This is a genomic window from Syntrophus buswellii (genome assembly GCF_046097065.1).
GTDB classification, from domain to species: domain Bacteria; phylum Desulfobacterota; class Syntrophia; order Syntrophales; family Syntrophaceae; genus Syntrophus; species Syntrophus buswellii.
In genome coordinates this window covers 2,069,599-2,125,315 of record NZ_CP175563.1, presented here as the reverse complement: position 1 = coordinate 2,125,315, position 55,717 = coordinate 2,069,599, and the positions used below count along the sequence as shown (strand labels likewise).

Below are 55,717 nucleotides of genomic sequence, written 5' to 3'. Positions count from 1 at the left end.
GTCTCTTCCAGGACATTCCCGCCGCTTTTGCGGACTTTCCATACACCGTTGAGATAGAAGGCCATTCCCCATCCATCGCCGTGTCCGGGAGGATCGCCGGCCATTACGTGACCGGTTCGGGCGAGATCGCAGAAATGGTTGACGATCTGTCGATGCTTTACGAAGTTGAAATTCGTGATGCCCAGCAGCCTGCACATTTCAGAAAAGGCACCTCACCACGAAAACGGCGGTAACGATTCCGATCAGGTCGGCGACCAGGCACACCGGCACGAGATAGCGGGTTTTCCGGATGCTCACCGCGCCAAGATAAACGGCAAGGACATAAAAGGTGGTTTCCGCACTTCCCATGATCACGGCGGTCATCCGCGTTGCAGCCGAGTCCGGCCCCGTCGTTTTGACGATGTCGGTAAACAGGGCTGTCGAGGCGCTTCCGGAGAGCGGCTTGACGATCGACATGGAGATGACTTCGACGGGGATATCCAGGAAGGAAAAGGCGCTGTAAAAGAGATTCCGGAGGCAGTCGAAGGCGCCCGACGCCTGGAAGCCTTTTATGGCCACAAAGATTGCCAGCAGATAGGGGAAGATGTTCAGAATGATTCCCGGCCCTTCTTTCGCGCCGGCAACAAAGGAATCGTAAACCCGGACCTTCTTCAACGTTCCATAGAGGACCGTAAAAAGGAGAAAGAGCGGGATGATGAGGAGGGAGATCGTGTTGAGCTGCCGGATCATTTGAGGATCTTCCTGAACGTGAAGAGAATGAAGAGCGCTGCAACGGCCGAAATGGCGGTGGCAATCAGGACCGGCAGAACGATCTCCGCCGGATTATGGGCGCCATAGGCTGCGAGAATCCCGATGACCGAAAAGGGGATCAACTGGATGCTGGCCGTATTGAGGACGATGAAGATCATCATCTCGAAGGTGATGGTTCCCTTGTCTTTGTTGAGGGTGTCCAGTTCCTGCATGGCTTTGATTCCCAGGGGAGTGGCGGCATTGCCGAGGCCGAAAAGGTTTGCCAGGATGTTGAGCGTAATGGCCGTAAGAGAAGGGTGATCGTCGGGGATGTTTCTGAACAGCCGGGAGAGAACCGGTCGGAATACATGGGCGATCCGGTAGATCAGCCCGGAGTCTTCGAGAATCCGTGTGATCCCCAGCCAGACCGAGACGATGCCCAGCAGGAACAGGGAGATCTCCACCGCCGATTTGGCGCCGTCGAAAACGGCCTGCGTGAAGGGCTCCAGGTTTCCGGTAAAAACGGCGAAGACGATACCGACGGAAAGCAGGATCAGCCAGATGACGTTCATGATCGAACTCCCGGCAGGGACATCTCCTGAATCCGGAGGCTCTTCCGATCCGTATTCAGCTCGACCAGGGCGCCGACGGGCAGAGAAATCTTGTTGTTCCCATGGCCGATATAGGGGCAGGAAACCACGGGGAATTTTATTTCCATCTGCGAGGCGATCATCCCGTACACCTGACTGCTTCTGATCCCGCGGAAATCGCCGAGGATGATCGCCCTGACATCCCGAAACTTGCCGGCAAGGATCCACTGGGTCAGGCAGCGATCGACCGAATGGCTCTTTTCATCCACATCTTCCAGGAAAAGAATCGTCTGCTCCGTATCGAGCTCCCAGTCCGTCTTTATCAGCGCGGTAAGGGTCATGAGATTGCCGCCCTTGAGAACACCCCTGGCCGTACCGGGTTGATAGACCGTTACCGGTGCGCCTTTGAAAAGGTTTCTCTCCGGGTAGCCGTTGACGGCGTTTATAAAGGACTTCAACGTAAAGGGTGACGGTGCGCCCAGGTTCTTAACCATCGGTGCATGAAGGGTGACCATTCCGGTCCGTTCAAAAATGGGGTTGATCAATGCGCTTAAGTCACTGAAACCGGCAAAGAATTTGGGATGGTCGCCAATGAGGTCGAAGTCGATCAAGGGCAGGGCCTTCATGGCTCCATAGCCGCCCCGCACAGCCAGGATCATTGCGATATCCGGGTCCGAAAAGGCCCGGTGGATCTGGTCCGCTTTCTCCTGCGGCGAGAGCGGAGTTGCAGGGAATTCCGGGTTGATGACGTTAAACCCCAGCTCGGCGAGCCGTCGAATCCCGCCGGTAAAATCGCGCCTCTTTTTGATCAGGCAGCTTGGCGTTATCAGAAAGACCTTTCTCACGGCGAGCCCCGTAATTTCATGCTCATGCCTCCCGGGAAGCCGCTCGGCCGACCGTTCGCAGGGATTCCTCGATTCCAAGGCAAAGCAGCCGTGACATCGCTTCCCGCGTCTCGACCGTGGCGGATCCGAGGTGGGGAAGAAGGACCGTTCTCGGCGCGGCAAGCCACCCGGGATTCAGCGTTGGCTCATTGTCGAAAACATCCAGACCGATCCCTCCCAGCCGTCCCTCGTCAAGCAGGTCCATGGCTGCCTGTTCGTCGAAGATTCCGCCCCGGGCCGTATTGATGAGAAAGGCTCCCCGGGGCAGAAGGGCGAGCCGTTCGCGGCCCAGCAGGCCCCTGGTCGTATCCGTCAGCGGGCAGTGGAGGGACAGCACGTCGCTCTGCGGCAGCAGCTCATCCAGGGGCAGGCGTTCGGCGATCTCCACGCCGAAATCCACCGGGGGCTGGTTTCCTTCCCGGTCCCAGAAAAAGACCGTCATCCCGATGGCCCAGGCCCGTCGGGCAAAGGCCCGGCCGATCGGGCCGGATCCCAGAATCCCGCAGGTTTTTCCCGAGAGGCCGGTTCCCAGGAGCAGGTCGGTCGCCCACCCCTTCCACTGGCCGGAGCGCACCAGGGCCTCGCCTTCGCTGACGCGCCGGGTCAGGGAGAGCAGAAGCGTCAGGGCCAGATCGGCTGTGGCATCCGTCAACACGCCGGGTGTATTGACGATGCGAATGCCCCGCTGCCGGCAATAGGCGACGGGGAGATGGTTGATGCCTACGGAATAGGTGCCGATGACCTTCAGGTTCGGGCAGCGTTCCAGATCCTCTTCCGTCAGGGGCTCTGAGAGCAGAACGACGAGGGCCTCCGCACTGGCGAGTCCGGCCGTCCATTCCGGAGACCGGAAGGGGGTGACGCACAGCTCGGGAAAGCGGAGCCCCAGATGTTCAATGTATGGGCCCACCAGGGAGGATGTGGCTAGAATGCGGATGCTCATTTCTTGAACAATGCCTCCAGAAGTTTGAACGTCGCTGAATAGATTTCAGGATCCTTGCCCGCCCGCGGCCCGGCGACATTCAACACGCCTATGGAATGTTCGTCGATCCAGGCGCGCACGAAGACGGCCGCCTCGGCGGGAGGCACCTTGTCCAGATCGATATGCAGACAGGGCTTGCCATGTTGCTCGGCATAGAATTCCGTCACGGCGGAGCCACCCGTCAGGATTCCATGGGACACGATCAGCGTTCCGTCGGAATCCAGGACATTCTTTTCCGTCCTTTGCGAATAGTCGCTGGTCGGCATCTCCTGGAGCCTGTAGGCCTCGGGAACGGTTCCATCCTCCGATTTTCTGCCCTTGGGGACCCAGCCGCTGTAGGGAATGGAATATTGAATGGCGTAATCGAGAGCGGCTCGGTCCGCGCCCGTCTGGCCGCCTGAAATGATTTTAGAGATCATAACCCCCCGCGTAATTTTACAAATCGGCTGCAGCGGATCCGGTGATCCGCCGAACCGCTCCTGATCATCCTGTGCCCTTTTTGATGAAGGTCTCCTTCTGGAGTTCGTCGAAGGCACTCCGGAGCTCTTCCTGGGTATTCATCACGATGGGGCCGCGCCAGGCAATGGGCTCTCCGATGGGCTTTCCGGAAACCAGGAGAAACCGGATCCCTTCATCCTCTGCCGATACCGCGATTTCCTCGCCGTCTTCAAAGAGGGCCAGCGTCCCGTTTCCCAGATAGGGCGGCACCTCCAGATCATAATCGTTGCGCCCCTCCGACTCGTAAGAAAAAGGCTTCTTCTCGCCGCAGAAATATCCCTTTCCGTCAATGACATAGGCGAAAACGGTGTGTCCGGTCTTTGTGGGGTGGACATAGGCGGTCTGTGCCGGCAGGGTGACATCGATGTATTCGGGTTCGATGACAATATCGGAAACAGGCCCGGTCACGCCTTCGACGGTTCCGCAGATCACCGCGATGCGTATGCCGTTGTCCAGCCGGAGGATGGGAATCTGGTCCGACCGGATCTCCTGGTAATGCGGGTCCATCATCTTGTGGGCGGCCGGAAGATTCGCCCAGAGCTGGAAACCTTCCAGGACGCCGTTGGGATCGCCCTTCGGCATTTCCTGGTGGATGATTCCGCTGCCGGCGGTCATCCATTGCACGTCCCCCGAGGAAATCCTGCCTGAATTCCCCATGCTGTCCCCATGTTCGACAGCCCCCGTCAAGACATAGGTGATTGTCTCAATGCCGCGATGGGGATGCCATGGAAAACCGCTCAGATAATCGTCGGGATTGTTTGAACGGAAGTCGTCAAGGAGCAGAAAGGGATCGAACAGGGGAATTTCCCGATGCCCGAAAACCTGCATCAGATGAACGTCCGCCCCCTGAATAATGGGCCTGCTCTTGAAAACCTTGCGAATTTTCCTGGAAATTGTCATGATGACTGCTCCCTTTCCGATGCCCGTGGACCGTTTCAGGGTATCTTAACACGATTGCCTGGATTTTCAATGAATGGAATCATCACGGCACAGCCCACGCAGAAGCATGGGTTTCACGCGCTTGTCCGGTATTCTAAGATTTTAGAAGGGGATTTTGCCGCTTTTCAGCCCTTTGTGTAAGCCCTGCAGGCAAGAGCGCGAAATTTGGTTCATCCGGCTGAAGCGTACTTCTCTGATTTCTTGCTTCCTCCTGCCATGCATCATTTCATTCATCAGATAGTAAAATAACTCGATGGTATCCCTTGACGCGACTTAGAAACAGGTGATATCTGGTAATCTCATATGAGATTAACCGGCAAGAAGGTTTATAGACGTCAGTCCCTGATTAAGAAGATCAGCTTAATATCCTTGGCAGGCTTTCTCCTTGTCATTGTCGCAGGCGCCTTCTCCTACAATGACAAGTCCTTTTTGCTGCGTTCCCGTTCGATCTGCAAGATCAAAGCTCTTGCCGGGATCCCGGGAAAAAACAAAATTGGTTCCGCGCCCTCGATATTTGTTGCTTCTCTTGACGTGGCATCTTTTTGCCCTCTATCAACTGCTGCAATCCATGAAACCAGATCCACCTTAATCTCTTCCCAGGTAGCGTACATCTACCCCAATAGAGGTTCCCCGGTTAGATCCTGACTCAAAGATCAAAGAAATTTACAGTCCGATTACCACAGGCTACCCCCCCCAGTTTTTTGGGGTAGCAATCGGGCACACGGTACGACCCTCATATCACGATACATCTTAGAAGGAGAAACGTATGGCAATGGAAAAGTATATAAAATATGGGCTGATGATTGTCAGCCTGGTCGCAATGCTGTTTTACGTCCTGGAGATTGACGCTTTTGCCCGTGCAGGCGGCAGCAAGTCCTTCGGTAGCCGGGGCTCACACTCCTACTCGTCGCCAAGTTCACAATCGAAAAGCACTACCAGATCGTCACGACAGGTGACGACTGCCACGAGCCCATCTCAGAGTGGAGGTTTTTTGAGGAACATGGCTGGTGGACTGGCTGGCGGTATCATGGGAGGCATCCTGGGCAGCATGCTCTTCAGTAGCATGGGCAATGCAAGCAGTGGTGGACTCGGTGGCAGTGGAATCGGCCTTTTCGATATTGCCCTGATCGGCGTAATGCTCTATGGGATCTGGTGGTTTATCAAGAAGAAACGGAGGGAAGCCGAGGAAAGAGCAACGGCCGGCACGTCCTATTTCCGGGAGGCGTCACAGCCCCAGCAACCTATTGCTTACGGATCCTCCACCGCGGCACCTTCATATGGCAACCTGCAACCCCTCGAAAGCGATGTGACCGCTGGCCTGACCCACATCAGGCAGATGGATCTCACATTCGACGAGCAGCTGTTCAAGGATCAGGCCATGGACAACTTCTTCAAAGTCCAGGGTGCTTGGGCAAACCGTGACCTATCCACAATCAGATCTTCTCTCACCGTTGAAATGTTTGGAATTCTTCAAAGTGATGCCGATGATTTGAAAAACAAAAAACAGGTCAACCGCCTCGAAAATATCGCTGTCCGGAATGTTGACATCACAGAGGTCTGGCAGGAAGCCGGGAAGGACTTTATAACTGTTCGTTTCTGTGCCAATCTCCTAGACTACACGGTTGACGAGGTATCAGGCCGGCTCCTGGCGGGTAGCAAAACAGAACCGGTCAGGTTCGACGAATACTGGACCTTCACCCGTCCTGTGGGGAATTATCCCTGGCAGTTATCAGCAATCAACCAACACGAATAATCGCCAAAAGCGGCTGATCACCTCTCCGGATATTGGAGGTGATCAGCTTCATTGTCGATTTGTTTAATAACCCAAAAAGCACATTTGATCTAAAGGTTATCGGATGTGACCCTGGAGAGGTAAGTGAAGAATTTATTAGGTTATTTCATAAAAGGTCTATTGGTATTTGTGCCGGCAGCTTTGACCGTTACGATAATTGTCTGGGTTATCAGGGCGTTCGATGGTCTACTTGATCTTCCAATTCCCGGCCTGGGTTCCGCTATTGCCGTGGCAATCATTACACTGATCGGGTTTTTGGCTTCAAATTACTTTGGAAATAAATTCTTTGCCCTCATAGACCAGGTTTTTATCAGATTGCCCGTGGTCAAATTGTTGTACGCAGCCATTAAAGACTTTACAAATGCATTGGCAGGAGAGAAGAGAAGTTTTGATAAGCCGGTTCTTGTAGAAATAATATCAGGTGGGCCTAAAGTATTGGGATTTATTACAAGGGAAGACCTGAGTATGTTTGCCCTATCAGAACACGTTGCCGTTTACCTGCCTCAGTCATATAATTTTGCCGGTCAGGTACTGATATTTCCGTCGGACAGGGTTAACCCCCTGGATATAGAAAGTTCTAAAGTGATGGCTTTTATTGTTTCCGGCGGGGTTTTAGGAAAGCAATGAATGAAGTGGTCATCTACAACAGAGTTTTTTTAATTGGCGACCGTATCTTGTAACTCAGAGCGGGATCCTACTGGCACAGGGGTCGCGTGACGAAGTAAATCAGGGTGGAAATGAGTGGCGAAACCGGCATGGTGAGAATCCAGGCTCATATTGATCGTTCCGGCAACTCATCAGCAGACAGCACTACATCGAATTGTGGAACCGACTCCCAATACAGCCCCCGTGCCGGTGTCGCTCGTGCTGATACGTCATTCATTCCGTGCCCCAATCCGTAAGCGGCTGCTTGAAATGGCTTCATTTTTCTGGAGGCCTAAAGCGTAGCTCCCGGAGGAATTTCAGAAAACTCCACTTACACTATCGGTGAGGGAAATGAAGTTATTATTAATTTATCTATTTGCGGCACTTGGATTTTCGTTCCTGTGCTCGCTCCTTGAATCGGCGCTTTTATCGGTCACTCCGGGATTTGTGGGGGCTTACGAAAAAAAAGCGCCCACGACCGGACGTTTGATGCGCGGTTTGAAAGAGAATATCGATCGACCCCTGGCAGCCATCCTGAGCCTGAACACCATGGCGCACACAATTGGCGCCGCAGGAGTCGGCGCCCAATCCTTGATCGTCTTCGGCAGTGCGTATGTCGCTGTCACATCAGCCGTATTAACGTTTTTGATTTTGGTGTTTACGGAAATTATCCCCAAGACGTTCGGCACGCTCTATTGGAGGGAATTGGCCCCTTTTACGGCCCGTACCGTCCATTTGATGATCCTTGTGTTATATCCGCTGGTCATTCTGTGCTTGGCACTTACCCGGCTGATATCTAAAGGCAAAAACGAAAGCGGGTTCAGTCGCGAAGAGTTTCTTGCTATTGCCGATATCGGATTTCAGGAGGGAAAGTTCAGGGAGGAGGAGGCACGGATCATCAAGAATCTGTTTATGCTGAGAAAACTGAGTGCTGATGATGTCTTGACGCCCCGTACGGTCATGTTTACTCTGCCGGCGAGCATGACGGTCGGGGAAGCCGTCAAGGTGCCAGATATCAAGTTCTCCCGGATTCCGATCTATCAGGGCGATCCCGATCATATTGTCGGATTCGTTTTAAAAAGCGACATCTACCTGGAGGCTTCGTGCGGCAACCAGGCCAAACTGCTGATGTCGCTGCGCCGTGACTTGGCAGCGGTTCCGGAAACCGTACCTCTGATTCAAATTTTCGAACACTTTTTGAAACAGCGGCAACAGGCCATGCTTGTAATTGACGAGCACGGAGGGGTCGCCGGCATTGTGACGATGGAGGATCTTATTGAAACATTGCTGGGCATCGAGATAATGGACGAAACAGACACGGTCGCCGACATGCGGGCTCTGGCCAGGCAGCAATGGTTCAAGCGTGCACGCTCCTTGGGAATCGTTGTCGACACAGAGGAATAGTCATCCCGCTCTCCCTCGCCTTTCTTGTCTATGTCGGTTTATTTTTCCATCTTTTTTGTGGCCACGCTCAGCCCATACCGTTCATTAAAGCTCGACAAAACAGGAGACTGAGGCATGAAAAAAACGTCCAGTATCATGATAATGATTTCTGCGGTTTTGGCCCTGCTGTGTTTCGGCTGCAGCATGAATTCGACCACAGTAAAAACCATTACACCGGAAGAAAAAGACGCCCTCCTGCGCTGGTCCCTTAAGGAGCTGGGCAAGGCAAATCAACCATACTGCTGGAGGCACTCCTACGGGCGTGGTGTGGGTGTGCCGGTCAGCGCTTGTCCGGAGGGTCAGGAGAAGGACGCCGGACTTTGCTATCCCACTTGTGAAGACATTGGCATGCCAGGGGCGAAGGGAGTCGGCCCTGTGTGCTGGCAGAGGTGTCCATCTGGGTTCCGTGATGACGGGGCCTACTGCTTTAAGCCGAAGTCCTACGGAAGGGGAGTGGGATTTCCCTGGAAGTTCGGGGACCCGGCTTTTAATCTGAGCAACGCCAAAAAACGCTGCGAGAAGAAGCACGGACAGGGCCAATGTGAAAAGTACGGGGCCATCTATTATCCCAAGTGCAAGCCTGATTATCGGGCGATTGGCTGCTGTGTTTGCAGTCCAAGATGCCCTCCGGGGATGACGGACATTGGCATATCCTGCCAGAAGAAGTCTAAGGGACGCGGAGTAGGCAAGCCGATGAAATGCAAAAAAGGGCAAGTGTATGATGCCGGCCTTTGTTATAAGCCGTGCAAGGAGAATTATCATGGTGTGGGACCTGTCTGCTGGCAGGACTGTCCCAGTACCCAGCCTGTCGATTGTGGTGCTGGATGTGCAACTCATGCAAATCAATGTGCTGACAAGACCATTAAGCAGATATTCGCACCTCTGGAACTTGCACTGAACATAGCGACCGCTGTAACCACGGGAGGTTCAGCCAACGCTGCGGTGAATGCGGCAAAGGCTTCGGCGAAGACTGCAGCAAAGACGACGAGTAAAGCGATAGCAAAGGAAACCATCAAGAAAACAACGAAGACGATAGCTCATGAGATGATGCCTGGCATCCGCTCCAAGCTGAACAAGAAACTTCTCAAAAAGTACTCAAAGGAGATCGCCGAGGAGGTGTGTTGGAATGCAGCGGAGATTCTGGCCGAGGCAACTCTGGCGAGAGAGTCGCCCGACACGAAGGATCTTCTCATGGCTTTGGATCCAACGGGTATTGCTGCCGTGGCTGACGTCTTCACAAATCCCAAGTGTAGTTTTGATGAGGACCCTCCAAGCTTCGGGGAATAAACAAAGATGAACAAGACAGATGGAGAGAATGAATAGACTGACGACACTGTGCGGCCAAAGCCGCCTGCATGACGGGGGACCGTGTCGGCCAGCTCCACAAGCGACTCAGGGGCGTCCCTTGGAATTCCTTATCCCCATTCTCCTTCACTCAAACTGAAACATCAGAAATCCAGGGGGCTCTTTGCCTCTTTCAGCGTCCGGCTCTTGACGGTATGGGTGTATATCATGGTCGTTCTTACATCGCTGTGCCCCAGCAACTCCTGAATCGTTCGGATGTCATAATTCGCCTGCAGTAAATGGCTCGCAAAGCTGTGACGGAATGTATGGGCCGAGGCGCGCTTGCAGATCCGCGATTTGTTCACCGCATCCTTGATCGCCTTTTGGACCAGCGTTTCATGAAGATGATAGCGCCGGTACTCTGCGGCCTCTTTATCATAGGTCAATTGTTTCGCAGGGAAAAACCATTGCCAGATAAACTCCTTTGATGCATTTTTGTATTTTTGTTCCAAGGCATTCACTAGAAACACGCCGGCATATTTTTTATCAAGATCCCTTTGATGAAGTTTTTTCAGGAAACCAAGATGTTTTTGCATTTCGGGTAAAATCGTTTCTGGGAGCGGTACCGTCCGATCTTTCTGTCCTTTGCCGTCATGAACCGTCAGGATGCCTGCATCAAAGTTTATGCTATGCACACGAAGTCCCAGACATTCAAAAAGCCGAAGTCCGCAGCCGTAAAGTAATTTTACGACAAGATCATAAGGGTATTCCAAATATTGAAGAATACCCTCAATCTCTTCGCGAGACAAAACCACGGGAATATAAGGTTTTCGTTTTGCCCTGACAACGCCATCGATTGTTCCGAATTCCTTGTGCAGGATATGTCGATAAAAAAACAACAGTGCGTTAAATGCCTGATTTTGCGTTGTGGTAGACACCTGCCGCTTAACCGCCAAAAAGGAAAGAAACTCTTTGACATCCGTGGGGGAAAGTAAAGCCGGAGATTTGCTGCTTGTAAACGCCTGAAACTTCTGTACCCATCCTTTGTATGTCTTGAGAGTTTTAGCAGAGTAATGCCTTACACGGATTTCATCCTCCAATCGTGAGTACTCCGCTCTCCAGGAAGCACCGGAAAGAGAAAGATTCGCCTCTTCAGCTTTAATCGACAGCCCAGTATTCTCATGGAGCTTGGTTTGATGGGAATCATTCCAGGTTGCGTATCCTTGATCATTCATCTGCAAAACGGTTCCTATGCTGTCAGGGTCCTTTGCCTTACAAAGTTCATAATAAAGGTTAATCGCTTTTGCAGCCTGTTCTCGCTGCTCATTCGTCTGTTTCTTGTCCTGTAATTTACGGATAAAAGGAGGCAGGCTGGCGTTTTGAGAAGGATGGAAATGATACTTCCGGCAAAAGTCCAGGTAATAGCGTAACCACTTCTTATAGGTCCCCTGGAAGCTGATTGGAATAGTCTTATTACGTAAAAATACTTCATATTGTTTAAGCAATGCGGGCGGGATGTTCAGCATGAATAATTCTCCTTTTTCTATACATCCTGCAAATCAGTATGTTATACAGAAAGTTAAAATATTTCGTTGAAATAAATCTGTCAAGGCATTAATCTAACCACCATAAATAATAAATGATTACCGAGAGTTCATCGGGACTAAAAATGTATAGGTTATGTAATATGGTAATCGGCGTTCAAGTTCCAGGAGTTAAACATAAAGGCAGTGTCTATCCATCTTTCAGTATATTCTTACGAAAGGAAGGACAGACAGAACCATAGAATTACTTGTTATAAGTAAGATCAAAGGCATGACAATGATTGAAAAAAGACATTTTTATATCTACGAATATATTTGCAAAAATACGAGGACTCCTTTTTACGTTGGCAAGGGAACAAGCGATAGAAAAAATGCGCACATGCGCGAGGCTAAAAAAGGAAGTGAGCGAACCTTATGCGCTAATATTAGAAATCTTGGATTTGAAAAAGGTGTCGAAATTATAACCGTATTTAAAAATCTTACTGAGTGGGAAGCGTTTCAGCATGAAAGTCATTTAATTGAAGAAATCGGTCGCGTCGATTTAGGCACGGGGCCACTGTTAAATAAATCATTCGGTGGTGAAGGCATATCTGGCGGCATTGACACGTACGGCTATCGCAGGCAGGGTATAGCGCGTAAAATAACAGACATGGTTCATCACGGAATGCTTATTCAAGATATGCCAAAGGAAATAAGAGCTTATGTTGAAGAAAACAAAATGAATGTCAAATGGATTGAAAGTCGATTAATTCCTCACATTCAAGAAATGGGTAATGTAGGTTATCATTACAAAGGCCCTAAAATACTATTACGTGGTTGGCAATTTTCATTAGACAGAAGAATGATTGATGTAAACAATTTAACTTTGGAACTGAAAGGTTTTCTCAAGGTACATGGTGATTTGCCTTTAAATAGAGGTTTCGTATCGCCTGCGCAAGATAATTATGATTTTGGTTATTAAATATTAAAAGCTTATAACAAAAGCAATGCACCCGATCGCTACGCTCCGGGTGATTTTTTCGATGTGCCCGCCTGTCGGCGGTCACATCGCCCCGGATGCTCCGCGCGCTATCAATAAGCAATGGTGCCGAATGCACAACCGGCACATCAACCGAATTGAGACAGACGCGCAACAGGCGCGCTCCTCATCCGGGGCGTTAGGCCACGCGAACGACGCACCTCCACCACTCACAGAAGTGTTCAGTATCCAGCTTGTCCGCACAGCTGATCCAAGGGTCCTCGTATGTCACAACCTGGCTCCAATTCCGCCGAACTTCAGGGAGCGATTCGCAATGCCTGGCTGGCCGTTGCTGCGATTTGCGTTATGTTCGTTGCGATTCCCTCGGTCTACATTTATCTACACGGCCCTACCAGTGCGACGCAATTTGACTCAACAACAAATCTTATTGAGATCATACGAATTGCTGGATCGGCTTCAGCCATCGCCTTCGTCATTATCGCAATTCGCTTTCACGCCAAGCGCAGCGTGAGCAAAGCCGTATCGCCCGCGTGGATGCAACGCGCGCTCGCATACGGGCTCGTAGCTTCACTCGTTTACTGGTTACTCTTCTTTCTTGTTCTGATGTCATCAGGAAGCGACGGCCCGATCTTGCCAGGGGGGATGATAATCTTGTACCCGGCTTTAGTGGTCTGGTATGTACTCCTCGTCGCACGCCGAACCTGAGTCGAACGCTCACGGGCGCTTAAGCGCGGGGCCTAACCACGCGGTCAACCTGACCCGCTACGGCAGCCGTCGCTTGGCCCCTCCAGGCGCCAGTGGCATCATGCCATCCGGGGCCAAGCGCCGCCTGCCTCCGCGGGCAGGTTACCGCGAACGTTGGGCGCCTCCGAATCTTACAACCCAAGGAGAAGTAAAATGAAAACGAATCTGTCTACTCCGTTCCACCTGTGGCTCGTGGCTTGTTTCCTCCTATTGACCGCCCCGATGGTCTTCGCCGCCGATGACATTCGCACCGAACGGGTACACTTCAAGAAGGGTGCTAATAGCGCCGTGGTCGAGGCCAGCATCAAGGGTTATGAGACGGTGGATTACGTGTTGGGTGCCCGCGCTGGCCAGCACATGAACGTCAGCCTGGCAACGAAACATGGCGCCACCTATTTCAATATCTTAGCCCCCGGCGAAAATGAGGTGGCCATGTTCAACGGCTCCGTCAGTCAAAACCAGTACGAGGGCACACTCCCAGCGAGCGGTGACTACAAGATTCGTGTCTACATGATGCGCTCGGCGGCTCGCCGCAACGAGGTAGCTAAATACCGCCTGGAGATGATCGTCGATGGCGGTGGGCAGCCGGCTACTCACGCGCCAAGTCACGATGCCAAGGTGGCCGGGACCGACTTCCACGCCACAGGGGACATTCCCTGCTCGATGGGCAAGGGCCAGCCCACCGGCTCCTGCGCCTTCGGCGTCAAGCGCGAGGGCAACGGAAGTGCCATGGTGACGGTAACCAAAGTTGATGGGAGCAAGCGGGTAATTTTCTTCGAGAATGGTCGTGCGATCGGCTACGACCAGAGCCAGGCTGACACCGGCAAGTTCAAGGCCGAGAAAGAAGCTGACCTCAATGTCATCCACATTGGTGACGAGCGCTACGAGATTCCCGATGCGGTTGTGCAAGGGGGCTGAAGCTCGAACCGGATCGTGGGGTACCTGGTTCCACGGTTCACCGCGCTGGGCAATCTGCGTCTTTTCGGTTCATTGCTCATCGCATCGGTTGCTTGGGGAGTTTATGCCGCCTGGGAGTGGCTCGTTCAGGCTAAGACACCGGAAGCGGACATACGGGTCGATCTGCTTGTTATCTGGCCGATGTTGGCAATTCTATCGGCGCGGGCTTTGTATCAAGTGCTTCGATCACATTGAGTGAGCGCCCAACGAATAAGGATTGAGACGAAACCCGCAGGGTCGTTTCAATCCTGGGTTCAAGTAAGCCGGGGATGTAAGGGTAATGCTTCGGGAGGGGATTCTGAATAAGAGAGAAAATGGCCATTTCCCAATCCAGGGAAGGAACAGACCGAAACAATTGGGAATGTGGAAAGGGAGCGTCAGGGTATTTTTTCACGAAAATCCCGATCATGAAACCCTATCATCAAGCGAAAGTGCGGTTTCCCATGGCTCAGGGCGCAGATGTCCATTGCCGCCGACTGTTCGCGGATTTCGGGGATGGGGAAGATCCTATGTTTCGGGTTCTTTCTATCCCGAAGAGCAGTATTCCTTTCGAAAAGGAAGAATGCTTTTGAGGAAGATCAACACCCCGCCACAATCAGGACAGAAGGGACCATGAGGCGGATTTTGGCTTTCCGGCGGCACCGGAGGGGGATTTTCGTCTTCTTTCCCGAGCCGCTGGCGGATGTCTTCGGGACAGATGTTCGAGCTGGAACTCATGAACCCGAAGTGTCGGACTTTCATGAATCCCGAAGGGAGGACATGCTGGAGAAAACGCCTGATAAACTCCAGGACATGGAGGCTCAGGGACCGGTAACGTCTACTGCCATGTTTCCGGTATTTGAAAGTTACCGTGTGGTTTTCCACTTTAACGATCCGGCTGTTGGAGATGGCCACTTTAAAGACATACGGCGCAAGGTATTTCAGCGAAGCGGCCCCATTTCCAACGGCTTGACTGTTGACAACCCAGTCGGCCTCCCAGACTTTGGCCTCGACGGAATCAAGTAAACCGGTTTGATTCAGCTGTTCCTTGAACTTTGCCTTGAAGATCGGTGACAGCGCCTTGACGGGGGCATAGAAGTCGGTTCTTGAAGACAGCCAAGAGGAGCGGCCTTTGTTGAAGCCGCCACCGGGCACGATGTAATGGATGTGAGGATGATACTGCAACTGCCTTCCCCAGGTATGGAGTATTCCGGTGAAACCCGGCAGATCGGCGCCGAGGAATTTGGGATCTCTGGCAAGAAGTTTCAGTGCGTCGGAAGAGGCGGAGAAGAGAGCTTCATAACCGGCTTGCTGATGGGAACGGAGAGATGGAGGCCTTCATGGAGGCGTAGGCCGCAGGAATAAACGGTGGTCAGGTAGGCGTGGTTGTGGGGGGTATTGACGCAGGACAGTATCCTGCGGACTTCTTCCTCGCTGAGGATGGAAGGCAGCCGGTGCTCCGCCTGGGCGCGGAGGATATTGAAGATGTGCCAGTCATGCCGTAGGATGTTCGTGTAAAAGAAGCGGATTCCGCAATAGCAGATTCGCATGTGGTCTTTGGCGACCAACTGCTGACGTTTTTCCGGTAAAGGAAATATTCCCGGAGTTCGTCTTCGGTGATGGATTCCGGTGTTTTTTTGCAGTGCTCGGTCAACATCCGCACGGTGCGGACATAGCTTTCCTGAGTACGTTCGCTCAATCCGTTGAGCTGAAGGGCTTTGATCATTCTTTCGGACCAGTCTGTCATCATGATAGATCTCCTTTTCTGAAAATGATTTTCCCCGGACAAACGGGGATTCAAAGGAGACATACCGGACAGATGGTTTAGGCGGGAAGGTGATAGATGGGAATTGGTGAATTTTATAAAGTGGTTTTTCTACCGCGAATGCGGTTTACTTGAACCACGCGATGCAGTCCGTCACTCTTGGCGGATCACGCCCTCTGCGAGCGCGTGCCAAGACCTTTGTCGCAGAGGCCGCGCCAGCCAAGAGCGCGGCTGATCGCAAACAATGTGACCGCCTGCCGGCGGTCACATTGCCCCGGATGCTCCGCGCGCTATCAATAAGCAATGGTGCCGAATGCACAACCGGCACATCAACCGAATAGAGTCAGACGCGGTGAGGCGCGCTGCTCATCCGAAAGGTTACAAGCTTGCAATCCGTAATATTGTGCTAAAATAATGTGTCGCCCTTCACCCTTTGTAGATGGATTCTCGAACCCAGCCTTCATTTTGACTCAGCTATGACATTCGGCTTTGCCGGAGGTCATGGCTTTATAGGATGATAAAAATGCGTGGTAGCCCGATTAGGCGGAGAATTGGAGTGGTTACCAAAGGGAGAAAAAATCTTCGGGGATGAATGGCGTGGTCATGTGGAAAACGGGATAGCGAATTTTTCCGCCCACATCTTTTTTGTTATTGTTTGCTTGATCGGATCCGCTTTGCCTGCTTCGTCAAGCCGTCGGCCTCCTGAACACGATCCTCCGCTTTGTAAAGAAGTGCCAGATTTTCGAGGCTCATGGCCACAAAGGGATGATTCGGCCCCAGGGCCTTTTTGTAGATTGACAGGGATTTTTTGAAAAGTGGTTCGGCCTTTTCATTCCGGCCTTGGCTGCGGTAAAGCTCGGCAAGGTTGTTCAGGCTGGCTGCCACGTCGGGATGATCGGGCCCCAGGGACTTTTCCCGCATGGCCAGGGATCGCTTGTAGCGCGCCTCGGCCTCGTCGTACCTGCCTTGGCTGCGGTGCAGCTCGGCGAGGTTGTTCAGGCAGGCCGCCGTATCGGGGTGATCGGGTCCCAGGGCGCTTCGGTAGATGGCCAGGGAATGCTTGAAGAGGGATTCCGCCTGGTCGTACTGGCCCTGGCCGAGATAGAGTTCGGCGAGGTTGTTCAGGCAGGCCGCCGTATCGGGATGATCGGGCCCCAGGGCTTTCCGGTAGGTTGTCAGGGCATGGCGGTAGAGGGTTTCGGCCTGCACATGCTCGCCCTGGGCGGAATAAAGCCGGGCCAGGCTGCTGAGGCTGGCGGCCGTATCGGGGTGATTGAGGCCGAGGGTCTTCTCCCGCATGGCCAGGGATTGTTTGAAGAGGGATTCGGCCTCGTTGTACCGGCCCCTGCTGCGGTGCAGTTCCGCCAAATTGTTCAGGCTGGCCGCCACAAGAGAATGTTCCGAGCCCAATGCCTTCTTCCTGATGGCCAGGGACTGCCGGTAGAGGGTTTCGGCCTGGCCGTGCTGCCCCTGGACCGCATAAAGTTCGCCGAGATTGCTCATAATTCCGGCCGAAAGGGCGTTGTTCGGCTCCAGGACGCTCCGGCAGATGGCCAGGGCCCGCTTGAAGCCTGACTCCGCCTCGTCGTACCGGCCCTGGGTGCGATGGAGCAGAGCCAGGTTGTTCAAGGTGCCGGCCACAAAGGGATGCTCCGGACCCAGGGTTTTCTGCCGGATTGCCAGCGAACGCTTGTAGAGCGCCTCGGCCTGCCCGAACTGCCCCTGGGCATAATAGATCTCGGCCAGGTTGTTCATGATTCCGCTGACGGAAAGATGCCCCGGACCGAATTTTTTCTTGGCGGCCTGGAGCGCCTTTTCAGACGCTTCAGCAGCGCGTCCATAGTTGCCGGCCCGGTAAAGCTCAAGCGCTTCCTGATCGAGGATGTTCCACGCCGCTTCCGGCCCCTGGGCGAACAGGACAGATGCGGGACAGAACAAAATCAGTGCAAGAACAACGATTTTAAAGAATCGTTCCACTCGTTATTTCTCCTGATCCAGTGCCGAAAGCGGATTGGGCGGGGTTCCAGCGGATCTGCCGGACGCCTGTGCGGCAGATGGAAGCGGCCAAAGGGAAGGCATCGCTAGTTCATTCCCTTGTAAAACTGGTAGTAATCCAGAACCCGCTTGATATAAAGCCATGTCTCCTGAAAGGGGGGGATGCCTTTGTAGCTTTTCACCCGTTCCGGCCCTGCGTTATAGGCCGCCAGGGCGAGGAACAGGTCGCCGTTCAGGCTTTTCAATAAGCGGCTCAGATAGCCGACGCCGCCGTGAATGTTCTCAACAGGGTCAAAAGGATTGGACACGCCCATTTCGCGGGCTGTGTCCGGCATGAGCTGCATCAATCCCATGGCGCCCTTGGGCGATACGGCCGCGGGATTGAAATTGGACTCCGCCATGATGACCGCCCGGACAAGGGCCGGATCAACCGTGTAGCGCCTGCAGGCCGATTTGATGGCCTTCCCGTAATCGGAGGAACGGACCGCCGAGCCGGCCCCCTTCGGCACCGCGAAGGAATTCTTTCCGGGATAAAAGCCCTTCATGGAGGACAGACGGCGTTTCGAGTCGCTCACGGGGGCATAACCGGCCGGAGCGTCCCCGTCACGGAACATATAGAGATCTGCCGCCGAGCCGGCCATCGAGGACAGGACCGTCTGCCCGGCGGGATGTACCTGTCCTGTCCGCTGTGGCATACCGGGTTGCTCCGCCCATGAAGGCATCGAACTCAAAATAATGAAGATCGGACATAAAAGCCAAACGGCTGCCCCTGAACCCGGCCTTTCCATATGCTTATACCATCTCCATCTCTGCTGCGCGGACAGCGTTGCTGCCGGAGTCAAACAAAATCCCCGGGCAGCCGGTTGATGCTGAAGTGTTGATCCTGTCGCTTTGTCGTGCCTTCCTCATTTAGCATAAATACAATAGAATTAAATCCGGCGCCATAGGGCCTATGAGGATTTTTTGCCTCTCAAATCCTTATCATGACAAAAAAATATCCTTATAATCTCTAAGGGAAAAGACTGATTTTGTCAGGAAAAGGATTGATCCGCCGCCGTTTGTGAGCTCCCGGGTCAGCCCTGTTCCTTCAGATAGTCAAAGACAACCTCGCCAAGCCCGAGGGTCAAATCGCTGATGTAATGCACGGCACCGACGATGCCCTTGACCGGCAGATCGGCGACCGGCGCCATGCAGTGCGAGAACAGCTGCAAAGATGCCGGTCCTGTCCACGCTTCCTTGACCGTGACGTCCAGAAGGGGATATTGCACGAGCTGGCAGATCTTTGGGGTGCCGTCCACATCGGGAATCACTTTCATCAGGAAGTTCGGGGTTTCAAGCATCGCCCTGCACAGCGGCTCCGTGTCGAGCCGCTGCCACTTGTAAGCCATCGTGGCGCGGGCCACTTCCAGCTCTCCGTATTTCAGCATTCCGATGCAGCAGTCCTTGCTGACGGCATCCACGCGCATTTCCGGCTGCCCATATTTCTTGGGAAATCCCCATATCTCCCGGCCTCCGACGATGGGCGACAGGTCGTCAAGGTACATGGAATGAACATAATTTCCCGGCTTTCCATGAAACGTTACCGGGATGACCTGGCCGGACTCGTCATAGGATCCGAATCCGTCCGAGTCCGGCATCTTGATGAACTCATACCTGACGACGGGCTTGTAGACTTCAAGAGGTTCCGGGACAACGCGCCTCAAGGCGTCCATGTCCGTTTCATAATCGACGATCAGATACTCGCGGCTGCGGAACCGATACGGTCCGAGCGCAAAAGACGGGCTGGTGATGGGCATGGCAAAACGGCTCTTGACTTCGTCAATCTTCATAACTCCTCCTGCTGCTGCTTCTTCTCTTCCAGATCATTTTCTATAACGATCAGGAAAACTTTGCAATCGTTAGTCGATGGCTGTCCCCTGAGCCGGTCCGGAAAATCGGCCCCGCTTCTCCCTATCCCTTTACTTTTTCCCGCTCATGGCTTATAAGCATGGCACCTTCATCGGCCGGGCGGCTGGCTTTGAGAGGTTGTGCCGGGGCTGCCTGGATGGAGAGATCACCCATGAAAAATCATCTCGACGACATTCGAAAGTACAATGTCCGCAAGGCCTGGCCCCGCCAGGGGAAATGCGCCCTGCTGGTCGTTGACATGCAAAATTATTTCCTCCCCGTGGCCTCGCCGATTGTCGACAGGGTCTTGTCAATCGTGAACGCCTGCCGCTTACGGAACGTCAGGATCCTCTTCACCCGGCACGGCCACCGGGATATCGAAAAAGACGGGGGGCTTCTGCTGCAATGGTGGGGAGATTGCATCCTCCATGGAACGAGGGACTGGGAGATTATGGATGTCCTGACGCCGTCCCAAACCGATTCGGTGATTGATAAAAACCGTTACAGCGCTTTTTTTGGGACCGGACTTGATGAGATGCTGCGGGCCGAAGGCATCGAAGAACTCATCATCACCGGCGTCATGACGAACTGCTGCTGCGAGACCACGGCCCGCGACGCCTTCATGAGGGATTACCGGGTATTCTTCGTTTCTGACGCCACCGCCGCGGCGGATGAGGAGCTGCATCTCGCTACATTGAAGAATATGGCGTTCGCCTTTGCCCATGTTCTGGATACGGAGAGCCTGTGCCGTTATCTGGAGGGCGATTTTTGATGGCAGGCATCTTGGATCGGGAAGATGACAAGAGAGAACGGGACACAACGGCTGGAAAGGCTGCTTGAGTTTCTGAAGGCCCACCCGGTGCCGCGTGAGGTTCAGGCCTATCGGCGCGAACGGATCGCGGGCATCATTCAGAGGCAATGGAAAAAAGAGGAACTGGCGGATGAGCAGAGGCGCTTGAGCGTGGGGCTCTGCCAGGAAATCAAGGATTTTGAACGCAAAACCGGACTGCGGGTCAAAGGGTTGAGAATCAAGAGAAATAAGCAGGGGATTGCATCGGTCATCGTCAATGTTGAAATGCCGGAATCCTTCTGGACGGCGGATTCCGACCCTTCAGGCATCGCTCCTGAACCGGGGACGTGAACGGGAGAAGGCGGCGGCGCAGGGCAGAAGGGGCCGGGGGCGGTCATGAACCCTTATCTGGGGATGAGAACGTAGAGCTCTCCGTTCTCTTTGAGGGTCCCCGCGGTGGCCTGCGCCTCGGGGCCGAATCCGCAGAACAGATCGACCCGTCCGGGACCCTTGATGGCTGAGCCTTTATCCTGGAGCAGGACAAAGCGGGAAAAGGGGACGCGCAGGGTTGCACGCCCATCGGCATCCAGAATCGGCTTGCGCAGGCGGATAAACGCCAGGGCGCCTTTGGGGAAATAATCCGGATCGGTGGCGATCGACCTGCCCGGCGTGACCGGCTCACCCAGGGCGCCTATGGGGTCCCGGTCCAGAAATCGAAAGAAGATATACCGTTCGTTGTAGCTGAGGATCTCATCGCGTTCCCCATCGCTTTTTCCCTTCAGCCAGGCCTTGAAATTTCGGTACGAGGCATTTCCTTTCTCGATTTTATTCCGATCCAGCAGATTCTGCGTTACGGAGCGATAAGGCCGGCCGTTGTTCTGGGCATAACCGACCGTCAGCAGGGTGCCGTCTTCCAGTTGGATTTTTCCCGAGCCCTGGGTGTGCAGGGAATTCAGTTCGGCAGGATCGGACACCCAGATCAGCTCCAGACCTTTCCCCTTTAAAACGCCTTCGATGTCGATTTCACGGCGCGTGTAATAGGGAATGATCCGGCCGTTTTTCTTCCGTCCGATCGTCATGTTGTTTCCCGGGCCCTTTTCCACGATGAGGTCCGGTGGGGTCTTGTAAAGGGGGTACCTGTATTTTCCCGTTCTTTTCAGGGACCCTGCCAGCAGGGGCTGGTAATAGCCTGTGAACAGGACGGCGCCGTCGCCTCGTTCACCCGATGCCCGCAGAAGGACAAATTTTTCGGCAATCTGTCTTCTCTTTTCTTCGATGCTCATGTCCGCCGAAAAAATGCGGCGGAACGCGACGAGGGATTCTTTCATCCGGCTCGCGCTGACCTGCCTTTCCCCAATCCGGAAGGTCTGATTCCGCCCGATGCCGTCATAGTATTTGAGGCTGCGGTCGATGGCCAGCAGAAGCGATGCGGCATCAAGGTCGTCGCTGCATTCCGGGATCTCCTCCGGGACCTGCAGCGGTGGACGGTCAGGCGGCTGCGGTCCGGGCGCATACACCCCTTTTTTAGCGCAGCCGGTCAGTGCCAGTGCGAGCGCAAACATGAGGAGAAGAAAGCATCTGGCATATGCGATCATATCGGATCAGCTCCTACCGCCTCTGATGCCGCTCCATCCGCGGCTTTCCTGCCGGAGCGCCGACAGGGGCCGCTTTTCCCCGGGGCTTCCGGTGACCGCCAATCTCTTCATTCGTTCTCTCCTTGTGTGCCCACAATGTGACGTCCTCCTTATACCGGGGAGGAAATCTTTGCAATCTTTTCCAGGGAGCCGACCCGGACGCCGACCAGCCGGATTTTCCGGCCTTTGAGATCGACCCGTTTCAGGCAGGAAAAAGCCAGGCGCCGGATTTCCTCCTCCTCCATAACGGCCGTCGCTGTGGAGCATGCCCGGGTGATGGTGCGGAAATCGCTGTAGCGGATCTTCAGGGAAACGTTCCTGGCGGCGTAGCCCTTCCCGACCAGATCGGAAACGACCTCCCTCGTCAATTCGGCAACCGTCCTGGCTATGGACTGCCAATCCTTCTCGTCCACCTGGAACGTCGTCTCCCTGCTGAAGGATTTGGGCTCCCAGCGGGTCACCAGGGGGCTCTCGTCGATCCCCCGCGCCGCCTCGTAGAGGTAGTTGCCGTACGAGGAGCCGAAGCGCTGGACAAGGGCTTCGCGGGGCAATGCCGCCAGCTTCCCGACTGTGTCCACCTCCATGGCCTTCAAATGCTCCTCCGTCTTCGGCCCGATCCCGTAAAGTTTTCTGATCGCCATGGGCCAGAGTCTCCGCTCGATATCCTCCTCCCTGAAGATCGTCAGCCCATCGGGCTTCTCCATGTCCGAGGCGATCTTTGCCAGAAGCTTATTGGGAGCGATGCCGATGGAGCAGGTCAGCCCCGTCTGTTCAAAGATGCCGGCCTTGATCTTCCGAGCGATTTCTTCATCGGAATCCGCCTGATCGGTTATGTCCAGGTAGGCTTCATCGATGCCGACATCCTCCATGACGGGGGTCACGTTCAGAAGCACGGCCTTGATCCGGCGGGAAACAGAGGCATAGGCCTCGTAATCCACGGGAAGAAAGATGGCCCGGGGGCAGAGTTTATAGGCGGTCCTCAGGGGCAGGGAAGAATAGATGCCGTATTTGCGCGCTTCGTAATTGGCCGTCGAGACCACGCCCCTTTGACTGGGGTCTCCACTGCCGCCGATGACCACGGGTTTCCCCTTCAGGCTCGGGTTCCTTTTTTCTTCAACGGCGGCAAAGAAGGCGTCCATGTCGACATGGAGGATCCGCCTTCGGGAAGGGTTGGGTGAAGTCATGCTGTTTTCCCGACGTTCCTTTACATTTCTCAGCGTATGCCTTATAAATACCTCTGTATCCGCAGGGCCGGGCGGTTCTTCAACACGGACAGGCTCAAACAGGAATGTTGCATGAAGAGGCTGCAAATGCAACCTTCCGGGTGAACATTAACCTCGCCGATACCCGGCGGACAGCTTTTTCGGGGTGGGATATTCTGTGAAGCAGGAGATGACAGGCGGCAGGAGCATTGAGGTGGTCCTCTTCGATTTCGGCGGCGTGCTTGCCGAAGAGGGATGGAAAGAGGGATTCCGGGCCATTGCGGAAGCGAACGGTCTGGATGGGGAAGATCTCGTCCGGGCGGCCGGAGACCTGGTCTATGCGACGGGCTACATAACGGGAAAAGGCTCTGCCGGAGGATTCTGGGAGGCAATGAGGGAGGCGAAGGGCATCAGGGGGGATGACGCCTCGCTGGATGGCGAAATCGTTTCCCGCTTTCTTCCCCGGGAATGGATGTTCGATGTTGTGGAAAGATTGAAGGCAGAGAATCTGAAGGTCGGCATTCTCAGCGACCAGACGGATATCCTGGACCGGCTGAATGCAACGTTCGATTTCTTCAGGCGTTTTGATTTCGTCTTCAACAGCTACCACTTCGGAAAGGGCAAGAGGGACCGCTCCCTGTTCGATGACATCGCCAGTCTTCTGAAGACGGAGCCGGACAGGATCCTGTTCATCGACGACGATCCGGGGAACATTCAACGGGCAGGGCACAGCGGATGGCAGACCATCCTCTATGCCGGCCGGAATTCGTTTTGCGCTTCCATGAAGCGGATGCTGCCGCCTGGATGATGGAAAGCCGTTTTGTCTACATTCTTGAATGTTCCGACAGGACCCTCTACACCGGGTGGACAAACAACCTGGAAAGGCGCCTCCGGGAGCACAACGAAGGCCGATGCGGAGCAAAATATACCGCTTCGCGGCGGCCGGTCCGGTTGATCTATTTCGAAGAACTGTCCAGCCTGTCGGAGGTTCTCAAGCGGGAGGGGCAGATTAAAAAACTGTCCCGGAAGGAAAAGCTCCGACTGGCCGGCGGAAAGCCGGGGGCTCGAAAAGAGACGGCCTGACAGGGAACGAAAGAGGAACCGAATTGAACACTTCAGAAACCATGAACCACAACAGCTCCAGCCATAGCGTCCTGATGGGTTATATCCTGTGGATTTTCGGTTTTACGGGGTCGGACCGGTTTTATTACGGCAAACCCATTTCCGGAACGATCTATTTTTTTACCTTCGGCCTGCTGGGGATCGGGTGGATTCTCGATCTCTTTCTGATCCCCTCCATGGCCCGCGAAGCGGACCTGCGCTTTGTTCAGGGAAAAATCGATTACAACGTCGCCTGGCTTCTGCTCACCTTCCTGGGACCGTTCGGTGTTCACCGGTTTTACATGGGGAAATGGCTCACCGGCTTTCTGTACCTGTTTACCCTGGGGATCTTCGGAATCGGCTATATCTACGATTTCTGGACCCTCAACGATCAGATCACGGTTTTAAACGCATCGGACCGCTGAAGTCCGATGCCCGATTTATTCCTCAAGGAGATGTAACCCCATGAAAAAGATGCTGCTGAGTATATCGGTGCTTTTAATAACGGGCTGCTCCAGCGGCCCCGTTCTTTACCCCAACGCGCACCTTCAACGGGTCGGGGAAGCACAGGCCCAGAGGGAGGTGGGGGAGTGTGAAGCCCTTGCCGACCAGTACGTGAAATCCGATGCGGGCATTGCCGCAGCCAAGAGTACGGCTATCGGCGGGGCCGGGGGCGCCGTTATCGGGGGTGCCGCCGGCGCCGTGACGGGAAGCCTGGGGCGGGGTGCAGGCGTCGGCGCAGCGGCAGGCGCAGCGGCAGGACTGGTGCACGGCATGATCCGGGCTTCGGAACCGAGCCCCATTTTCAAGAATTTCGTGACCCGCTGCCTCCAGGAAAGGGGATACGAGGTTATCGGCTGGGAGTGACGGTTCAGGCGCACGGCGGCCCATTCAGTGCGTGCCGCAGCGCCTCTTCAATCCCCGGATATTGATACTCGAACCCTGAGGCGATCAGCTTGCCCGGAACGGCTCGAAGGGAGGCGAGAAACTCCTCGTCGGCCATTTCACCGAAGAGGGCGTGCAGCAGGAACGCGGGGATCCTGAAGAGGGTGGGGCGCTTTAGTATCCGGTTCAGGTGTTCCGTGAATTCTCGGTTGGTGACGGGATAAGGCGCGCACAGGTTGATCGGCCCGGACAGCGACTCGCGGCAGAGAATATGATCGATGGCGGCCATGAGGTCATCGATGGCGATCCAGCTCATGTACTGCCTTCCCGAACCGAGAACGGCGCCCAGGCCGAATTTGTAAAAGGGGAGCAAGCGCTGCAGCATGCCCCCCTCCCGGCTGAGCACAGGGCTGATGCGAAGGTAGACCACGCGGATCCCCGCCTCCTGCGCCGCAAGGGCGGCGGCCTCCCACTTCCGTCCTGTTTCGGCCAGAAAGCCCTTCCCCCCCGGCCCTTCTTCATCCACGAACGTGTCCCCGCAGCTCCCATAGAAGCCGATGCCGGAAGAGGAGAGAAACACCTGCGGAGGCCTGCTCAAACCGGCAAGGGTTCCGGCCAGGAGCGAGGTGCTGCGGATCCGGCTTGACAGGATTCTTTCCTTCTTCGCCTTCGTCCACCTTCCCTCTCCGAGGTTGTCCCCGGAGAGATTTATGGCTGCGTCGATGGTTTCATCGCCCTGCAGGTCGATGACGCCTTCCAGGGGGTTCCAGAACAGGCCGTCCTGTGCCCTGTTCCGCACGAGCCGAAGGACCGTGTGTCCCTGCGCTTGAAGATGCGGAACCAGGATGGAGCCGATAAAACCCGACGCTCCTGAAATCAGAATCCTCATAAAAAAGCCCCTCCGAACGGCCTTCAGGGTCATCCTGCCGCGCCGAGGAAGAGACGCCCGCCTCGAACGGGACAATTTCCATGCATTGACATTCAGCAAAAGACCTTTTAAACTAGATTCGGCCTTCAATTTTGTCAAGCAGGCGTTCTTTTCTTAATGGCCCTCCGGGTAGAGAAGGATGTTGAAATGGTTGCGCGATTTCAACGGCCGATGGTCAAAATGGACCTGCAGAATGTACTGTATCTTTCCTATCTTGTTCCTGTCGCCCGTCTCCGCCCGTTAGTTCCTTCGGAGTTGCGGCTCAATGCGGCGGGAAACGGGGTCTTTCTGTCGATTGTGGCCATGCAGTGCAGAAAGGTGCACCTGTCCTTCCTGGGATGGCCAAGTTTCAGTTACGATCAGCTCAACCTTCGCACCTATGTCATCGATCCGAAGACTGGCAATCCGGCGGTTTACTTTTTTCGAAGCGGCGTCTCTTCAAGTCTCATCCCCGTGGCGACTCGTGTGCTGGGCATCCCCTGGGAGCACATTTCCTTCAGCCTGGCTGTGGAGCAGGACGGAAGCGGCGCGGATTTCTATAGGGCTGCCGGCGACTGGAACGGAGAAATCGAGATCCGGATGAAGTCTACTCCGGCTGAGGATTCTGATGCCACGATCATCGGCGTCATTACAGGGCCGCTGGCGGGATTCATCGGCAGCGGCGAACGGTTGAAGAGAATCGCCATCAAACACGAGGTTCTGGATGTGCGCCGTCTGTCTCTCCTGCGGATCCGGTTTCCCCTTCCCGTTGAGGCCGGCCTGCTGGCCGCCCCTGAACTGGAAAGGCCCGACAGCGTGCTCATCGTTCCCGAATCGCAGTTTTCTGTGTTTATTTAGCGGAAGGAGGCGTGCCAATGACAGCAGTCGAGGTCACAGTGGCGGCGCTCATCGCGGGAGCAGCCATGGCGGCATTAACCGAATTCGGATACCGCCGGGGGGTGATCAAGGCGAACCTGCTTCTGATCGATGGGGACTTTGCTCTGAAGACAGCCGGGATTCGAGCGGGAAAGTCCCTTGTGTACGTTGTGGGCGTCGTCGTTCATCTCTTCACCAGCGCCGCGTTCGGGGTGGCGTACTACGTCTTGTCGCGGCTGTTGAAATTTGACCCGGAAAATTCAGCCGCGCTGGCTGCCTATGTCTTTGTTCTCTGGCTGTCCATGCTCTTCCTTGCGCTTCCCATAGCAGGCCAGGGCCTGCTGGGCAGGCGTGCGGCACCCTCGGCGTGGTACGAGCAGCTTGCTCTGCACGCCGTGTTCGGAGCGGTTCTGTGGCTGGGGCTGGCTTTGTATTGAAGCCGGCAGGCCTTTTCACCCTTTCACAAACGAGTAAATAGGCCGTTTCGCAGCAAGGAACGGCGCCCTTTTTCCCCATCACCTTTTATTTAGGAAGATGCAGACCGTTATGCTTCTGACAGGAGTGATCTGAAATGCGCATCGGAAGAGTCATGGTTTCTCTTGTTTTTGTCTGTCTCGCCATCAGCGGATGTGCTGCTGATCCAGAACGACAGGGGGCCTATATGGAAAATTACCGCAGTTACCTTATGAAGACGGATCCCGGTGTCATCGCTCCACCGGCTCCGGGTTCGGAGAAGGAAAAGGCTGCCATCGAAAATTTCCGCGCCTTCTACGAAATCTTTTCCGAAGAGCGGATCCGGGGACGGATCGGAGGCCTCTACGCCCCCAATGCCTATTTCCGCGACGGATTCCGGGAGGTTCAGGGGATCGAGGCCATAACCGCCTATTTTATCTCGAGCACGGAAGCGGTCCACGCATGCACCTTCGACATCCAGGATGTGGCCGTGCATGAAGGAAACTACTACTTCCGCTGGATCATGCATCTGACGCTCAAGCGCAACAGGGAAAAGCCGATCCAGGCTGTCGGCATGTCCCATGTGCGCTTTGACGCCCAGGGATACATCACCTTTCATCAGGATTACTGGGATACGGGAATCATTTACGAGCAGGCGCCGGTCCTGGGCCGGATCATCACCTGGATTCGCGGCCGCATCTGAGTCCGGCCCCCGCTTTTTTGCCGGGAAGTCCGGAGTCCTCTTCAGGGGAGGCGATGACCATGAACGATCAGCGATTGCGCATAGCCGTTGTAGGTGCCGGTGTGGCAGGCATTGTCGCCGCTTACCTCCTTTCCCGCAGGCACGATGTGACCCTCTATGAAAGAAACGATTACATCGGAGGCCACACAAACACGATCGCCGTTCCCGACGGGAAAGGCGGCTCCATACCGGTGGACACGGGCTTTATCGTCTTCAACGACCGGACCTACCCCCTCTTCACCCGCTTCCTCGATCAGCTGGATGTGAAGGCCGGAAAAACGGACATGTCGTTCAGCTATTCCGAGCGGCGGGGCTCTCTCGAATATGCGAGCCGGGACCTGGACAGCCTCTTCGCCCAGCGGAAGAATCTTCTCCGGCCCTCCTTCTGGCGGTTTCTCGCCGGCCTGGTGCGCTTCAACCGCATCACCCGCAGGAGGCTTCACGAAGGCTCCCTGGGCGGAATAACCCTGGGAAGGCACCTGGAGAGGGAGGGGGTCGGAGAGTTCGTTGCCAGGGCCTTCGTGCTGCCCATGGCCGGGGCCATCTGGTCTGCCCCCGACGGTGATATCCGCTCTTTTCCAGCGGAGACGTTTGCACGCTTTTATGAAAATCACGGCCTGCTGTCCCTTCGGGACCATCCCCAATGGTATTATGTGCTCGGAGGGAGCCAGACCTATGTCCGCGCTTTTCTGAAGGGGTTTCCGGGGGCGGTGCGGTCCGCAAGCCCCATCCGCTCCGTGATGAGGACGGAAGACGGCGTGATTCTGAAGCGGCCCGATGGCGAGGAAAGGCACGACTCCGTTGTAATGGCCACTCACGCGGATGAGGCCCTGAGGCTCCTGGCCGATCCCTCGGCCGATGAGGTCAGCCTGCTGTCGCCCTGGAGGTATGCCGCCAATCGCACGGTTCTGCACAGGGATGCCTCATTTCTCCCGGAAAATCGGCGCGCCTGGGCATCCTGGAATTACATCCGGCCGGCTGGCGGCCGTGAGAACGATCCCGCTACGCTCACCTACGATATGACGAGACTGCAGCATCTTCCTGACGATGGTGGGCGCATCTGCGTGACCCTGAACCCTTGGAAGGAGGTTCCGCCGGAATCCGTCATCGAAACGTTCCTGTACGCCCATCCCATGTACAGCTTTGACGCTCTGGCAACCCAGAGCCGCCTATCGGAACTCAATGGAAGGCGGCATACCTATTTCTGCGGCAGTTATTTCGGATACGGTTTTCATGAAGATGCGGTCCGGTCCGCTGTGGCCGTGGCGCATCGGTTCGGGATCGAATTGTAAACGATGAGAGCGCCCACGGAACTCAAGCCTCATTTCAGATCATGCATTTATGACGGGTTTGTCGAGCACAGACGCCACCATCCGGCCGTCCATTCCTTCCGCTATCCCCTTTTTTTCTTCTGCTTCGATCTCGCCGAGCTGGCCGCATTGGATCGTGAAATCCCATTTTTTGGTTACAACCGTATCCGCCCCTTTTCAATCCATGACAGGGATTATCTCGATGGAAATTCCGACCCGCTGCCGGCGAAGGTGATGTGCAGGCTCGCCGATGAGCCCTTTGCCTCCCGCATTGCAAAGGTTCTCCTGGTCACCTCGGCGCGCTATTTCAACTACATCTTCAATCCCGTCAGCTTTTACTACGTCCTGTCGGAACGGGATGAGCTCCTGTGCATTCTGGCCGAGGTGAACAACACCTTCGGCGAAAAGCACCTGTATGTCCTCAGGGGCGTCAACGGCGCCAACCAGGGCTATCCGGCGCGCTTCCGCGCGCAGAAGTGCTTTCATGTCTCCCCCTTCAACAATCTCGAAGGGGAGTATTCCTTTCTCTTTTCGTCCGCGGGAGAGAATCTGGACATCTCGATCGAATTGTGGCGCGAAGGGCGGCTGGTTTTCGAGGGGCATCTGCAGGGGCGGGCCCTGGGGTTGACGACGGCGGACATCGCCCGGATGTTTCTGCGGCATCCCCTTGCGCCGACCCTGACGGTCCCGAGGATCTTTTTCGAAGCGGCGCGCCTGTATTTCCTCCGTTCTCTTCCCTATCACGATAAGCCGGTTCCCCACTCCAGGATGACCATCCGCAGAAGGACAGGCTTCAGTGAACGGCTGTGCATGAAGCTCTTCTCCGCCCTGCTGAAGGGGATTCAAACAGGGGGCCTGACGCTGCGGTTGCCCGATGGGGGCAGGTGGTTTTTCGGGCGGCGGGGAGAACGCCTCCAGGGGGAAATGTCTGTTCATGATTACGGGTTTTTCAAAAAAGCGGTCCTCGGCGGAGACGTCGGCCTGGGAGAAGCCTACGTGGCGGGACTTTGGGATTCCGATGACGTTGTGGCGCTTTTTCGCGTCCTCATTAGAAATCGTGAGGCCCTGGTCAACGGCTATCCTGCAACCGCCTGGCTCACACGCCTCAAGAACCGCATGGCCCACGCAGGAAGGGCCAACTCCTCCAGGGGAGTGCAAAGAAACATCGAGGCTCATTACGATTTGAGCAATGCCCTTTTTGAGACCTTTCTCGACGGCCGGCTTTTGTACTCCTGCGCCGTCTACACGGATGGGGAGGATTCCCTGGAAGAGGCGCAGGAGCGAAAAATCGAAGGCATTCTAAAGAAGGCGGAGATTGAGGTGTCGGACCATGTTCTGGACATCGGGTGCGGATGGGGCGGCGTTGCCCTGGAGGCGGCGAAAAGGACCGGCTGCCGCGTGACGGGAATTACCGTTTCGAAAAAGCAGTTCACCTTTGCCCGGGAACTGGCGGCGCGGGAAGGTCTTGCCGACAGGGTGAGCATTCTCCTGACCGACTACCGCCATATGTCCGGAACGTTCGACAAAATTGTTTCCATTGAAATGATCGAAGCCGTGGGGCCCCAGTATCTGGGAGCCTACTTTGCCGCCTGCGACCGGCTGCTCAAACCCGGCGGCAGGGCGGTGATCCAGGCCATCACCGTTCCCGATCAGATCTATGACGCGTACCGAAGAGAAACGGACTGGATTCAGAAGCACATTTTTCCCGGCGGCCATCTGCTGTCGGTTTCCGTGCTGGCCAATGCCGTCGCCCGGAATTCACGCCTGGTCATTGAGCATCTGGAGGACATCGGGCCTCATTATGCCCGTACCCTGAAAGACTGGCGGATGAGGTTCCAGGAGAACAGGGAGGCCGTCCGCTCCCTGGGATTCGATGAGGCCTTCGAGCGCAAATGGAGTTACTACCTGTCCATCTGTGAAGCCGGTTTCCGCGAGCGGGCCATCGGCGATATCCAGGTCGTTCTGCGAAAGCCGGAATAGGCGGCGTGCGGGATGCGGCGGGCCTGTGCCCCGAGTTCAGGATCTGTTCACGCTGGTTATGACCTTAATGGTGCGAAGCAGATAGTGCACTTCCCTTTCGACGTTCAATTCCGCCTGATGGAGATAAGCTTCAATCCCTGTCTTCATGAAGTCATCGTAATACTCGCTCTCCCAGAGCTTGACAAGGCATCTCGAAAAATAGGCCACGGGAAACAACGCCGGCTTTGTATAATCGACAATGATGATCAGGCCGCTTTCTTTTGTGACGCGCTTCATCTCGTGGAGCGTATTGAGCCCCACGGAATAGGGCATGTCGTGCAGGGCCAGGCTGATGCAGGAAACGTCAAAGGAGCGGTTCCTGAAGGGGAGTTTTTCCGAATCGGCCCGGAGAAGTTTTACATTCTTTGCATGTCTCATCTTTTTCCGAGCGATTTTCAGCATGTCCCTGGACAGGTCAATCCCCGTCACCGTCAGGCCCTTCCTGGCAAATTCGATGGTCTGCGCACCGGTCCCACAGGCGACATCGAGGAGTTTTCCCTGCCGGCTGTCGACGAGATCCGCCACCTTTTTTCTCAGAAAAAGGAGGATGAAGGACGTCAGGTCGTACCATTTCGCCCATTTCCGAAAGGTGTTTGAGTTGTTTTTGATGAAAACGGATTTTTCTATTCGTTCCATTGTAACTTTTTACCAAATTTTTTGAATCTGTTGTGAATAATTTTTTTACCGCCTTGACGGAACATGGATGTGGCCTTGGAAGGAAATCACGTCTTGCATTTCCTGGCCATAATATGGCAAGTACGATTCAGGAAAATCTGAATGAAAAAAAACCGGAGACCTGTTCCAGAGCAGGATCGCTGGCAGGACGGAGGCGGCGCAGGACTGTGCGGACCGGGTATCGACAGGGCAATCGAACCGCCGGCCGGGAATGCGCGAGAGATGGAGCTGAAGGAACGGGCCGGTTTCAGGGGGAAGTCTTATGTGGGAATATACGGATAAGGTCAGGGAATATTTTTTGGAGCCCCGCAACGTGGGCGAAGTGGATAATCCTGACGGAGTGGCGGAGGTGGGCTCCATCGCCTGCGGCGACGCGCTGCGCCTGACGTTCAAACTGGATGAGAACAAGCGCATCAGCGAGGCGAAATTCAAGACCTTCGGCTGTGCCAGCGCCATCGCCTCTGCGTCGGCCCTGACGGAAATGGTCAAGGGGCTCACCGTGGAAGAGGCGGAGAAGATTACCAATCAGGATATCGCCGCCTACCTGGGAGGGCTCCCCAAGGAAAAGATGCACTGCTCCGTTCTTGGACAGCAGGCTCTGGAAAAGGCCATTGCCTATTACCGGGGAGTGCCCACTGAAGTCAAGGAAGGGGAGATCATCTGTGAATGCTTTGGCGTGACGGACCGGGAAATCGAACAGGCCGTTAGGAAAAACAACCTGAGTTCCGTGGAAGAGGTGACCAATTATACCAAGGCGGGAGGCGGTTGCGGAAACTGCCTCGACAGGATTCAGGAAATCATCGACAGGGTGCGGGCGGAAGTGCGTGAGCCCGTTCGTCCGAAAATGACGAACATTCAGAAAATCCGCATGATCGAAGAGATCCTGGATCGGGAAATCCGTCCGGCCCTGAAAAACGATGGTGGGGATGTGGAGCTCATCGATGTGATCGGCAACCGGGTGCTGTTGGCGAAGAGGGGATACTGCGCCGTCTGTCCGGCATCGCAGCAGACCTTGAAGGGTTTTGTAGAGGTCAAGCTCCGGGAACTGGTCTCGCCGGATCTCGTTGTGGAGGAGGTGACGGAATGACGACGGTCTATCTGGACAACAATGCGACCACCCAGGTTTCGGCGGAGGTGCTGGCGGCCATGATGCCCTATTTCGGCCGGCTTTACGGCAATCCGTCCAGCATGCACACCTTCGGCGGTCAGGTGGGGATCAAGGTCCGGGAAGCCCGGGAACAGGTTGCCGCCCTCCTTGGGGCGTCACCGGACGAAATCATCTTCACCAGCTGCGGGACGGAGAGCGACAATACGGCGATTCGTTCGGCGCTGGCCACCTATCCGGAACGGAGGCACATCGTGATCAGCCGTGTGGAGCATCCCGCCGTACGCTCCCTCTGCGCGCATCTGGCCAAGGAGGGCTGCCGGGTGACGGAACTGCCCGTGGACAGCGAAGGCCGCCTCAACATGGAAGCCTATGAAAAAAGTTTGACACCGGATACGGCCATCGTCAGCCTGATGTGGGCCAACAATGAAACGGGTGTCATGTTCCCCGTGGAAAAAGCGGCCCTGATGGCCCATGACCGGGGCATCCTGTTTCACACCGATGCCGTCCAGGCCGTCGGGAAAATTCCCATCGACATGGAAAACAACGCCATCGATATGCTGTCCCTTTCCGGGCATAAGCTTCATGCCCCCAAGGGGATCGGCGTCTTCTATCTGCGGCGCGGCACGCGATTTTCCCCCTTCATGATCGGCGGTCACCAGGAGCGGGAACGGCGCGGGGGGACGGAGAACGTGCCGAGCATCATCGGCCTGGGAAAGGCCTGCGAGCTTGCCGCTGCTTACATGGAGGAGGAAAACACCCGGGTGAGGCAGTTGCGGGATAAGCTGGAGCATGAATTGCTGGACAGAATCCCCAATTCGCGCGTCAACGGTGACCGGGTCAATCGTCTTCCCAACACCACGAATATCAGCTTTGAATTCGTAGAGGGGGAGGGCATCCTGCTCATGCTGGACCGCTATGGAATCTGCGCCTCTTCGGGCTCGGCCTGCACCTCGGGATCCCTTCAGCCTTCCCATGTCCTGCGGGCCATGGGGGTTCCCTTTACGATGGCGCACGGATCGATCCGCTTCAGCCTGAGCATTATGAATACGGAGGAGGAAATCGACCTGGTCATCGAAACCCTTCCGGAAATTATCCAGCGCCTGCGGGAGATGTCGCCTTACTGGGATTCGGGAAGACAGGCCTGCGCCACTCCGTCTTAAGCCGTTTTCCCGAGACGCTTTTCTTTTCCTGTTATCATTCGAGACCGGCGCTTAGTAAACCGGCACTAAAAAAAAGGGCGTAACCGAATTCGGTTACGCCCTTTTTCCCAATGCCGGGTGGCGGATTGAGGTTGCGTCGGCAAGAACAGTCTGGGCGAAAGGTCGTCGGGAACCCCCGCTTCTCCCAAGATCAACCATCCGCCTGCGCTGCCGAAAACGCCACGTGGTCGTGGCTCCGTTATCCTTTCCTGATCAGAAGGCGACAGTATCCTTCCTTCAGAATATTCTCGTTGATTCTGCTTCCATTGAGTCTCTGGCGTCTGCGCTTCAGCCACACAAGTTCCGGTGCGATCAAGCCAAGGGTGTCCCGATGCTTTGTTAAACGCTTCATGAAGTTCATGATCCATGCTCCTTTCTGAAACAATGGTTGAGTGTCTTGAACGGAAACAGTGTCCTTCCGGAGTTCCTGGCGCCGGTCTGATCTTTCTTGGGTGAATGTTACAAGATGGAAAAGGTTCAGACAATCGGGAGTATGATGATTTATTGCCGTTAAAAGCCTTAGAAGTGGGAAAACAAAGTACTTAGGCGGGTGTGGATTAGATTAGGGATTAGTCTGTATGGCGGATCAGAAAATTCCTGGCGGAAAAATCATCCTCCACGTTCAAATCTCGCCCTGAAGCCGTCGGGAACCCTCACCGGTTTCTGGTTCCCGTAATCAAAGAATACGACTCCGGTTTTGGCTCGCGCCACCTCCTGCCCGGTCTCTCTATTGCTGAGCCGGTAAAGAAAATCGCAGGATTTGGAGGCAAAGTTCCGAACCGCGACCTCGACCCGGATCACCTCCCCGAAAAAGGCCTGCGATTTGTAAACGATGGCGGCATCGGCGGCGACATAGCCACAACCGTCTATGTTCAGGTGGGGATAGCCCAGGTGCTCCAGAAACAGGAAACGGGCCTCTTCAGCCAGGGAGAGAACGGCGTCATGAGCCAGGTGATTCCCGGCGTTGATATCGCGGAAGCGGAGGCGCAGATCGGTTGAGAAATCAAATGTAGCCGGCAGTTCTATCTTGACTCGCGTCATAAGTGCAAGGGCTCCTTAACCGTTCCTGTACATTGGTGATGAAAACACGGTAGCGACGGTCAGCCTGATATTAGCGCATTCTGTTCAGAGATGCAGCGATTTAATTTCATGAAATCGGAAGATCCGAACCCGATGGTTTCCGGAAAAAATCAGCAGATCCTTGGCACCAGTTCCCCCAGAGGAAGATCGACCACCCGGGAACCGCCGATGATCGTCTGCATTATCAGGCCTCCTCCATTGCGCTCTCCCACAGAGCCGATGATTTTGGCATCTCGCCCGTATTCATGATTCCGCAGGGTTGCCAGAATCCGGTCTGCATCGGCCGGCGCGCAAAAGACGGCCACTTTCCCTTCATTGGCCAGAAAGAAAGGGTCGAACCCAAGAATTTCGCAGACGCCTTTCACTTCGTCTCGAACAGGCAGTTCAGACTCCTGTATCGTGATGGAAAACCCGGATTGGCCGGCGATCTCAGCCAGGATTGCCCCGAGTCCGCCGCGGGTCGGGTCTCGCATGCAGTGGATATGTTGGGACGCTGCGAGAATCGATGAGATGAGGCCGTTAAGCGGTGCCGAATCGGAGCGGATTCCAGAGCTCAGGCCCAGTTCCCTGCGCCTGCAGAGGACCGTGGCGCCGTGGTCGCCGAGAGTCCCGCTCACAAGGACTGCATCACCAGGCTGTATGCTGTCCACGGACAGGGGTTGAGGATATTCAATCATCCCGATGCCGGAGGTGTTGATAAAAAGCCCGTCGGCGGCTCCGCGGGCCACGACCTTGGTGTCGCCGGTCACGATGGATACGCCGGCTGTTTTGGCCGCTTCTGCCATGGATCGGGTAATCTGCTTCAGGTCTTCCATGGGGAACCCCTCTTCGAGGATGAATCCGGCACTCAACATCAGCGGGATTCCGCCACAGACGGAAAGATCGTTGATCGTTCCGTGAACGGCCAGTGACCCGATATTCCCTCCGGGGAAGAAAATCGGATCGATGACATAGGAATCCGTTGTGAAGCAGAACTTCCTGCCCTCCAAAGTGACGACCGCGCTGTCCTCCAGTCGATCGAGACAGGCGTTGCTGAAGAGAGGAAGAAAAACCTCGGTAACGAGTTCATGGCTGAGGAGTCCGCCTCCGCCATGTTCCAGCAGAATTCGCTCTGTGCTCATGGGGCATTATCCTGTTTTCTTTTTCAATGAAAAATAAAATAAATCCAAGGGATCGATGTCACCTGTCTCGTGTTGAACGAAACAGATCCTTTCTTCAAGATTTCCTTCTCTTCAATCGGGAGGCGGCAACCACGGCCTGTCCCAGGGCGATGCAGCCGTCGTTGGGTGGCAGGCTGATGTGGGTATAGACGGCAAACCCTTCCTTCTCCAACTCCCGGGTCACACCATTGAACAGAATGCGGTTCTGAAAGCAGCCGCCGCTGAGGACGGCCCTGTTGATGCCGGTTCGTTCGCGGATCTCGCCAGCCGTGGCCGCCAGGGCTTTGATCAGTGAAACATGGAAGCGCGAAGCGATTTTATGGGGGTCTATCCCGTTGATCCGCTCCTGGGCGAGTGTCCGGATCAGGGGCCTCAGATCAAGAAGCGTACGGCCGTCTTCGTAGCGGAGAAGAAAGGGATAGCTTGCTTCATAGGGCAGATCCGCCATGGCCTCGAGTTCCATCGCTGCCTGGCCCTCGAAGCTTGCCGTATGGCGGATTCCCAGAAGAGACGCCACGGCGTCGAATACCCGGCCGAGACTTGAGGCCTGTGGGCTGTTCAACCCTGAAGCCATCATGGAATTCAGAAGTTCAAAGTGTGACGCAAAGGCGCTCAGGTCTAAACGCTGCGCCATTTCCTGCCAGTCGTGGCCATAACTTTCATGCAGAAGGCTCACCGCCACCCGCCAGGGTTCCCGGACGGCCTTGTCCGAGCCGGGAAGCGGGAAGGGTTCAAGGTGGCCCGCCCGCTGAAAATCCAGTTCATCTGAAATGAGAAATTCACATCCCCAAACCGTGCCGTCCGTGCCGTAACCCGTTCCGTCCATGGCCAGCCCGATCACTTGTTCCGACAGCCCGTTTTCGGCCATGACACTGACAATGTGGGCGTGGTGATGCTGAACGCGGAAAATCTCCCGGTGGGGAAGCTCTTTCGCAAGCCGGGTGGTGTAGTAGGCCGGATGAAGGTCGCAGGCAAGCACCTTGGGTCGGCACGAAGCGATCCTTTCCATCAGGCTGAGGCTTTCGGAATGAAATGCCCGCGCTTCCGGGGTTTCAAGATCTCCGATATGGGGGCTCAGATAGGCCTGGTTTCCCTTGAGGATGCAAAGGGTTGCCTTGAGTTGTGGCCCCAGGGCGAGAACGTCCGGGTAACATTGCTGCAGGGTGATCGGCCTCGGGGCATAGCCGCGGGACCGCCGGATCATGACCGTCTTGCCCCGTGCGGCCGTTACAACCGAGTCGTCGCAGCGCACCAGGATGTCGCGGTTGTGAAGAAGAAAGAAGTCGGCGATCCCTTTCAGGCGCAACAGGGCCTCCCGATTTTTCTGACAGATGGGTTCGTCGACTCGATTTCCGCTTGTCATGACGAGTGGGGGGCTATCATCCTCCAGGAGCAGTGCGTGCAACGGTGTATAGGGCAGCATGATGCCCTGGTCCGGCACTCCGGGAGCGACGGAAGGGGCGATTCCACCGTGCCGCTTCTTGCGGCACAGGACGATGGGCCGTTGGGGGGAGGAAAGAAGATGCTGTTCAAGACGGCCAATTTCTGCGATTCTTCCGGCCGCCTCAAGATGTCCGACCATGACGGCCAGGGGCTTTTCCTCTCGATATTTCCGGGCGCGCAGGCGCTGAACGGCTTGCTCATTGGTGGCGTCTACGGCAAGATGAAAACCGCCGAGTCCCTTTATGGCCAGAATTTTCCCCTTTTTCAGCAGTTCCCGTGCCTGTTCCACGGGGTCCGGGAAATCGTCGGCCAGGGGAACGCCCTGTCCATCGGTCATCCAGAGTCTGGGGCCGCAAAGGGGGCAGGCATTGGGCTCGGCATGGAAACGGCGGTCAGAGGGGTTTTCATACTCGGTGCCGCACTGCGGGCACAGGGGAAAGCAGGCCATCGAGGTATTTCCCCTGTCGTAGGGGACATCGCGGATGATGGTCAGGCGGGGACCGCAGTCCGTGCAGTTGATGAAAGGATAACGGTACCGGCGATCCCGCGGATCCTTCAGCTCCCGCAGACAGTTGTCGCAGACGGCAAGATCGGGAGAGATCATAACGTCCTTATCCCCGTCGTCCCGGCTGGATCGAATCTGAAAGGTCTGCTCCCCGCGGACGGAAAGGTCCTCTTGCGAGACGGCGGCCACCTCTGCGGCGGGAGGGAGGTTGTTCAAAACGGCGGGGACGAACCCTTCAATGTGACGGGGATGTCCCTCAACCTCGACGACAACCCCTTCCGGGGTATTGCAGACGAACCCGCCAAGGTTCTGTTCCTTCGCAATTCGGTAGATGGCCGGCCGAAATCCGACTCCCTGGACGATGCCGGAAAAAAGGAGCCGGATACGCCTTCTTTCCTGGTTATTCAAACTCGAAAAGCCTCGATCTGAGCGGACAGCCAGTTGAACCATCCTTCCAGCCCTTCGCCGTTTTTGCAGGAAACCTCGAAGATCTGGAGTGCAGGGTTTACGGACAAGGCCGTACGTTTCGCCTTTTCCAGGTCGAAATCCACGTAGGGCAGCAGGTCTGTCTTGTTGATGATCATTACCGCCGACTCCTGGAACATGAGGGGATATTTGGCCGGTTTGTCCGCCCCTTCAGGAGTGCTGAGAATCATCACCTTGGCATTTTCTCCGATTTTAAACTCTGCCGGGCAGACGAGATTTCCCACGTTTTCGGAAATGAGAAGGTCGATCCGGTCGAGTTCAAGGGAAGGGAGTGCTTCGCGGATCATGTTGCCGTCAATGTGACAGGCGCCGCCTGTATTGATCTGAACGGCGGGGATCCCCAGAGCGGATATCCGGTCGGCATCCTGGGTATCCTGAATATCTCCCTCGATGACGGCGATCCGGTAGCGGTCCTTGAGGGCCATAATGGTCTTCTCCACCAGGGTCGTCTTTCCCGCACCCGGTGAACTCATGAGGTTGATCACATAAATTTTCTTCTCGTCAAAGAGCGCACGATTATCCTGGGCGATCCGTTCATTGGCATCGAGGACATTTTTGACAATGGTTACCTTCATCTCTATTTCCCCCTCCGCAATGCATGTGTTAATGATGACCATTCAGCCCTTCAGGGCATTCTCCACAGGTTTCGCTGACGTCGCCGGGATGGACGCCGGTGGCGCCTCCACCCGTTTATCCCGGTGCCATCTTTGATCCGGAATTGGAAACGCTTGTAACAGCGGCTCTCTGCTTTTTTTCAAGCCTCATATCTGAGGTACGCCGCGCAGGTTCCCTCGCTCGATACCATGCACGGGCCTACAGGGTTGACCGGCGTGCAGGCTTTCCGGAAAAGCCGGCATTCCGGGGGAGACATCGCACCACGGAGGATCTCTCCGCAGCGGCAACCCTCAAATTCTGCGGAATGGATTTCCGGCAGGGGAAATCTGTTCAGGGCATTCATGGACTCATACTCCTTCCGGATGAAAAGGCCGCTTCCAGGAATGACGCCCAGACCTCTCCAGTCCGCATCGCCCGGTTCAAAGACCTCCGCCATTGTCTGTCGCGCCCGAAGATTCCCCCCTTGCGTGACACCTCTTGCATACTGGATGGCGACCGCATAGCGCTTTTCCAGGATCTGCTGAAGGCTCAAAAGAATTCCATCGACCATGTCGACGGGCTCGAAACCGGTGATCACGGCGGCCCGTCCCGCTTCAGGGATGAGACGGTAAGCTTCCCCCCCTGTAATGACACTGACATGACCGGGGCAGATAAAGCCATCGATGTCCAGTCCGGGATCATCGAGGAGGGCCTGGATCGCAGGGGGGACGGTCTTGTGAACGGAGAAGAGGGAAAAATTCTTTAACCCTTTCCTCCGGGCGCTTCGGAGCGTTGAGGCTACGGTTGGAGCCGTTGTTTCGAAACCGATTCCCAAAAAAACGACTTCGCGTGTCGGATTCTCTTCGGCGATGGAGAGTCCGTCCAGGGGCGAGGAAAGGATGCGGACGTCGGCACCTGCGGCGCGGATCTGCTGAAGGCTCCGTCCACCGGTGCCGGGGACGCGGAGCATGTCCCCGAACGTGGCGAAGATGACATTCGGCCGTTCTGCCAGGTAAAGGGCGCGATCCACATCGGAAATCGACGTTACGCAGACGGGGCATCCCGGGCCGGAGATCAGGCGGATGCTTCCGGGAAGGAGTCTGCGGATTCCGAAACGGCCGATGGCATGGGTATGAGTTCCGCAGATTTCCATCAGGGTGATTGGCCGGCCGATCTTTTCGGCCAGGACATTTACGGCGTTGAGCAGTTTCCGGACGAGTTCCGGATCCCGGTATTCGTCAATAAATTTCATGATCGATGAACTCTTTCAGTAAAGCGAGACTCTCCTTGGCGTCTTCTTCGTCGATCCGATGAATGGCGTATCCGGCATGGCAAATGACGTAGTCGCCGACGGCGACCGGTTCATCAAGGAGATCCAGGCAGGCCTCGCGCTTCGTCCCGCTGATGTTAATGACGGCAAAGTTGTTCTCATCGATGCTCAGGATCATGCCGGGAAAAGCGATGCACATGCAAAACACTCCTCTGCTATTCATTTGTTGCGAAATGACGAACCCGGCCTGCCATCCGGATGAACTCCGGGACAAGCCTCACTCCACGTCCAGTTCCAGAAGCTGCAATTCCTCTGTTCCGCCGGTCAGAAGCACCTCTGTCCTGCCACATGCCGGACAGCAGGTTTCGAAGTGATCCACCTCGAAATCTTTTTCACAATTAACACAATGAATGATGACCGGCAGGATGTCAAGTTCAAGCGTTGCCCCTTCAGACCGCGTACCCTTCGACTGCACCTCGAAGGCGAACTGCAGGCATTGAGGAACCACACAGGACACTTTTCCGCAGGACAGCCGCAGCGACGTGACACGTTCGAACCCCTCCCGAAGGGCATAGTCTTCGATAATATCCAGGATCGATGTAACGAGAGAAAGCTCATGCATGAATTCTTACCGGGGCCATGGAGAGGCGGTTCAACTCTTCGACGAGAAATTTTTCCATGACGGGGAACTTTTTCTTCAGCAGGGCGTAAGCCATGACCCCGCCTTCGACGGTTCGGACGGAATCGGGCAGAGACCGGCGTCGCTCGAACTCGCGGAGAAAGTGCACGCCGAAGCCGTCATCCTTCATCAGGATATTGTCCAGCCCAAGAATGGTGACCTCCTGTTTTTCCGTCATTTCGTCAGGATAAGAACGGAGAAGGACATCCTTCCCCGTTTGTCTTTTCACCCGGTTCTTTGCGACGCTGACGCTGTCAGCCTTCGAATCGGTGTTCTCCCTTCTGGAAGATATTTCCCGTGACCATGGACGAGAGGGTTCCCTCTTTCAGAACGGCATCATACCAGAAGGCCATATAGATGTGAACAACTATGAAGAGGATGAAACCCCAGGCGAGTACATGATGAATCATGCGCACGGCGGCCAGACCTTGAAAGTCGTGAAGGGCCATTCCCAGGCACTGCTCTGCCTGATCCCCTGCGGCGGCCATGATCGTCTCGTGATATTCGAGGGAAATCGTTTTGAGAAGAATGCTGGCCCCATCGGGGTGTGAAGAGCGCAGCAGGGACTCGCTACAACCCGTGCATTCCGCGAAGTGGAGCCAGACAATCGGCAGGCGGCTGAGATTTTCCGCCGCTTTGCGCAGGGGTATGGCACAGAAAATTGTTGACCGGAAAATGCTCCAATGAGATAAGACCGGATTAAGAAGGAAAACTATCGGAGCCTTCCGCGCGGCATTAAGGGAAATGCTCCTGGACAGAACGTTCCATTTGGGAAAGAATATTTAAGATTGCTTTTGGATGAAATCCGGGTAATAAAAAAGTGCACCTGTAGAGAGGCTAAGCCGCCCTTGCACGTGCACTGGCTGTTGGATCGGCGAGGGGCTTTGAGAATGTGCCCACTTCCGATCCGAATTGGCTCCCCGGTGCGGATTCGAACCACGGCTCCGAGGGTTAACAGCCATCTGCTCTACCGACCGGGCTGCCGGGGAACGAATGCGGCCGTTCGAACGGGGCTCATCGTAGCAGGATTCCATGGATGCCAACCATGGCATCATCGAAGTGCCGGGAGAATTCGCTTCCTCGATGTACATGGACATAATCAGCTTTTTATAAATTTTACCTGCAGGAGGAAAAGTCAAAATGGATAAGTATTTTTGTACCGGCTGTGGCTACATCTATGACCCGAGACTCGGCGACCCCGAGAATGGCGTCCCCCGCGGAACGCCCTTCGAGGAGATTCCTGAAAACTGGGTTTGTCCAATCTGCACGGCTCCGGAGACGAGTTTCCAGCCCGACTACTGTGAAGTCTAGATAAGATTGGCAGGTATTGAGGAATGAGATTTCTGATCAAGTGGATTCTTTTGACCCTGTCCGTTCTTCTGGCCGCCTATCTGCTGGAGGGGATCAGGGTCAGCAGTTTCTTTTCCGCGCTTCTCGCCGCGGCGATGCTGGGATTTCTCAATGTCTTTTTCCGGCCGATTCTTCTTGTTCTGACTCTTCCTGTGAATGTTCTGACCCTCGGCCTCTTCACCTTCCTGATCAATGCACTCATCCTCAAAATGGCGTCGGGCGTCATCCCCGGCTTCGACGTTCAGGGGTTCTGGACGGCTGTATTCGGCGCGCTGCTGATCAGTGTCGTGAACGGGCTGCTGGGCGCCGTTCTGGGCGGGGGAAGCTCCCCGGGCGGCGGGGGCTTCATCGAAATGAAAAAGCGGGGCGGGGATCGCTGGGAATGACCGATTCCGTGGACATGACCAGTTTGACCCCGGCAATGCGGCAGTATGTGGAAGTGAAGAGCAGACATCCCGACTGCATCGTTCTTTTCCGCATGGGAGATTTTTATGAAATCTTTTTTGAAGATGCCGTAACCGCCTCTGAGATTCTTGAAATCACCCTCACGTCACGAAACAAGGGGAAGGAAGACAGCATCCCCCTGTGCGGCTTTCCCTACCATGCCTTGTCCACCTACATCCCGAAGCTCATTGAAAAGGGGCTCAAGGTGGCGATCTGCGAACAGATCGAGGACCCGAAACTTGCCAAGGGGGTTGTCAAGCGGGAGGTCATCCGCATTGTCACCCCCGGCCTGGTCGTGGATGCCGAAAACCTTCATGCCAAGGAAAACAACTTCCTCGCGGCGGTTAATCCCCTGGGCTCTTCCATCGGGCTGGCCTTTCTCGATATTTCCACCGGGGAATTCCTGGTCAGCGATTTCCAGGATCCGCAGTTTTTTGAGGCGGAGATGGCCGTCCTTGAATTCCGGGAAATCCTCCTTCCCGAGGATCTCCGGAGGAGCGGTTTTTCCAGGTTCTTTTCCGGGAGAGAACCCGTCTGCCGCCTGGATGAAATGCCCGGGGAGTATTTTGATCAGGACGAGGCCTGGAGGCGTCTTTCATCCGCCGTTCCGGAGAACATCCTTGAGCGTTCAGGCCTGAAGGGCCATCCGGCGGTGGTTGGAGCGGCAGGCGCCATTCTTCGATACGTGGAGGAGACCCAGAAGAATACCCTCCAGCACATCCGCCGGCTTCAGTGGTACTCGACAAAGGATTATCTCCTGCTCGACGAGACGGCGAAGCGGAACCTTGAACTGTTCAGGACCATCCAGGACAATCGGACCTCCGGCTCCCTGTTTTCCATCCTCGATGAAACGATGACCGCCATGGGGGGGCGCCGCCTTCGCTGGTGGCTCAACTATCCCCTTGTCGATCCGGAGAAAATCCGGGAAAGGCTGGCGGCCGTAGCGGAAATACGGGAAAACCATCTTTTCCGGGAAAACCTGCGCCGAACCCTCTCCGGGATTTATGACATGGAGCGCCTGGCGGGAAGAATTTCTCTGGGGGTCGCCAACGCCCGCGATCTCATCGCCCTGAAAAACTCATTGAGCAGTCTTCCCGGCCTTAAAAGCCTTCTTGCCGACAAAACCTCCCCGCTGCTGGAAAGAATTTTCCTGGGCATCGATGAATTGCCCGATCTGCATGACCTTCTTGAACGGGCGATCTGCGACTCCCCGCCGCTCACCCTCCGGGAAGGGGGGCTCATCAAGGACGGCTACGACGAGGAGCGGGACCGCCTGTCCTCCATGATGCGGGACGGGAGAAGGTGGATCGCTGCGCTCGAGGAAAAGGAGCGAAAGCGGACGGGCATTGCGTCTCTCAAGGTGGGATTCAACAACGTCTTCGGGTATTACATCGAGATTTCCAAGGCCAACGCGGCCAATGCGCCGGAAGAGTACGTGAGAAAACAGACCCTCGTCAATGCGGAGCGTTACATCAACCAGGAGCTCAAGGAGTATGAAACGGCCGTTCTCAATGCGGAGTCTCGATGCCGGGAGCGCGAATACGACCTCTTTTCCGCCGTGCGGGATACCGCGGCAGCGGACATCCCCGGAATTCAGGAAACGGCATCCTGGCTGGCTTCCCTGGATGCCCTGGCCTCCCTGGCGGAAGTCGCCGACAAGTACGGATACTGCTGCCCTTCCGTGGACCGGGAGGACCGGATTGAGATCGACGTGGGAAGGCATCCCGTTGTGGAGCGGATGCCCCTCAAGGATGGCTTCGTTCCCAACGACCTTGTTCTGGATACGGAGCTGAACCGATTCCTGGTGATTACCGGCCCCAATATGGCGGGTAAATCCACGTATATCCGACAGGTTGCGCTCATTGTTCTCATGGCGCAGATGGGGAGTTTCGTGCCGGCATCCAGGGCAAGGATCGGGGTGGTGGACCGGATCTTCACGCGAATCGGAGCGGCGGACAGCCTGATCCGAGGCCAGAGCACCTTCATGGTGGAGATGAACGAGGTGGCGCAGATCCTTCGTAATGCCACCAGGCGGAGCCTGGTGATCCTGGATGAGGTGGGGCGGGGGACCAGCACCTTCGACGGCCTCAGCATCGCATGGGCCGTGGCGGAATACCTCCACGACCAAAAAAGCATCGGGGCCCGCACTCTCTTCGCGACCCACTACCATCAGCTCACCGAACTGGCCGTGGCGGGAACGGGATTCAGGAATTTCAATATCGCCGTCAAGGAGTGGGGTGACCGGATCATCTTTTTGAGGAAGATTGTTCCCGGCGGAACGAACCGGAGTTACGGAATCCAGGTTGCGCGGATTGCAGGCGTTCCGGACGAAGTGATCAGCCGTGCCAGGGAAATTCTCGACAACCTGGAAATCGGGGAAATGGATGAAGTGGGCATGCCCAAAATTGCCCGGAGCAGGAAAAAGAAAGTCCGCAACCCCGGGCAGCTGAATCTTTTCATGAGCGAAAAGGAACGGGTTGTCGAAGAGCTTTCGGCATTGAACCTGTCCTCCCTGGCGCCCCTGGATGCCCTGGACCTCCTTCGGAGCTGGCAGGAGCGGCTGAAGGAAAACTGAACCGCTTCCCTATTTGATGCAGACCCTTCGGACCTGTCGGAAGTCGGTGAGACCCTGGATTGCCTTCTGGATGCCATCCTGGAGCAGGGTCGTCATCCCTTCCGAGATGGCCGCATTTCTCAGCGATTCAATGTCGGCGTGCTTCTGGACCAGCCGTTTGATCGAATCGGAGCCGATCAGCAATTCATGAATGCCCATCCGCCCCTTGTAGCCCGTTCGGTCGCAGGCATCGCACCCCTTCGGACGATAGAGCATGAAATCATCCGTATAGGGGACATTGAGCCTGGCGAAATCTTCCAGCCCGTAACTCTCGGCCAGATCGTCGTATTCCCGGCGCGTGGGGTGGTAGGCCTCCTTGCATTTTTTGCATAGCGTCCGGACCAGGCGCTGAGCCAGGATGCCCAGCAGGGCATCGGCGAAGTTCAGCGGATCTATTCCCATGTCGAGCAGCCGGGTAATGGTTTCCGGGGCGCTGTTGGTGTGCAGGGTGCTGAAAACGAGGTGCCCGGTCAGGGAGGCTTCGACGCCCGTCTTGGCCGTTTCGAAATCCCTCATTTCCCCCACCATGATCACGTCCGGGTCGGCCCGGAGAAAGGCGCGCATGGCCGCCGCGAAATCAAAGCCTATCTTCGGCTGAACCTGGACCTGCCGCAGCCCGTACTGGGTGATTTCGACGGGATCTTCAGCCGTCCAGATCTTCCGCTCCGGGGTGTTGATGTGGTGAAGTGCCGCATGGAGCGTGGTGGTCTTTCCCGATCCCGTGGGGCCGACGACGAGGATCATGCCGTAGGGCTTCTCCAGGATCTTGAGCATTTCCTGGTAATTGCGCTCAAGCATCCCCATGGCTTCGAGGGGCATCGTTTCCCCCTTGGCGAGGATACGCATGACGACGTCTTCCACGCCGCCCTGCGTGGGGATGGTGGCCACGCGGAGTTCAATCTCTTCCCCGCTCGAATTCCGGAATTTTATTTTCCCGTCCTGGGGGATCCGCTTGACGGTGATGTCCAGGTTCGACATGATCTTGATCCGGGACACCAGCGCCGCCCGGTAGCTGAAGGGAACGGTCTGATAGAGGCCGCAGTCGCCATCGATGCGGAAGCGGATCTGCACGTTTTTTTTGGTCACGTTCGGTTCGACATGAATATCGGAAGAGCGGCGGTTATAGGCGTCATTGATGATCTTGTTGACCAGCTGCATGATCACGCTGTCCGATTCGGAAACGACATCACCGTCTTCATCGGGGCTTTCTTCATCTTCGTCCAGCTTGCCGAGAAGCTCGGCAAAGGAGGACTCGCTGGAGGGGCTCTGGAAAAAATGGTTGATGTAGCGAATGATGTCTTCGGGAAGAGCGACGTCGTACTTTACAGCCTTGGTTTTCAGAAGGCTTTCGATCATGTCCCGCTTGATGATGTTGTTCGGGTCATCGACGATCACCTGGATGTTTCCGTCTATCTTGTTCAGGGGAACCCACAGTTCCCGAAGCAGGTATTCCCGCTTGAGATTTTTCAGCAGATCGCCGGGGATCGGGAATTTGTCATCGAACTTGATGAATTGGCAGCGATAGAATTCCTCCAGCGACTTCCCGATGTCCTCCTTGGAAATGCCGTATTTTTTCATGAGGAAGGATTCCATCGGTTCTTTCTGTTCCCGGGATTCCTCCAGAGCGCTGTCCAGCTCCTCTTCCTTCAGCAGGTCCCTGCTGATGAGATAATCGTAGCGGGTCTTCCGCCGCCGGGCATAGCGCTCCTGGTTGAAGAAGGCGACGCCGAGCACTTCGGCGATTTCCTGCACAAATCCCTCTTCCTCCTCGGAGAAGTTCCCCTTTCCCTTCTTGTTCAGGATCTGGATGACACCGGTGAGATTGCCGGTGTGGAAGATGGGGGCGCAGAGAATCTGCCGGGTGCGGAAGCCTGTCTTCTTGTCCCAGCTCATGTCGAAGCTCAGCTCGGGATCGATCCGCTTCAGCTCCGAAGCGTCGTAGGCATCGGCGATGTTGACGGTCTTCCCGTTGTTGGCCACATACCCGGAGATGCTTTTGTTGTTGATGGGCACCCGTATTTCCCGGATCTGGGCCCCGGCAAGCAGCAGGGAAAAGATCTGGTTCCTCAGGCGGTCGACGACGTAGATCGTAATGGAAAAGGCATCGAAGAGATTCAGGATGGCCTCTTTCAGGTCGACAAGGATCTGTTTTATATTCTGGGCGGCGTGAATCTGGTTGGTGATGTCCTGCATTTTTTTCCGCAGGAGAAGTTTTTTTTCGAGTTCGGAGATTTGTGAATTTTTTGTCAGGGCTTCCTGCATGATTTTATTCCCACCGTCAAGTCTTGAATCGCATCCGCATCCATGAAGATGGATCAATCCATCGGCTCAAAGCACATAGAATAATGCATAGATGTGATTAATTCCTGCTGTTCTTCTACCGGTCTCCTGCCTGTTCCCTGAAATCCGTTCCGACGGTTCTTCCCTTGACACTGTATTGAAAATACCTTAGATTGTGGCAACTTTTTCGTTACAGCGGGGTATTACCGGTTATGGCTACAAAAAAGCAGAAGCGTATCACAGAGCTCAAGAACAGGAAGAAGAAAAAGGGCACTCAGAAGCTGATTCTTGCAATAATTGGACTTGCCGTTGTCGGATTCCTGATTTTCTTTTTTGTGACGCTTTTTAATGTGATCTATCCGCCGATCGGAGGCCGGACGGATCAGAAGGGATCGAAAGAGAAGCAGTCGGTCGTTCTGTACTTTTCCGATGCCAATGAACGTTTTCTCGTGTCGGAAAAGCGGTTGATTCCTAAAATGGGATCCCCCGTTCAGCAGGCGGAGGAAATTGTAAGGGCCCTGCTGGATGGATCCAAAACCGGTAAGGTGAATACCTTCCCGCCGGAAGTGGCGCTCAAGAGCGCAAAGATTGAAGCGAATTCCACAATCTTTGTCAGCTTCAGCAAAAATCTCGTCCAGGACCATCCGGGAGGGAGCGCCAGCGAAATGGCTACCGTGTATTCCCTGACCAATTCTCTCACGGCCAATATTCCTGAAATCAAGGCGGTAAAAATTCTGATCGAGGGCCAGGAAGTGGATTCGCTCAAAGGGCACATCAGCCTAAAGCAGCCCTTCAGCTTCAACAGGGAATACCTGGCGCAGGACGTAAAGGGTCAGTAACAGCTTGCCGTTCAAGCTGGGATAACTTCACGACAGAGACTGTTTTCAGAAATCCTTCCACCTGCCTGAAGGCGGGGCCGGATCCATGAAAAAATAATGGTGCTTCGATGCCTCCCACATCCAAACTTTCAAGAATTCGAAATATCGGGATTATCGCTCACATCGATGCCGGCAAGACAACGGTCAGCGAGCGGATCCTCTACTATACGGGGAAGTCATACAAGATCGGAGAGGTCCATGACGGAGAGGCCGTGATGGACTGGATGCCTCAGGAGCAGGAGCGGGGGATCACCATCACGTCGGCCGTGACAACCTGCAATTGGAAAAACTCCGAAATTCATATCATCGACACGCCGGGCCATGTGGATTTCACCATTGAAGTGGAGCGCAGCCTCCGCGTACTGGACGGGGCCGTCATCGTGTTCGATGCCGTGGCGGGTGTGGAGCCGCAGTCTGAAACCGTCTGGCACCAGGCCGACAAGTACGGTGTTCCCAAGATCGCCTTCGTGAACAAGATGGACCGGGTCGGTGCGGATTTCTTCCGGGTCATCGAGATGATGAAGGAGCGCTTCAGCGCCGTTCCCCTCCCCATCCAGATTCCCTGGGGTCAGGAAGAAAAGTTCCAGGGGATCGTGGACCTGATTTCAGAAAAGTGTGTCATCTGGGACGACAGCTCCAAGGGGGCGCATTACGAAGCGATCGACATTCCCGGCGATCTGATGCCGGAAGTGGAGCTGCAGCGGGAACGAATGCTGGAATCGGTGGCGGAATTCGATGACGACATCGCGGAAAAGTACCTGGGAGGGGAGGAAATATCGCAAAAGGAGCTGCATGCGGCAATCCGCAAGGCCACCCTGGCCGTCAGGCTCGTTCCCGTCCTGTGCGGCACCGCTTTGAAAAATAAGGGAATCCAGCCGCTGCTCGATGCCGTGGTCGATTTTCTGCCTTCCCCGGAGGATGTCCCCCCCGTTTCGGGAATCCATCCGGTCACGAAGGAGGAATTGACGAGAATCAGCAGCACGAAGGAGCCGCTGGCCGCCCTGGCCTTCAAGGTGATGCAGGATGAAGGCCGGAAGCTGACCTATCTGCGGATTTATTCGGGGCAGATAAAAACGGGCGAGGAGCTTTACAACGCCAGCAAGAACAGGAAGGAAAAGGCCTCCCGGCTTCTCAAGATGCACGCCAACAAGCGTGAACGCTTGGAGCAGGCCGGGGCCGGGGACATCGTCTCGGTGATGGGGTTGAAGGAAACTGCGACCGGCGATACGATCTGCGACGAGGCGCATCCCATCCTGCTCGAATCCATGGAATTCTATGAGCCCGTCATTTCGCAGGCCATTGAAGCAAAGACACCCGCCGATCAGGAAAAATTGTCGCTGGCTTTGCAGAAACTGATGGATGAAGATCCGACGCTCCGGGTGAAATACGACGATGAAACGGCGCAAACGGTGATATCCGGGATGGGAGAGCTGCACTTGGATGTCATTATCGACCGGTTGAGCCGGGAGTTTCACACCCAGGTCAACGTGGGAAAACCCCGAGTGGTCTACCGGGAGACTATCAGGAAAAAAGTTGAAAGTGAGGGGCATTTCGAAAGAGAGCTGGGCGACAAGAAGCATTTCGGCCATGTCCGCCTGATCCTGGAGCCGCTGGAACGCGGAGCGGGCGTTGAAACGGACTGGATTCCCGAAACGGACGCACTGCCCGCGGAATATGTCCGGGCCACGGAAGAGGGGATATCGGAGGCGGTTCAAAGCGGCGTGATCGCCGGCTATCCTCTTGTGGACATTCGGGTGAGCGTTGCCGGGCTCACGATCAAGGAAGGCGAATCCTCGCCCATCGGTTATAAAATTGCAGCGGCTTCCGCATTGAGGGACGGATTCAACAAGGCCGATCCCCTGCTGCTCGAACCCGTCATGATGGTCAGTGTGATCACCCCGGCCGAGTTCATGGGGGAGGTGATCGGTGACATCAACGCCCGAAGAGGGGAGGTCCAGGAAATCACGCCCAAGGGAGCGATATCCGAAATTCGCGCCCGGGTTCCCTTGAAGGCCCTCTTCGGTTATTCCACGGACCTTCGCTCTGCGACCCAGGGCAGGGCGGTGTTCACGATGCAGTTCTTCGCGTACGATCAGGGCTAGCGCCGCCGGTTTTTCACATCCCGCCTTCCGTCATCCGTCATGAGAAATCAGCACCTCTGCCGGCACTTGTCCCCAGGGGAACCCCATCTCCCGGGCTGATTCCTGTACATCCCCCCGGGAAAACCGTCTTCCCGATCCAAAGAAAACCCAAGAAGGTCCCCGAAAAAAATGTCAGGGCGTTCCAATCGGCTTCCGCCTGGGATTGTCGTTCGGTCAGCCATCCACTAGGATCCCCCGGGGGCGGTCATGGTGGACGGCACGGGAGCCGGTCTGCCGGCGGAGGACCCCCCCAGGGGAAGTCGGGGTGAAAGTTTTTTGGAATTCTGATGGACATCATGATATCCTTTGGCGGTCAAAACGCATTGGAGCGGATGCGCCGGGCGGTTTCAAGTCCATGTAATTCTTGAATTTAACAGGGGGAGGAATCATTCTCATGGTAACAACATCACGAAACGTGGATGTCCTGTTAACATCATCGATGCCTCTGGAGGATAAGGATAAACTGTTGAAGACCCTCCTGCGGATCACTTCCCTGCTCACCAATCCGTCGAGCGTCGGAGAAATCATGCAGAAGATTCTCGATGATGTCGTCGACGCCCTGGGATTTGACCAGGGGATTATTCGAACCTGCGACGATTCCCAGCAGTTCCTGAAGACGCGCGTTGTCAAGAATTACAAGGCGGAGGAAGCAAAGCGGGCCTTTGCCGCGGCCATCAATCTGGCAGATGACTGCGTCGCCTCCAAGGTCTATAAAACGGGAAAGGCGATGGTGATCGAGGATGTATCCACGGACCCGCGCATGACGGACACGGATCGCCTCCTGACCAGAATCAACGACCGGGGGTCCATCTTCTGCGCACCCCTGAAGATCGGCAACGAGGTCTTCGGGATTACGGCAACGTGGTGCCGCCAGAGAAAAAGCTTTTTCCCGGAGATGATGGACATGTTTCTGACCTTTGCCAACCAGATGAGCATCATCATCCACAATGCGCAGCTCTTCGAGAACAACGCCGAGAAGATCCACCAGCTGACCGTTCTGGGGAAGGCGGTATCGGAGATGAATTCCAGTTATGTGCTGGACAATCACATCCGGGAAGTCCTGACCACGGCCGCGATGGACATTGCCTCCGCCTCCAAGGCCATGTTTTATATCATCGACGACAAAAAGAACCGTTTTCTGATTCATGATGGGGATCAGGTGACCACCGAAGAGGAGCAGCTCCGGAATGCACGGATTGAACCGAGCATCATTCCCGAGGCCATCGCCTCCAATGCCATCATTGTCAAGCAGCCCCCCTTTGCCGAAGACGGCTTCATCCCGATATTCGACGGGTTCGATTCGGAACTGGCCATTCCGCTGCGTATCGGCGACAAGTTCCGGGGGGCGCTTTATCTTGCGAAGGAGAGGAACCGCTATACGGAGGATCAGGTCAATGTCCTGGACATCCTGGTAAAGAATGCCTGTACGGCCTATGACAACGCCATCATGCATTCCCTTTTGTCCCGGGAAGCAAGATCCCTGAAAACGGAGGTGGAGAAGCTCAAGGAGCGCGAGGATTCCCTGCTGGGCTTCGACAACATCATCGGGACATCCACCAAGATGGACGGCATCTTTCATGTGATCAAGGAAGTCGCCGGCCACAACACCCCGGTTCTGATCCAGGGGGAAAGCGGTACGGGAAAGGAGCTGATTGCCCGCGCCATTCACCGGCAGAGCAACCGAAACTCCAAGGCCTTTGTGGATGTCAATTGCGCCGCCATTCCCGGGACGCTTCTGGAAAGCGAACTTTTTGGGTACGAGGCGGGGGCCTTTACCGACGCCCGGAAGAAAAAGATCGGTCTGCTGGATTATGCCAACGGGGGCACGATGCTCCTCGATGAAATCGGAGACATGAGCTTTCCCCTGCAAGCCAAGTTTCTGCGCGTCCTGGAGGAGGGGCATCTCCGGCGCCTGGGCGGGACGGAGAACATCCCCCTGGATGTCCGCTTCGTTTTTTCCACCAACAGGGATCTCAGCAGGATGGTGAAGGAAGGCCTCTTCCGCGAGGATCTCTACTATCGGATCAGCGTTGTTCCCGTTGTCCTGCCGCCCTTGAGGGAGAGGGGGACGGATATCCTGCTGCTGGCCCATCACTATGTCGAGGAATTCAACAGGAAATTCCGGAAAAAGGTCAGGGGCTTCAGCAAAGAGGCGGAACAGATCCTCCTGGCCTATCGCTGGGCGGGCAATGTCCGGGAGTTGAAAAACATCATGGAGCGTGTCATGATTCTGCAGAATGTCGGTACGACCATCCTGCCTGAAAATCTTCCCGCGGAGATGCGGGCAACCGAAGAGGGGGGCGACTACCGGATTTCTCTGGATACGTTCCTTCCCGATCTGACCTCGGGAGGCATCGATTACACGACGATGACGGAAGAGATTACCAGGAACGTCAAGGGCAAAATCCTGGAAAAGGCTTTGGAACTGAGCCGCGGCAAAAAAACGGAGGCGGCCAGGCTCCTCAACATATCGCGTTACAAACTGATACGGGAGCAGAAGAAAAGCGGCCTTTCCTGAACCAAAAAGAGCCGTCTTTATCGGGTGTTGCTGCCGAGAAAGCAAAGGCCGGCTGGAATTCCAGCCGGCCTTTTTTTGAAAGCGATCCGCTCGAAACAGGGGAGCTTTTTCAATCCGGTTCAAACCGGATGGCCGGACCCCATTCCTTGACGGAAAAGGCGTTGAAGATGTTGTGCCCGTTATAGTCGAGCACCCTCAAATCGTCGGTCTGGTGGAGATCTTCCATGATGATGTCGAACGTGCCGGCATAGACGGATTTCACTTTTTCAACGGGAAGCTCGATGGCGACAAATTTGTTGATGCCTTTCGCTGCCAACTTCTTGACAAAAGCCGGGTTGGTCAATGATTCATAGGTTGTCAGAATGAGAATGGGACCTGTGCCGCTGAAGATAATCGCAGACTTCATGGTTTTCCTCCTTTCTAAAGCTGAAAAAAGACAGAATGAACCTGAAACCCTCTTCGCCGGATTAGAATTTCCCGGCCTGGCATACGACCTCTGTTACCCCTCATCCTTTTATGGGGATTTCAACATATTTTAGAGGATAGTTGAGATCCTGTCAATTCATGATGTGGCAAAAATACCGGGTCATTTCTGAGGAAGGATTTTTCAGAGCCGGGTTCTCCGCCTATGCTATTCTCCGGCAAAAAAAGAGGGGGATGCGGCAGACCGCATCCCCCCTTCGTCAACTTCTAAATGACTTCGTAAATTAACCGTAGATCATGTGGTACATGGCAATGATCGCCGGCAGGGTGACCAGGGAAACGACGGACATCAACTTGATGAGGATGTTCATCGCGGGACCTGACGTATCCTTGAAGGGGTCGCCGACGGTGTCGCCCACAACGCCCGCCTTGTGGGCGTCGGAGCCTTTGCCGCCGAAATTGCCCTGCTCGATGTATTTCTTCGCATTGTCCCAGGCGCCGCCGGCATTGGCCATGAGAAGGCCCAGGATAACGCCCGTCAGCGTGGCGCCGGCGAGGAAACCGCCCAGAGCCTCGGGCCCGATGAAGATGCCCACCAGGACGGGGCTGATGACAGCCGCAACACCGGGAAGGATCATGCGCTTCAGGGCGGCGGTGGTGGCGATATCCACGCAGCTGTTCGTGTCGGGGGGCGTCGTTCCCGCCATGATGCCGGGAATCTCCCGGAACTGCCGGCGGATTTCGTTGATCATGTCGAAGGCGGCCTCACCGACGGCCGTCATCGTCATGGCTGCCAGCAGGCAGGGGATCAAGGCGCCGAGGAACAAGCCGGTGATGACATGGGCCTCCGTCAGGTCGAGAGCGAAATTTTCAAAACCCGGATAGGTCTTCATCGTCTGGCTGACGGCGGCGAACATGGCCAGGGCCGTAAGGGCCGCCGAACCGATGGCGAAGCCTTTGCCGATGGCGGCTGTGGTGTTGCCCACCGCGTCGAGGCCATCGGTGATTTCACGGACATGGGGCGGCATGTGGGCCTGTTCGGCAATGCCGCCGGCATTATCGGAAATCGGCCCGTAGCTGTCCACGGACATCGTCATTCCAACGGTTCCCAGCATGCCGACACCGGCGATGGCGATTCCGTAAAGACCGCAGGAAAGGTAGGACAGCCAGATCGCCATGGCGATGAAGAACACAGGGAGCGCCACGCTCTCGAGACCAACGGCAAACCCGCTGATGATCGTGGTGGCCGATCCGGTCTGTGAGGCTTCGGCGATTCGGCGGATCGGTTTGCGGGCCGTGTAGTATTCCGTGACGGCAC

The 55,717-nt window shown here is 55.5% G+C and carries 58 protein-coding genes and 1 pseudogene (2 of these 59 running past the window's edge); 27 read left to right on the top strand and 32 right to left on the bottom strand.

The window, feature by feature from the left end; all coding sequences use genetic code 11:
- The 8 genes from ACJ77P_RS09695 to ACJ77P_RS09660 form a co-directional block, all read right to left on the bottom strand.
- A protein-coding gene (locus tag ACJ77P_RS09695) for a class II glutamine amidotransferase (protein WP_408998109.1) crosses the window boundary here: on the bottom strand, positions 1-197 show its beginning. Its footprint begins 523 nt before the window's first position; 197 of the gene's 720 nt are visible here — the first part of the coding sequence; its start codon is at positions 195-197; its stop codon lies beyond the left edge, outside the window.
- A gap of 1 nt (position 198) precedes the next feature.
- Positions 199-729: a spore maturation protein gene (locus ACJ77P_RS09690; protein ID WP_367360157.1), complete on the bottom strand. Its 531-nt coding sequence runs from the start codon at positions 727-729 to the stop codon at positions 199-201.
- A complete protein-coding gene (locus tag ACJ77P_RS09685; RefSeq protein WP_367360156.1) occupies positions 726-1,301 on the bottom strand; it encodes a nucleoside recognition domain-containing protein in 576 nt (191 codons plus the stop codon). The genes ACJ77P_RS09690 and ACJ77P_RS09685 overlap by 4 nt, the downstream gene beginning before the upstream one ends.
- Positions 1,298-2,164 (bottom strand): LD-carboxypeptidase, encoded by an 867-nt coding sequence (locus ACJ77P_RS09680; RefSeq protein ID WP_367360155.1) that lies wholly within the window; start codon positions 2,162-2,164, stop codon positions 1,298-1,300. Before ACJ77P_RS09680 ends, ACJ77P_RS09685 begins: the two co-directional genes overlap by 4 nt.
- Positions 2,165-2,186: 22 nt before the next feature.
- A complete protein-coding gene (locus ACJ77P_RS09675; protein ID WP_408998108.1) occupies positions 2,187-3,143 on the bottom strand; it encodes a 2-hydroxyacid dehydrogenase in 957 nt (318 codons plus the stop codon).
- Positions 3,140-3,601 (bottom strand): putative molybdenum carrier protein, encoded by a 462-nt coding sequence (locus ACJ77P_RS09670; protein ID WP_408998107.1) that lies wholly within the window; start codon positions 3,599-3,601, stop codon positions 3,140-3,142. The genes ACJ77P_RS09675 and ACJ77P_RS09670 overlap by 4 nt, the downstream gene beginning before the upstream one ends.
- A gap of 64 nt (positions 3,602-3,665) precedes the next feature.
- A complete protein-coding gene (locus ACJ77P_RS09665; RefSeq protein WP_408998106.1) occupies positions 3,666-4,580 on the bottom strand; it encodes a pirin family protein in 915 nt (304 codons plus the stop codon).
- Between the two features lie 449 nt (positions 4,581-5,029).
- Positions 5,030-5,203 (bottom strand): hypothetical protein, encoded by a 174-nt coding sequence (locus tag ACJ77P_RS09660; protein WP_408998105.1) that lies wholly within the window; start codon positions 5,201-5,203, stop codon positions 5,030-5,032.
- 182 nt (positions 5,204-5,385) lie between these two features.
- Here ACJ77P_RS09660 and ACJ77P_RS09655 point away from each other — a divergent pair, with 182 nt between their 5' ends.
- From ACJ77P_RS09655 to ACJ77P_RS09640, 4 genes are all read left to right on the top strand, one after another.
- The gene (locus ACJ77P_RS09655) at positions 5,386-6,372 is read left to right on the top strand and encodes a Tim44 domain-containing protein (RefSeq protein ID WP_408998104.1); all 987 of its coding nucleotides are present in this window, start codon (positions 5,386-5,388) and stop codon (positions 6,370-6,372) included.
- A 123-nt stretch (positions 6,373-6,495) separates the two neighbouring features.
- Positions 6,496-7,038 carry a DUF502 domain-containing protein gene (locus ACJ77P_RS09650; RefSeq protein WP_367360150.1) on the top strand — a complete coding sequence of 181 codons (543 nt, stop codon included), beginning with the start codon at positions 6,496-6,498 and terminating at the stop codon, positions 7,036-7,038.
- 369 nt (positions 7,039-7,407) lie between these two features.
- A complete protein-coding gene (locus tag ACJ77P_RS09645) occupies positions 7,408-8,460 on the top strand; it encodes a CNNM domain-containing protein (RefSeq protein WP_367360149.1) in 1,053 nt (350 codons plus the stop codon).
- Between the two features lie 114 nt (positions 8,461-8,574).
- Positions 8,575-9,786 (top strand): hypothetical protein, encoded by a 1,212-nt coding sequence (locus ACJ77P_RS09640; RefSeq protein WP_408998103.1) that lies wholly within the window; start codon positions 8,575-8,577, stop codon positions 9,784-9,786.
- 161 nt (positions 9,787-9,947) lie between these two features.
- On the opposite strand, the gene ACJ77P_RS09635 is transcribed toward ACJ77P_RS09640, so the two are convergent.
- Positions 9,948-11,309 carry an integron integrase gene (locus ACJ77P_RS09635; RefSeq protein ID WP_408998102.1) on the bottom strand — a complete coding sequence of 454 codons (1,362 nt, stop codon included), beginning with the start codon at positions 11,307-11,309 and terminating at the stop codon, positions 9,948-9,950.
- Between the two features lie 289 nt (positions 11,310-11,598).
- Here ACJ77P_RS09635 and ACJ77P_RS09630 point away from each other — a divergent pair, with 289 nt between their 5' ends.
- The 3 genes from ACJ77P_RS09630 (at position 11,599) to ACJ77P_RS09620 (ending at position 13,968) form a co-directional block, all read left to right on the top strand.
- Positions 11,599-12,288: an LEM-3-like GIY-YIG domain-containing protein gene (locus ACJ77P_RS09630; protein ID WP_408998101.1), complete on the top strand. Its 690-nt coding sequence runs from the start codon at positions 11,599-11,601 to the stop codon at positions 12,286-12,288.
- Positions 12,289-12,570: 282 nt separating this feature from the next.
- Positions 12,571-13,011 (top strand): hypothetical protein, encoded by a 441-nt coding sequence (locus tag ACJ77P_RS09625; RefSeq protein WP_408998100.1) that lies wholly within the window; start codon positions 12,571-12,573, stop codon positions 13,009-13,011.
- A gap of 192 nt (positions 13,012-13,203) precedes the next feature.
- Positions 13,204-13,968 carry a hypothetical protein gene (locus tag ACJ77P_RS09620; protein WP_408998099.1) on the top strand — a complete coding sequence of 255 codons (765 nt, stop codon included), beginning with the start codon at positions 13,204-13,206 and terminating at the stop codon, positions 13,966-13,968.
- Between the two features lie 564 nt (positions 13,969-14,532).
- Here ACJ77P_RS09620 and ACJ77P_RS09615 read toward each other — a convergent pair.
- The 6 genes and pseudogenes from ACJ77P_RS09615 to ACJ77P_RS09590 form a co-directional block, all read right to left on the bottom strand.
- Complete coding sequence (locus ACJ77P_RS09615) at positions 14,533-15,195, bottom strand: transposase (RefSeq protein ID WP_408999422.1); 663 nt, start codon at positions 15,193-15,195, stop codon at positions 14,533-14,535.
- 56 nt (positions 15,196-15,251) lie between these two features.
- Positions 15,252-15,554 carry a hypothetical protein gene (locus ACJ77P_RS09610; RefSeq protein WP_367361462.1) on the bottom strand — a complete coding sequence of 101 codons (303 nt, stop codon included), beginning with the start codon at positions 15,552-15,554 and terminating at the stop codon, positions 15,252-15,254.
- Between the two features lie 41 nt (positions 15,555-15,595).
- Positions 15,596-15,712, bottom strand: a pseudogene (locus tag ACJ77P_RS09605) (phage integrase N-terminal SAM-like domain-containing protein); the annotation flags it as partial.
- 687 nt (positions 15,713-16,399) lie between these two features.
- On the bottom strand, positions 16,400-17,728 hold the full coding sequence (locus ACJ77P_RS09600) for a tetratricopeptide repeat protein (protein WP_408998098.1): 1,329 nt from the start codon (positions 17,726-17,728) through the stop codon (positions 16,400-16,402).
- A gap of 104 nt (positions 17,729-17,832) precedes the next feature.
- Positions 17,833-18,441, bottom strand: a complete 609-nt coding sequence (locus ACJ77P_RS09595) for a lytic transglycosylase domain-containing protein (RefSeq protein ID WP_367361449.1) — start codon at positions 18,439-18,441, stop codon at positions 17,833-17,835.
- Positions 18,442-18,819: 378 nt separating this feature from the next.
- Positions 18,820-19,575, bottom strand: coding sequence for an acetoacetate decarboxylase (locus ACJ77P_RS09590; protein ID WP_367361450.1), 756 nt, complete (start codon positions 19,573-19,575; stop codon positions 18,820-18,822).
- Positions 19,576-19,805: 230 nt separating this feature from the next.
- Here ACJ77P_RS09590 and ACJ77P_RS09585 point away from each other — a divergent pair, with 230 nt between their 5' ends.
- On the top strand, positions 19,806-20,405 hold the full coding sequence (locus tag ACJ77P_RS09585) for an isochorismatase family protein (protein ID WP_367361451.1): 600 nt from the start codon (positions 19,806-19,808) through the stop codon (positions 20,403-20,405).
- Between the two features lie 24 nt (positions 20,406-20,429).
- A complete protein-coding gene (locus ACJ77P_RS09580; protein ID WP_367361452.1) occupies positions 20,430-20,774 on the top strand; it encodes a hypothetical protein in 345 nt (114 codons plus the stop codon).
- A 53-nt stretch (positions 20,775-20,827) separates the two neighbouring features.
- Here ACJ77P_RS09580 and ACJ77P_RS09575 read toward each other — a convergent pair whose 3' ends face one another.
- Positions 20,828-22,018, bottom strand: coding sequence for a murein transglycosylase A (locus ACJ77P_RS09575; RefSeq protein ID WP_367361453.1), 1,191 nt, complete (start codon positions 22,016-22,018; stop codon positions 20,828-20,830).
- A 149-nt stretch (positions 22,019-22,167) separates the two neighbouring features.
- A complete protein-coding gene (dinB, locus tag ACJ77P_RS09570; RefSeq protein WP_408998097.1) occupies positions 22,168-23,241 on the bottom strand; it encodes a DNA polymerase IV in 1,074 nt (357 codons plus the stop codon).
- Between the two features lie 196 nt (positions 23,242-23,437).
- On the opposite strand from dinB, the gene ACJ77P_RS09565 reads away from it, so the two are divergent.
- From ACJ77P_RS09565 to ACJ77P_RS09550, 4 genes are read left to right on the top strand one after another with little or no spacing between them, the layout of a single operon-like run.
- Positions 23,438-24,067: an HAD-IA family hydrolase gene (locus ACJ77P_RS09565; RefSeq protein ID WP_367361455.1), complete on the top strand. Its 630-nt coding sequence runs from the start codon at positions 23,438-23,440 to the stop codon at positions 24,065-24,067.
- The gene (locus ACJ77P_RS09560; RefSeq protein WP_408999421.1) at positions 24,067-24,342 is read left to right on the top strand and encodes a GIY-YIG nuclease family protein; all 276 of its coding nucleotides are present in this window, start codon (positions 24,067-24,069) and stop codon (positions 24,340-24,342) included. The genes ACJ77P_RS09565 and ACJ77P_RS09560 overlap by 1 nt, the downstream gene beginning before the upstream one ends.
- A gap of 41 nt (positions 24,343-24,383) precedes the next feature.
- A complete protein-coding gene (locus ACJ77P_RS09555; RefSeq protein ID WP_408999420.1) occupies positions 24,384-24,785 on the top strand; it encodes an NINE protein in 402 nt (133 codons plus the stop codon).
- A 40-nt stretch (positions 24,786-24,825) separates the two neighbouring features.
- Entirely contained in the window at positions 24,826-25,227 is a 402-nt protein-coding gene (locus ACJ77P_RS09550; protein WP_367361456.1) for a cell envelope biogenesis protein OmpA, read from the top strand.
- A gap of 4 nt (positions 25,228-25,231) precedes the next feature.
- Here the strand turns inward: ACJ77P_RS09550 and ACJ77P_RS09545 are convergent, their stop codons facing one another.
- Positions 25,232-26,134: a TIGR01777 family oxidoreductase gene (locus tag ACJ77P_RS09545; protein WP_367361457.1), complete on the bottom strand. Its 903-nt coding sequence runs from the start codon at positions 26,132-26,134 to the stop codon at positions 25,232-25,234.
- Between the two features lie 156 nt (positions 26,135-26,290).
- Between ACJ77P_RS09545 and ACJ77P_RS09540 the strand changes: the two genes are divergently transcribed.
- The 5 genes from ACJ77P_RS09540 to ACJ77P_RS09520 all read left to right on the top strand — a co-directional run bounded on the left by ACJ77P_RS09540 (position 26,291) and on the right by ACJ77P_RS09520 (position 31,513).
- Positions 26,291-27,010: a DUF2071 domain-containing protein gene (locus ACJ77P_RS09540; RefSeq protein WP_408998096.1), complete on the top strand. Its 720-nt coding sequence runs from the start codon at positions 26,291-26,293 to the stop codon at positions 27,008-27,010.
- 17 nt (positions 27,011-27,027) lie between these two features.
- The gene (locus tag ACJ77P_RS09535; RefSeq protein WP_408998095.1) at positions 27,028-27,465 is read left to right on the top strand and encodes a hypothetical protein; all 438 of its coding nucleotides are present in this window, start codon (positions 27,028-27,030) and stop codon (positions 27,463-27,465) included.
- 134 nt (positions 27,466-27,599) lie between these two features.
- Positions 27,600-28,184 (top strand): nuclear transport factor 2 family protein, encoded by a 585-nt coding sequence (locus ACJ77P_RS09530; protein ID WP_408998094.1) that lies wholly within the window; start codon positions 27,600-27,602, stop codon positions 28,182-28,184.
- A gap of 59 nt (positions 28,185-28,243) precedes the next feature.
- The gene (locus tag ACJ77P_RS09525; RefSeq protein ID WP_367361313.1) at positions 28,244-29,515 is read left to right on the top strand and encodes an NAD(P)/FAD-dependent oxidoreductase; all 1,272 of its coding nucleotides are present in this window, start codon (positions 28,244-28,246) and stop codon (positions 29,513-29,515) included.
- A 3-nt stretch (positions 29,516-29,518) separates the two neighbouring features.
- Positions 29,519-31,513 (top strand): DUF1365 family protein, encoded by a 1,995-nt coding sequence (locus tag ACJ77P_RS09520; protein WP_408998093.1) that lies wholly within the window; start codon positions 29,519-29,521, stop codon positions 31,511-31,513.
- 36 nt (positions 31,514-31,549) lie between these two features.
- Here ACJ77P_RS09520 and ACJ77P_RS09515 read toward each other — a convergent pair whose 3' ends face one another.
- A complete protein-coding gene (locus tag ACJ77P_RS09515) occupies positions 31,550-32,188 on the bottom strand; it encodes a class I SAM-dependent methyltransferase (RefSeq protein ID WP_367361315.1) in 639 nt (212 codons plus the stop codon).
- 141 nt (positions 32,189-32,329) lie between these two features.
- On the opposite strand from ACJ77P_RS09515, the gene ACJ77P_RS09510 reads away from it, so the two are divergent.
- Genes ACJ77P_RS09510 through nifS form a run of 3 tightly spaced genes read left to right on the top strand, consistent with a single transcriptional unit; the run spans position 32,330 to position 34,495 of the window.
- Positions 32,330-32,509 carry a hypothetical protein gene (locus tag ACJ77P_RS09510; RefSeq protein WP_367361316.1) on the top strand — a complete coding sequence of 60 codons (180 nt, stop codon included), beginning with the start codon at positions 32,330-32,332 and terminating at the stop codon, positions 32,507-32,509.
- Entirely contained in the window at positions 32,490-33,314 is an 825-nt protein-coding gene (nifU, locus tag ACJ77P_RS09505; RefSeq protein ID WP_408998092.1) for a Fe-S cluster assembly protein NifU, read from the top strand. The genes ACJ77P_RS09510 and nifU overlap by 20 nt, the downstream gene beginning before the upstream one ends.
- Positions 33,311-34,495, top strand: coding sequence for a cysteine desulfurase NifS (gene nifS / locus ACJ77P_RS09500; protein ID WP_367361318.1), 1,185 nt, complete (start codon positions 33,311-33,313; stop codon positions 34,493-34,495). The genes nifU and nifS overlap by 4 nt, the downstream gene beginning before the upstream one ends.
- Positions 34,496-34,733: 238 nt before the next feature.
- Here nifS and ACJ77P_RS09495 read toward each other — a convergent pair whose 3' ends face one another.
- The 10 genes from ACJ77P_RS09495 to ACJ77P_RS09450 all read right to left on the bottom strand — a co-directional run bounded on the left by ACJ77P_RS09495 (position 34,734) and on the right by ACJ77P_RS09450 (position 42,239).
- A complete protein-coding gene (locus ACJ77P_RS09495; RefSeq protein ID WP_367361319.1) occupies positions 34,734-34,895 on the bottom strand; it encodes a hypothetical protein in 162 nt (53 codons plus the stop codon).
- 248 nt (positions 34,896-35,143) lie between these two features.
- On the bottom strand, positions 35,144-35,575 hold the full coding sequence (locus ACJ77P_RS09490; RefSeq protein WP_408998091.1) for an acyl-CoA thioesterase: 432 nt from the start codon (positions 35,573-35,575) through the stop codon (positions 35,144-35,146).
- Between the two features lie 149 nt (positions 35,576-35,724).
- Positions 35,725-36,735 (bottom strand): hydrogenase expression/formation protein HypE, encoded by a 1,011-nt coding sequence (gene hypE, locus ACJ77P_RS09485; protein WP_408998090.1) that lies wholly within the window; start codon positions 36,733-36,735, stop codon positions 35,725-35,727.
- A 94-nt stretch (positions 36,736-36,829) separates the two neighbouring features.
- Positions 36,830-39,130 carry a carbamoyltransferase HypF gene (gene hypF, locus ACJ77P_RS09480; protein ID WP_367361322.1) on the bottom strand — a complete coding sequence of 767 codons (2,301 nt, stop codon included), beginning with the start codon at positions 39,128-39,130 and terminating at the stop codon, positions 36,830-36,832.
- On the bottom strand, positions 39,127-39,783 hold the full coding sequence (gene hypB, locus ACJ77P_RS09475) for a hydrogenase nickel incorporation protein HypB (RefSeq protein WP_408999419.1): 657 nt from the start codon (positions 39,781-39,783) through the stop codon (positions 39,127-39,129). The genes hypF and hypB overlap by 4 nt, the downstream gene beginning before the upstream one ends.
- Before the next feature lie 179 nt (positions 39,784-39,962).
- The gene (hypD, locus tag ACJ77P_RS09470; protein ID WP_408998089.1) at positions 39,963-41,054 is read right to left on the bottom strand and encodes a hydrogenase formation protein HypD; all 1,092 of its coding nucleotides are present in this window, start codon (positions 41,052-41,054) and stop codon (positions 39,963-39,965) included.
- Positions 41,041-41,271, bottom strand: coding sequence for a HypC/HybG/HupF family hydrogenase formation chaperone (locus ACJ77P_RS09465; RefSeq protein ID WP_367361324.1), 231 nt, complete (start codon positions 41,269-41,271; stop codon positions 41,041-41,043). The genes hypD and ACJ77P_RS09465 overlap by 14 nt, the downstream gene beginning before the upstream one ends.
- Positions 41,272-41,349: 78 nt before the next feature.
- Positions 41,350-41,694 (bottom strand): hydrogenase maturation nickel metallochaperone HypA, encoded by a 345-nt coding sequence (locus ACJ77P_RS09460; protein WP_367361325.1) that lies wholly within the window; start codon positions 41,692-41,694, stop codon positions 41,350-41,352.
- Positions 41,687-41,980 carry a hypothetical protein gene (locus ACJ77P_RS09455; RefSeq protein WP_367361326.1) on the bottom strand — a complete coding sequence of 98 codons (294 nt, stop codon included), beginning with the start codon at positions 41,978-41,980 and terminating at the stop codon, positions 41,687-41,689. The genes ACJ77P_RS09460 and ACJ77P_RS09455 overlap by 8 nt, the downstream gene beginning before the upstream one ends.
- A 25-nt stretch (positions 41,981-42,005) precedes the next feature.
- Complete coding sequence (locus tag ACJ77P_RS09450) at positions 42,006-42,239, bottom strand: cytochrome b/b6 domain-containing protein (RefSeq protein ID WP_408998088.1); 234 nt, start codon at positions 42,237-42,239, stop codon at positions 42,006-42,008.
- A gap of 652 nt (positions 42,240-42,891) precedes the next feature.
- Here ACJ77P_RS09450 and ACJ77P_RS09445 point away from each other — a divergent pair.
- Genes ACJ77P_RS09445 through mutS form a run of 3 tightly spaced genes read left to right on the top strand, consistent with a single transcriptional unit; the run spans position 42,892 to position 46,120 of the window.
- Complete coding sequence (locus ACJ77P_RS09445; RefSeq protein WP_367361327.1) at positions 42,892-43,062, top strand: rubredoxin; 171 nt, start codon at positions 42,892-42,894, stop codon at positions 43,060-43,062.
- Positions 43,063-43,085: 23 nt separating this feature from the next.
- Positions 43,086-43,487, top strand: a complete 402-nt coding sequence (locus tag ACJ77P_RS09440; RefSeq protein WP_367361328.1) for a phage holin family protein — start codon at positions 43,086-43,088, stop codon at positions 43,485-43,487.
- Positions 43,488-43,501: 14 nt separating this feature from the next.
- The gene (gene mutS, locus ACJ77P_RS09435; protein WP_408999418.1) at positions 43,502-46,120 is read left to right on the top strand and encodes a DNA mismatch repair protein MutS; all 2,619 of its coding nucleotides are present in this window, start codon (positions 43,502-43,504) and stop codon (positions 46,118-46,120) included.
- 9 nt (positions 46,121-46,129) lie between these two features.
- Here mutS and ACJ77P_RS09430 read toward each other — a convergent pair whose 3' ends face one another.
- Positions 46,130-48,421 (bottom strand): GspE/PulE family protein, encoded by a 2,292-nt coding sequence (locus tag ACJ77P_RS09430; protein WP_367361329.1) that lies wholly within the window; start codon positions 48,419-48,421, stop codon positions 46,130-46,132.
- A gap of 230 nt (positions 48,422-48,651) precedes the next feature.
- Here ACJ77P_RS09430 and ACJ77P_RS09425 point away from each other — a divergent pair, with 230 nt between their 5' ends.
- From ACJ77P_RS09425 to ACJ77P_RS09415, 3 genes are all read left to right on the top strand, one after another.
- Positions 48,652-49,278 (top strand): GerMN domain-containing protein, encoded by a 627-nt coding sequence (locus ACJ77P_RS09425; RefSeq protein WP_367361330.1) that lies wholly within the window; start codon positions 48,652-48,654, stop codon positions 49,276-49,278.
- Positions 49,279-49,385: 107 nt separating this feature from the next.
- Positions 49,386-51,419 carry an elongation factor G gene (fusA, locus tag ACJ77P_RS09420; protein ID WP_408998087.1) on the top strand — a complete coding sequence of 678 codons (2,034 nt, stop codon included), beginning with the start codon at positions 49,386-49,388 and terminating at the stop codon, positions 51,417-51,419.
- 433 nt (positions 51,420-51,852) lie between these two features.
- Positions 51,853-53,976: a sigma 54-interacting transcriptional regulator gene (locus ACJ77P_RS09415; protein WP_367361332.1), complete on the top strand. Its 2,124-nt coding sequence runs from the start codon at positions 51,853-51,855 to the stop codon at positions 53,974-53,976.
- A gap of 109 nt (positions 53,977-54,085) precedes the next feature.
- Here the strand turns inward: ACJ77P_RS09415 and ACJ77P_RS09410 are convergent, their stop codons facing one another.
- Positions 54,086-54,382 carry a hypothetical protein gene (locus ACJ77P_RS09410; RefSeq protein WP_408998086.1) on the bottom strand — a complete coding sequence of 99 codons (297 nt, stop codon included), beginning with the start codon at positions 54,380-54,382 and terminating at the stop codon, positions 54,086-54,088.
- Between the two features lie 301 nt (positions 54,383-54,683).
- A protein-coding gene (locus ACJ77P_RS09405) for a sodium-translocating pyrophosphatase (protein ID WP_408998085.1) crosses the window boundary here: on the bottom strand, positions 54,684-55,717 show its 3' portion. The gene runs 1,033 nt beyond the window's last position; only the last 1,034 of its 2,067 coding nucleotides appear in the window; its start codon lies off the right edge, out of view; its stop codon occupies positions 54,684-54,686.

Excerpts from the sequence above, each read along its gene's own strand:
- ACJ77P_RS09545 (WP_367361457.1), bottom strand. The coding sequence starts at position 26,134 with ATGAGGATTCTGATTTCAGGAGCGTCGGGTTTTATCGGCTCCATCCTG.
- ACJ77P_RS09560 (WP_408999421.1), top strand. The coding sequence starts at position 24,067 with ATGGAAAGCCGTTTTGTCTACATTCTTGAATGTTCCGACAGGACCCTC.
- ACJ77P_RS09525 (WP_367361313.1), top strand. The coding sequence starts at position 28,244 with ATGAACGATCAGCGATTGCGCATAGCCGTTGTAGGTGCCGGTGTGGCA.
- ACJ77P_RS09450 (WP_408998088.1), bottom strand. The coding sequence starts at position 42,239 with ATGGCCGCCGCAGGGGATCAGGCAGAGCAGTGCCTGGGAATGGCCCTT.
- nifU (WP_408998092.1), top strand. The coding sequence starts at position 32,490 with ATGTGGGAATATACGGATAAGGTCAGGGAATATTTTTTGGAGCCCCGC.
- ACJ77P_RS09415 (WP_367361332.1), top strand. The coding sequence starts at position 51,853 with ATGGTAACAACATCACGAAACGTGGATGTCCTGTTAACATCATCGATG.
- ACJ77P_RS09670 (WP_408998107.1), bottom strand. The coding sequence starts at position 3,601 with ATGATCTCTAAAATCATTTCAGGCGGCCAGACGGGCGCGGACCGAGCC.
- ACJ77P_RS09630 (WP_408998101.1), top strand. The coding sequence starts at position 11,599 with ATGACAATGATTGAAAAAAGACATTTTTATATCTACGAATATATTTGC.
- ACJ77P_RS09575 (WP_367361453.1), bottom strand. The coding sequence starts at position 22,018 with ATGATCGCATATGCCAGATGCTTTCTTCTCCTCATGTTTGCGCTCGCA.
- ACJ77P_RS09620 (WP_408998099.1), top strand. The coding sequence starts at position 13,204 with ATGAAAACGAATCTGTCTACTCCGTTCCACCTGTGGCTCGTGGCTTGT.
- ACJ77P_RS09510 (WP_367361316.1), top strand. The coding sequence starts at position 32,330 with ATGAAAAAAAACCGGAGACCTGTTCCAGAGCAGGATCGCTGGCAGGAC.
- ACJ77P_RS09490 (WP_408998091.1), bottom strand. The coding sequence starts at position 35,575 with ATGACGCGAGTCAAGATAGAACTGCCGGCTACATTTGATTTCTCAACC.
- ACJ77P_RS09685 (WP_367360156.1), bottom strand. The coding sequence starts at position 1,301 with ATGAACGTCATCTGGCTGATCCTGCTTTCCGTCGGTATCGTCTTCGCC.
- ACJ77P_RS09425 (WP_367361330.1), top strand. The coding sequence starts at position 48,652 with ATGGCTACAAAAAAGCAGAAGCGTATCACAGAGCTCAAGAACAGGAAG.
- fusA (WP_408998087.1), top strand. The coding sequence starts at position 49,386 with ATGCCTCCCACATCCAAACTTTCAAGAATTCGAAATATCGGGATTATC.
- ACJ77P_RS09495 (WP_367361319.1), bottom strand. The coding sequence starts at position 34,895 with ATGAACTTCATGAAGCGTTTAACAAAGCATCGGGACACCCTTGGCTTG.
- ACJ77P_RS09690 (WP_367360157.1), bottom strand. The coding sequence starts at position 729 with ATGATCCGGCAGCTCAACACGATCTCCCTCCTCATCATCCCGCTCTTT.
- ACJ77P_RS09645 (WP_367360149.1), top strand. The coding sequence starts at position 7,408 with ATGAAGTTATTATTAATTTATCTATTTGCGGCACTTGGATTTTCGTTC.
- ACJ77P_RS09515 (WP_367361315.1), bottom strand. The coding sequence starts at position 32,188 with ATGGAACGAATAGAAAAATCCGTTTTCATCAAAAACAACTCAAACACC.
- ACJ77P_RS09535 (WP_408998095.1), top strand. The coding sequence starts at position 27,028 with ATGACAGCAGTCGAGGTCACAGTGGCGGCGCTCATCGCGGGAGCAGCC.
- ACJ77P_RS09520 (WP_408998093.1), top strand. The coding sequence starts at position 29,519 with ATGAGAGCGCCCACGGAACTCAAGCCTCATTTCAGATCATGCATTTAT.
- ACJ77P_RS09430 (WP_367361329.1), bottom strand. The coding sequence starts at position 48,421 with ATGCAGGAAGCCCTGACAAAAAATTCACAAATCTCCGAACTCGAAAAA.
- nifS (WP_367361318.1), top strand. The coding sequence starts at position 33,311 with ATGACGACGGTCTATCTGGACAACAATGCGACCACCCAGGTTTCGGCG.
- ACJ77P_RS09550 (WP_367361456.1), top strand. The coding sequence starts at position 24,826 with ATGAAAAAGATGCTGCTGAGTATATCGGTGCTTTTAATAACGGGCTGC.
- ACJ77P_RS09595 (WP_367361449.1), bottom strand. The coding sequence starts at position 18,441 with ATGCCACAGCGGACAGGACAGGTACATCCCGCCGGGCAGACGGTCCTG.
- ACJ77P_RS09640 (WP_408998103.1), top strand. The coding sequence starts at position 8,575 with ATGAAAAAAACGTCCAGTATCATGATAATGATTTCTGCGGTTTTGGCC.
- ACJ77P_RS09540 (WP_408998096.1), top strand. The coding sequence starts at position 26,291 with ATGGCCCTCCGGGTAGAGAAGGATGTTGAAATGGTTGCGCGATTTCAA.
- hypE (WP_408998090.1), bottom strand. The coding sequence starts at position 36,735 with ATGAGCACAGAGCGAATTCTGCTGGAACATGGCGGAGGCGGACTCCTC.
- ACJ77P_RS09635 (WP_408998102.1), bottom strand. The coding sequence starts at position 11,309 with ATGCTGAACATCCCGCCCGCATTGCTTAAACAATATGAAGTATTTTTA.
- dinB (WP_408998097.1), bottom strand. The coding sequence starts at position 23,241 with ATGACTTCACCCAACCCTTCCCGAAGGCGGATCCTCCATGTCGACATG.
- ACJ77P_RS09465 (WP_367361324.1), bottom strand. The coding sequence starts at position 41,271 with ATGTGCATCGCTTTTCCCGGCATGATCCTGAGCATCGATGAGAACAAC.
- ACJ77P_RS09440 (WP_367361328.1), top strand. The coding sequence starts at position 43,086 with ATGAGATTTCTGATCAAGTGGATTCTTTTGACCCTGTCCGTTCTTCTG.
- ACJ77P_RS09445 (WP_367361327.1), top strand. The coding sequence starts at position 42,892 with ATGGATAAGTATTTTTGTACCGGCTGTGGCTACATCTATGACCCGAGA.
- ACJ77P_RS09555 (WP_408999420.1), top strand. The coding sequence starts at position 24,384 with ATGAACCACAACAGCTCCAGCCATAGCGTCCTGATGGGTTATATCCTG.
- ACJ77P_RS09675 (WP_408998108.1), bottom strand. The coding sequence starts at position 3,143 with ATGAGCATCCGCATTCTAGCCACATCCTCCCTGGTGGGCCCATACATT.
- ACJ77P_RS09655 (WP_408998104.1), top strand. The coding sequence starts at position 5,386 with ATGGCAATGGAAAAGTATATAAAATATGGGCTGATGATTGTCAGCCTG.
- ACJ77P_RS09585 (WP_367361451.1), top strand. The coding sequence starts at position 19,806 with ATGAAAAATCATCTCGACGACATTCGAAAGTACAATGTCCGCAAGGCC.
- ACJ77P_RS09530 (WP_408998094.1), top strand. The coding sequence starts at position 27,600 with ATGCGCATCGGAAGAGTCATGGTTTCTCTTGTTTTTGTCTGTCTCGCC.
- ACJ77P_RS09665 (WP_408998106.1), bottom strand. The coding sequence starts at position 4,580 with ATGACAATTTCCAGGAAAATTCGCAAGGTTTTCAAGAGCAGGCCCATT.
- hypB (WP_408999419.1), bottom strand. The coding sequence starts at position 39,783 with ATGAAGGTAACCATTGTCAAAAATGTCCTCGATGCCAATGAACGGATC.
- ACJ77P_RS09580 (WP_367361452.1), top strand. The coding sequence starts at position 20,430 with ATGACAAGAGAGAACGGGACACAACGGCTGGAAAGGCTGCTTGAGTTT.
- ACJ77P_RS09625 (WP_408998100.1), top strand. The coding sequence starts at position 12,571 with ATGTCACAACCTGGCTCCAATTCCGCCGAACTTCAGGGAGCGATTCGC.
- hypD (WP_408998089.1), bottom strand. The coding sequence starts at position 41,054 with ATGAAATTTATTGACGAATACCGGGATCCGGAACTCGTCCGGAAACTG.
- ACJ77P_RS09460 (WP_367361325.1), bottom strand. The coding sequence starts at position 41,694 with ATGCATGAGCTTTCTCTCGTTACATCGATCCTGGATATTATCGAAGAC.
- ACJ77P_RS09410 (WP_408998086.1), bottom strand. The coding sequence starts at position 54,382 with ATGAAGTCTGCGATTATCTTCAGCGGCACAGGTCCCATTCTCATTCTG.
- mutS (WP_408999418.1), top strand. The coding sequence starts at position 43,502 with ATGACCAGTTTGACCCCGGCAATGCGGCAGTATGTGGAAGTGAAGAGC.
- ACJ77P_RS09590 (WP_367361450.1), bottom strand. The coding sequence starts at position 19,575 with ATGAAGATTGACGAAGTCAAGAGCCGTTTTGCCATGCCCATCACCAGC.